Origin of the sequence: Paenibacillus sp. NRS-1782 (genome assembly GCF_050467685.1) — a bacterium.
In the GTDB taxonomy this organism is placed as follows: domain Bacteria; phylum Bacillota; class Bacilli; order Paenibacillales; family Paenibacillaceae; genus Paenibacillus; species Paenibacillus terrae_A.
Map to the genome: position 1 here is coordinate 57,672 of NZ_JBITPH010000040.1, position 57,671 is coordinate 115,342.

General features: G+C 46.1%; 52 protein-coding genes, 1 tRNA gene and 1 other annotated feature (2 of these 54 cut by a window edge). Of the genes, 35 read left to right on the forward strand and 18 right to left on the reverse strand.

Annotated elements, in window-relative coordinates; translation table 11 throughout:
* A protein-coding gene (locus ACIFQM_RS15000; protein WP_430040510.1) for a GTP pyrophosphokinase crosses the window boundary here: on the forward strand, nucleotides 1–189 show its 3' portion. Its footprint begins 624 nt before the window's first position; the window shows 189 of its 813 coding nt (coding positions 625–813); the start codon falls outside the window, past its left edge; the stop codon is at nucleotides 187–189.
* Nucleotides 190–765: a DUF309 domain-containing protein gene (locus ACIFQM_RS15005; protein ID WP_430040508.1), complete on the forward strand. Its 576-nt coding sequence runs from the start codon at nucleotides 190–192 to the stop codon at nucleotides 763–765.
* A 98-nt stretch (nucleotides 766–863) separates the two neighbouring features.
* On the opposite strand, the gene ACIFQM_RS15010 is transcribed toward ACIFQM_RS15005, so the two are convergent.
* Nucleotides 864–1,391: a thioredoxin family protein gene (locus tag ACIFQM_RS15010; protein ID WP_430040506.1), complete on the reverse strand. Its 528-nt coding sequence runs from the start codon at nucleotides 1,389–1,391 to the stop codon at nucleotides 864–866.
* Nucleotides 1,392–1,554: 163 nt separating this feature from the next.
* Here ACIFQM_RS15010 and ACIFQM_RS15015 point away from each other — a divergent pair, with 163 nt between their 5' ends.
* Entirely contained in the window at nucleotides 1,555–3,138 is a 1,584-nt protein-coding gene (locus tag ACIFQM_RS15015) for an RsmB/NOP family class I SAM-dependent RNA methyltransferase (RefSeq protein WP_430040625.1), read from the forward strand.
* Nucleotides 3,135–3,917: a pseudouridine synthase gene (locus ACIFQM_RS15020; protein WP_430040504.1), complete on the forward strand. Its 783-nt coding sequence runs from the start codon at nucleotides 3,135–3,137 to the stop codon at nucleotides 3,915–3,917. The genes ACIFQM_RS15015 and ACIFQM_RS15020 overlap by 4 nt, the downstream gene beginning before the upstream one ends.
* A 108-nt stretch (nucleotides 3,918–4,025) precedes the next feature.
* Here ACIFQM_RS15020 and ACIFQM_RS15025 read toward each other — a convergent pair whose 3' ends face one another.
* The gene (locus ACIFQM_RS15025) at nucleotides 4,026–5,204 is read right to left on the reverse strand and encodes a GGDEF domain-containing protein (RefSeq protein ID WP_430065735.1); all 1,179 of its coding nucleotides are present in this window, start codon (nucleotides 5,202–5,204) and stop codon (nucleotides 4,026–4,028) included.
* Nucleotides 5,205–5,413: 209 nt separating this feature from the next.
* Here ACIFQM_RS15025 and ACIFQM_RS15030 point away from each other — a divergent pair, with 209 nt between their 5' ends.
* Nucleotides 5,414–6,538 carry a glycosyltransferase family 4 protein gene (locus tag ACIFQM_RS15030; RefSeq protein WP_430040500.1) on the forward strand — a complete coding sequence of 375 codons (1,125 nt, stop codon included), beginning with the start codon at nucleotides 5,414–5,416 and terminating at the stop codon, nucleotides 6,536–6,538.
* Here ACIFQM_RS15030 and ACIFQM_RS15035 read toward each other — a convergent pair.
* Nucleotides 6,535–7,641 (reverse strand): YkvI family membrane protein, encoded by a 1,107-nt coding sequence (locus ACIFQM_RS15035; protein ID WP_430040498.1) that lies wholly within the window; start codon nucleotides 7,639–7,641, stop codon nucleotides 6,535–6,537. The genes ACIFQM_RS15030 and ACIFQM_RS15035 overlap by 4 nt on opposite strands.
* A 140-nt stretch (nucleotides 7,642–7,781) precedes the next feature.
* On the opposite strand from ACIFQM_RS15035, the gene ACIFQM_RS15040 reads away from it, so the two are divergent.
* The 5 genes from ACIFQM_RS15040 (at nucleotide 7,782) to ACIFQM_RS15060 (ending at nucleotide 10,324) form a co-directional block, all read left to right on the forward strand.
* Nucleotides 7,782–8,387 (forward strand): DedA family protein, encoded by a 606-nt coding sequence (locus tag ACIFQM_RS15040; protein WP_430040496.1) that lies wholly within the window; start codon nucleotides 7,782–7,784, stop codon nucleotides 8,385–8,387.
* Between the two features lie 86 nt (nucleotides 8,388–8,473).
* A complete protein-coding gene (locus ACIFQM_RS15045) occupies nucleotides 8,474–9,046 on the forward strand; it encodes a xanthine phosphoribosyltransferase (RefSeq protein WP_430040494.1) in 573 nt (190 codons plus the stop codon).
* Nucleotides 9,047–9,149: 103 nt separating this feature from the next.
* Nucleotides 9,150–9,494 (forward strand): hypothetical protein, encoded by a 345-nt coding sequence (locus tag ACIFQM_RS15050; RefSeq protein ID WP_007429850.1) that lies wholly within the window; start codon nucleotides 9,150–9,152, stop codon nucleotides 9,492–9,494.
* Between the two features lie 140 nt (nucleotides 9,495–9,634).
* Nucleotides 9,635–9,856, forward strand: coding sequence for a hypothetical protein (locus ACIFQM_RS15055; protein WP_430040492.1), 222 nt, complete (start codon nucleotides 9,635–9,637; stop codon nucleotides 9,854–9,856).
* Nucleotides 9,857–9,994: 138 nt separating this feature from the next.
* Complete coding sequence (locus ACIFQM_RS15060) at nucleotides 9,995–10,324, forward strand: carboxymuconolactone decarboxylase family protein (protein ID WP_430047984.1); 330 nt, start codon at nucleotides 9,995–9,997, stop codon at nucleotides 10,322–10,324.
* A gap of 134 nt (nucleotides 10,325–10,458) precedes the next feature.
* On the opposite strand, the gene ACIFQM_RS15065 is transcribed toward ACIFQM_RS15060, so the two are convergent.
* Nucleotides 10,459–10,998, reverse strand: coding sequence for a hypothetical protein (locus ACIFQM_RS15065; RefSeq protein WP_430040621.1), 540 nt, complete (start codon nucleotides 10,996–10,998; stop codon nucleotides 10,459–10,461).
* Nucleotides 10,999–11,218: 220 nt separating this feature from the next.
* On the opposite strand from ACIFQM_RS15065, the gene ACIFQM_RS15070 reads away from it, so the two are divergent.
* The 4 genes from ACIFQM_RS15070 (at nucleotide 11,219) to ACIFQM_RS15085 (ending at nucleotide 15,388) form a co-directional block, all read left to right on the forward strand.
* Nucleotides 11,219–11,302: transfer RNA gene (locus ACIFQM_RS15070), tRNA-Leu, on the forward strand.
* Between the two features lie 284 nt (nucleotides 11,303–11,586).
* Nucleotides 11,587–13,476, forward strand: coding sequence for a squalene--hopene cyclase (gene shc / locus ACIFQM_RS15075; RefSeq protein ID WP_430040491.1), 1,890 nt, complete (start codon nucleotides 11,587–11,589; stop codon nucleotides 13,474–13,476).
* Nucleotides 13,477–13,806: 330 nt separating this feature from the next.
* Nucleotides 13,807–14,319: a peptide-methionine (S)-S-oxide reductase MsrA gene (gene msrA, locus ACIFQM_RS15080; RefSeq protein ID WP_430040489.1), complete on the forward strand. Its 513-nt coding sequence runs from the start codon at nucleotides 13,807–13,809 to the stop codon at nucleotides 14,317–14,319.
* 121 nt (nucleotides 14,320–14,440) lie between these two features.
* Nucleotides 14,441–15,388, forward strand: a complete 948-nt coding sequence (locus ACIFQM_RS15085; protein WP_430040487.1) for a divergent polysaccharide deacetylase family protein — start codon at nucleotides 14,441–14,443, stop codon at nucleotides 15,386–15,388.
* On the opposite strand, the gene ACIFQM_RS15090 is transcribed toward ACIFQM_RS15085, so the two are convergent.
* Nucleotides 15,363–16,124: an N-acetylmuramoyl-L-alanine amidase gene (locus ACIFQM_RS15090; RefSeq protein ID WP_430040485.1), complete on the reverse strand. Its 762-nt coding sequence runs from the start codon at nucleotides 16,122–16,124 to the stop codon at nucleotides 15,363–15,365. The two genes, ACIFQM_RS15085 and ACIFQM_RS15090, sit on opposite strands and share 26 nt — an antisense overlap.
* A gap of 274 nt (nucleotides 16,125–16,398) precedes the next feature.
* Here ACIFQM_RS15090 and ACIFQM_RS15095 point away from each other — a divergent pair, with 274 nt between their 5' ends.
* On the forward strand, nucleotides 16,399–16,590 hold the full coding sequence (locus ACIFQM_RS15095; protein ID WP_025685457.1) for a YqzE family protein: 192 nt from the start codon (nucleotides 16,399–16,401) through the stop codon (nucleotides 16,588–16,590).
* A gap of 93 nt (nucleotides 16,591–16,683) precedes the next feature.
* On the opposite strand, the gene ACIFQM_RS15100 is transcribed toward ACIFQM_RS15095, so the two are convergent.
* From ACIFQM_RS15100 to ACIFQM_RS15115, 4 genes are all read right to left on the reverse strand, one after another.
* On the reverse strand, nucleotides 16,684–17,748 hold the full coding sequence (locus ACIFQM_RS15100) for a hypothetical protein (protein ID WP_430040483.1): 1,065 nt from the start codon (nucleotides 17,746–17,748) through the stop codon (nucleotides 16,684–16,686).
* A gap of 252 nt (nucleotides 17,749–18,000) precedes the next feature.
* Nucleotides 18,001–18,990 (reverse strand): YqhG family protein, encoded by a 990-nt coding sequence (locus tag ACIFQM_RS15105; protein ID WP_430040481.1) that lies wholly within the window; start codon nucleotides 18,988–18,990, stop codon nucleotides 18,001–18,003.
* Nucleotide 18,991: 1 nt separating this feature from the next.
* Entirely contained in the window at nucleotides 18,992–20,881 is a 1,890-nt protein-coding gene (locus ACIFQM_RS15110) for a DEAD/DEAH box helicase (protein ID WP_430040479.1), read from the reverse strand.
* Nucleotides 20,882–20,968: 87 nt separating this feature from the next.
* Nucleotides 20,969–21,808, reverse strand: a complete 840-nt coding sequence (locus ACIFQM_RS15115) for a helix-turn-helix transcriptional regulator (RefSeq protein ID WP_430040477.1) — start codon at nucleotides 21,806–21,808, stop codon at nucleotides 20,969–20,971.
* 162 nt (nucleotides 21,809–21,970) lie between these two features.
* Between ACIFQM_RS15115 and fabF the strand changes: the two genes are divergently transcribed.
* From fabF to ACIFQM_RS15160, 9 genes are all read left to right on the forward strand, one after another.
* The gene (gene fabF / locus ACIFQM_RS15120) at nucleotides 21,971–23,209 is read left to right on the forward strand and encodes a beta-ketoacyl-ACP synthase II (protein WP_430040475.1); all 1,239 of its coding nucleotides are present in this window, start codon (nucleotides 21,971–21,973) and stop codon (nucleotides 23,207–23,209) included.
* Between the two features lie 163 nt (nucleotides 23,210–23,372).
* On the forward strand, nucleotides 23,373–24,347 hold the full coding sequence (locus tag ACIFQM_RS15125) for a helix-turn-helix transcriptional regulator (protein WP_430040473.1): 975 nt from the start codon (nucleotides 23,373–23,375) through the stop codon (nucleotides 24,345–24,347).
* A gap of 79 nt (nucleotides 24,348–24,426) precedes the next feature.
* Nucleotides 24,427–25,170: a zinc ribbon domain-containing protein gene (locus ACIFQM_RS15130; RefSeq protein ID WP_430040471.1), complete on the forward strand. Its 744-nt coding sequence runs from the start codon at nucleotides 24,427–24,429 to the stop codon at nucleotides 25,168–25,170.
* Nucleotides 25,171–25,312: 142 nt separating this feature from the next.
* A complete protein-coding gene (locus ACIFQM_RS15135; RefSeq protein WP_430040469.1) occupies nucleotides 25,313–28,405 on the forward strand; it encodes a lantibiotic dehydratase in 3,093 nt (1,030 codons plus the stop codon).
* Nucleotides 28,396–30,240 carry an ABC transporter ATP-binding protein gene (locus ACIFQM_RS15140; protein WP_430065737.1) on the forward strand — a complete coding sequence of 615 codons (1,845 nt, stop codon included), beginning with the start codon at nucleotides 28,396–28,398 and terminating at the stop codon, nucleotides 30,238–30,240. Before ACIFQM_RS15135 ends, ACIFQM_RS15140 begins: the two co-directional genes overlap by 10 nt.
* Nucleotides 30,222–31,562, forward strand: coding sequence for a lanthionine synthetase C family protein (locus ACIFQM_RS15145; RefSeq protein ID WP_430047968.1), 1,341 nt, complete (start codon nucleotides 30,222–30,224; stop codon nucleotides 31,560–31,562). The genes ACIFQM_RS15140 and ACIFQM_RS15145 overlap by 19 nt, the downstream gene beginning before the upstream one ends.
* 29 nt (nucleotides 31,563–31,591) lie before the next feature.
* The gene (locus ACIFQM_RS15150) at nucleotides 31,592–31,741 is read left to right on the forward strand and encodes a gallidermin/nisin family lantibiotic (protein ID WP_430040463.1); all 150 of its coding nucleotides are present in this window, start codon (nucleotides 31,592–31,594) and stop codon (nucleotides 31,739–31,741) included.
* 641 nt (nucleotides 31,742–32,382) lie between these two features.
* Entirely contained in the window at nucleotides 32,383–33,045 is a 663-nt protein-coding gene (locus tag ACIFQM_RS15155; RefSeq protein ID WP_430040459.1) for a response regulator transcription factor, read from the forward strand.
* On the forward strand, nucleotides 33,036–34,136 hold the full coding sequence (locus tag ACIFQM_RS15160) for a sensor histidine kinase (protein ID WP_430047962.1): 1,101 nt from the start codon (nucleotides 33,036–33,038) through the stop codon (nucleotides 34,134–34,136). The genes ACIFQM_RS15155 and ACIFQM_RS15160 overlap by 10 nt, the downstream gene beginning before the upstream one ends.
* A gap of 29 nt (nucleotides 34,137–34,165) precedes the next feature.
* Here ACIFQM_RS15160 and ACIFQM_RS15165 read toward each other — a convergent pair whose 3' ends face one another.
* Nucleotides 34,166–35,440, reverse strand: a complete 1,275-nt coding sequence (locus tag ACIFQM_RS15165) for an MFS transporter (RefSeq protein WP_430040455.1) — start codon at nucleotides 35,438–35,440, stop codon at nucleotides 34,166–34,168.
* Nucleotides 35,441–35,893: 453 nt separating this feature from the next.
* Here ACIFQM_RS15165 and ACIFQM_RS15170 point away from each other — a divergent pair, with 453 nt between their 5' ends.
* On the forward strand, nucleotides 35,894–36,448 hold the full coding sequence (locus tag ACIFQM_RS15170; RefSeq protein ID WP_430040453.1) for a GrpB family protein: 555 nt from the start codon (nucleotides 35,894–35,896) through the stop codon (nucleotides 36,446–36,448).
* 3 nt (nucleotides 36,449–36,451) lie between these two features.
* Here ACIFQM_RS15170 and ACIFQM_RS15175 read toward each other — a convergent pair whose 3' ends face one another.
* Nucleotides 36,452–36,775: an iron-sulfur cluster biosynthesis family protein gene (locus ACIFQM_RS15175; protein WP_430040452.1), complete on the reverse strand. Its 324-nt coding sequence runs from the start codon at nucleotides 36,773–36,775 to the stop codon at nucleotides 36,452–36,454.
* Nucleotides 36,776–36,851: 76 nt separating this feature from the next.
* Nucleotides 36,852–38,036, reverse strand: a complete 1,185-nt coding sequence (locus tag ACIFQM_RS15180) for an aminotransferase class I/II-fold pyridoxal phosphate-dependent enzyme (protein ID WP_430047959.1) — start codon at nucleotides 38,034–38,036, stop codon at nucleotides 36,852–36,854.
* A gap of 43 nt (nucleotides 38,037–38,079) precedes the next feature.
* Nucleotides 38,080–38,318, reverse strand: a binding site (T-box leader).
* Nucleotides 38,319–38,509: 191 nt separating this feature from the next.
* Between ACIFQM_RS15180 and ACIFQM_RS15185 the strand changes: the two genes are divergently transcribed.
* Both ACIFQM_RS15185 and ACIFQM_RS15190 read left to right on the forward strand, forming a co-directional pair.
* Nucleotides 38,510–39,115: a DUF1349 domain-containing protein gene (locus ACIFQM_RS15185; protein ID WP_044646982.1), complete on the forward strand. Its 606-nt coding sequence runs from the start codon at nucleotides 38,510–38,512 to the stop codon at nucleotides 39,113–39,115.
* 63 nt (nucleotides 39,116–39,178) lie between these two features.
* Nucleotides 39,179–39,889 carry a DUF1361 domain-containing protein gene (locus ACIFQM_RS15190; protein ID WP_430040446.1) on the forward strand — a complete coding sequence of 237 codons (711 nt, stop codon included), beginning with the start codon at nucleotides 39,179–39,181 and terminating at the stop codon, nucleotides 39,887–39,889.
* Nucleotides 39,890–39,946: 57 nt separating this feature from the next.
* Here ACIFQM_RS15190 and ACIFQM_RS15195 read toward each other — a convergent pair whose 3' ends face one another.
* A complete protein-coding gene (locus tag ACIFQM_RS15195) occupies nucleotides 39,947–40,876 on the reverse strand; it encodes an ArsR/SmtB family transcription factor (RefSeq protein ID WP_430040444.1) in 930 nt (309 codons plus the stop codon).
* Between the two features lie 512 nt (nucleotides 40,877–41,388).
* On the opposite strand from ACIFQM_RS15195, the gene ACIFQM_RS15200 reads away from it, so the two are divergent.
* The 6 genes from ACIFQM_RS15200 to ACIFQM_RS15225 all read left to right on the forward strand — a co-directional run bounded on the left by ACIFQM_RS15200 (nucleotide 41,389) and on the right by ACIFQM_RS15225 (nucleotide 49,457).
* Nucleotides 41,389–42,729 (forward strand): ABC transporter substrate-binding protein, encoded by a 1,341-nt coding sequence (locus tag ACIFQM_RS15200; protein ID WP_430065739.1) that lies wholly within the window; start codon nucleotides 41,389–41,391, stop codon nucleotides 42,727–42,729.
* A 91-nt stretch (nucleotides 42,730–42,820) separates the two neighbouring features.
* Nucleotides 42,821–43,711, forward strand: coding sequence for a carbohydrate ABC transporter permease (locus ACIFQM_RS15205; RefSeq protein ID WP_430040440.1), 891 nt, complete (start codon nucleotides 42,821–42,823; stop codon nucleotides 43,709–43,711).
* 27 nt (nucleotides 43,712–43,738) lie between these two features.
* Nucleotides 43,739–44,581 (forward strand): carbohydrate ABC transporter permease, encoded by an 843-nt coding sequence (locus ACIFQM_RS15210; protein ID WP_430040438.1) that lies wholly within the window; start codon nucleotides 43,739–43,741, stop codon nucleotides 44,579–44,581.
* Nucleotides 44,582–44,663: 82 nt separating this feature from the next.
* A complete protein-coding gene (locus ACIFQM_RS15215) occupies nucleotides 44,664–46,049 on the forward strand; it encodes an arabinan endo-1,5-alpha-L-arabinosidase (protein ID WP_430065741.1) in 1,386 nt (461 codons plus the stop codon).
* 41 nt (nucleotides 46,050–46,090) lie between these two features.
* Nucleotides 46,091–47,062: a glycoside hydrolase family 43 protein gene (locus ACIFQM_RS15220; protein WP_430040434.1), complete on the forward strand. Its 972-nt coding sequence runs from the start codon at nucleotides 46,091–46,093 to the stop codon at nucleotides 47,060–47,062.
* A gap of 307 nt (nucleotides 47,063–47,369) precedes the next feature.
* A complete protein-coding gene (locus ACIFQM_RS15225) occupies nucleotides 47,370–49,457 on the forward strand; it encodes a class I SAM-dependent methyltransferase (RefSeq protein WP_430065743.1) in 2,088 nt (695 codons plus the stop codon).
* Nucleotides 49,458–49,577: 120 nt separating this feature from the next.
* Here the strand turns inward: ACIFQM_RS15225 and ACIFQM_RS15230 are convergent, their stop codons facing one another.
* Complete coding sequence (locus ACIFQM_RS15230) at nucleotides 49,578–50,183, reverse strand: copper amine oxidase N-terminal domain-containing protein (protein ID WP_430065745.1); 606 nt, start codon at nucleotides 50,181–50,183, stop codon at nucleotides 49,578–49,580.
* Between the two features lie 300 nt (nucleotides 50,184–50,483).
* On the opposite strand from ACIFQM_RS15230, the gene ACIFQM_RS15235 reads away from it, so the two are divergent.
* Nucleotides 50,484–50,909, forward strand: coding sequence for a VOC family protein (locus ACIFQM_RS15235; protein ID WP_430065747.1), 426 nt, complete (start codon nucleotides 50,484–50,486; stop codon nucleotides 50,907–50,909).
* 254 nt (nucleotides 50,910–51,163) lie between these two features.
* On the opposite strand, the gene nrdF is transcribed toward ACIFQM_RS15235, so the two are convergent.
* From nrdF to nrdI, 3 genes are all read right to left on the reverse strand, one after another.
* Nucleotides 51,164–52,129: a class 1b ribonucleoside-diphosphate reductase subunit beta gene (nrdF, locus tag ACIFQM_RS15240; RefSeq protein ID WP_044646970.1), complete on the reverse strand. Its 966-nt coding sequence runs from the start codon at nucleotides 52,127–52,129 to the stop codon at nucleotides 51,164–51,166.
* A 208-nt stretch (nucleotides 52,130–52,337) separates the two neighbouring features.
* A complete protein-coding gene (nrdE, locus tag ACIFQM_RS15245) occupies nucleotides 52,338–54,422 on the reverse strand; it encodes a class 1b ribonucleoside-diphosphate reductase subunit alpha (protein ID WP_430065749.1) in 2,085 nt (694 codons plus the stop codon).
* Complete coding sequence (gene nrdI, locus ACIFQM_RS15250; protein WP_137062615.1) at nucleotides 54,409–54,768, reverse strand: class Ib ribonucleoside-diphosphate reductase assembly flavoprotein NrdI; 360 nt, start codon at nucleotides 54,766–54,768, stop codon at nucleotides 54,409–54,411. The genes nrdE and nrdI overlap by 14 nt, the downstream gene beginning before the upstream one ends.
* Nucleotides 54,769–55,194: 426 nt before the next feature.
* On the opposite strand from nrdI, the gene ACIFQM_RS15255 reads away from it, so the two are divergent.
* Complete coding sequence (locus ACIFQM_RS15255; protein WP_430040422.1) at nucleotides 55,195–55,767, forward strand: GNAT family N-acetyltransferase; 573 nt, start codon at nucleotides 55,195–55,197, stop codon at nucleotides 55,765–55,767.
* A gap of 248 nt (nucleotides 55,768–56,015) precedes the next feature.
* Here ACIFQM_RS15255 and ACIFQM_RS15260 read toward each other — a convergent pair whose 3' ends face one another.
* Nucleotides 56,016–57,671 carry the 3' portion of an ABC transporter substrate-binding protein gene (locus ACIFQM_RS15260; protein ID WP_430040420.1) on the reverse strand. 36 nt of this gene lie beyond the right edge of the window, so the window shows 1,656 of its 1,692 coding nt (coding positions 37–1,692); its start codon lies off the right edge, out of view — the gene reads right to left on this strand; the stop codon is at nucleotides 56,016–56,018.

Genomic DNA, 57,671 nt, shown 5'->3' on the forward strand with positions numbered 1-57,671 from the left:
GTATCCAAGGTGCTGACGGGTATGCACCGTCTGTATTTCTATCATAAGATCAGTGAAACGATTGATGCGCAGCGCAGGTTCAATGAGCTGTGGGAACGGCACGACATGGAAGGGATCAAGCTGCTCCATGATGAAGTCAAGGAATTGCTGGCGGCTTCTACCAAGGAGGAAGACAGGGATGAGTATTAAATGGTGAATGTTTCCTATGAACCGTTGTATGTGGCTTATTTGGTATACTTCAATCGGGATCGGGATTATTTTGAATGTCACGAGGTACTGGAAGAGCTGTGGATAAAGCTGGACCGTGACCCTGTATATAAAGGTTTGCTGCAAATTGCTGTTGGGCTGTATCATTTTCGCAACGGAAATTTTCGAGGCGGACATATGATGCTGGACAGCGCGGTACACAAGCTGGAGCATGCGTCTCCGCAGGCGCTGGGCATTAATATGGCGAAGCTGGTGGACGAGGCGCGCGCTTGCGCCCGCCAGCTTGCCGCGGCTGTTGTAGGTGGCTCGGCAGATCCCCAGCGCCAGCCGCCGGTTTATCGGGATTTGACGATTGAAATCGTCAATCCCGGGCTGCGTCAGGATGTGGAGGACGCATCGTCGTCCATACCAGCCAACATCCCGCAGCAGAGAGGCCCGCGGCGTGGGGAAAAGCATGAGCAGCGTCAGCAGGCGCTTGAGGCTTCGGTGAGGCGCAGACAGGCGGCTCACCGCTCCTGCTCTGCCTCGGCTAGTACGGAAGGGCACGACGTAATCTGAGGCGTGTCTATAAAGCAAGCAGCCCGATCCGTTTCAGGGGATCGGGCTGTTTTATCGTTCAGTAGTCTAAACCGTGTGAACGTCGTTTAGGAGATTGTTTAGGAAGTTACATTCTTTTTATATTTTTCAAAAAAGGCTTTGAACTCATCGAGTGTGTAGCCGTTGTCGGAAGGATTTTCCTTCAAACCACCTACCATACGCTCTTTTTCTACGCCTTTTTCGTAATAGATGAGCGTAGGGGTGTACTCGATTTTGTACTTGTCCCAGCCGTCCTCATACTCACGCAGGTTAAATTCGTGCATGGTGATGTTCTCCTGCTTGCTCAAAGGCATTAGCTTGGGAGTGGTGGCGCGGCAATGTACACAGTCGGATGCAAAATGATAGACGAAAAAGTTTTCCTTTTTGTCAATTTTGCTTTGAAGATCCTCCGGTTTAATAATCTGCTGATAGTTGGGATCATTCAGCAACTCTTGGGTGGCAGGCTTTAATGAGGCTGTGGAAACGCCATACAGCTTGTTTTTAGTGCCTGAATTTAAAGCGAGCAGCACCCCAAGCAAAATGACGAGCACAACAAAAAAGCCAATGACAGGTATAAGCTTTTTTTTGTTGGATTTTTGGGTGTTCAATGCCATCTCTCCTATCAAAATACAAAATATGTAGCTATGAATCATATTATTATACAACATTACAGCTTGTAGTGAAAGTTTGTAAATCACACGGATATTGCAGCTTAACAGGCTGAGTATGGTACAATAAATTTTATTTTAACTGGACAGGATGATTACAATTATGGGTGTACAGCTCCCTACTGCATTTGTGAAGCGCATGGAGCAACTGCTCGGCGACGAGTTTGAGGCTTTTATGGCTGCTTATGATCATACGCCTCATGCTGGGATACGCGTCAATACGTTAAAAATTTCGGTGGAGGCGTTTAAGGCGATTTCGCCGTTTGAACTGCGACCAAATCCTTGGTGTGATACAGGTTTTTATGTTCCCTACGGCACCAAGCCGGGGTTGCATCCTTATTATCATGCAGGACTGTACTATGTGCAGGAACCAAGTGCAATGTCTCCTGTAGAATTGCTGAATGTTGCTGAGGGTGAGGCTGTATTGGACTTGTGTGCTGCACCGGGTGGGAAATCGACCCAAATCGCGGCCAAGCTGCAAGGAAGCGGTCTGCTCGTAACGAATGATATTAGCGCTGATCGAACCAAGGCGTTGGCTAAAAATGTGGAATTATACGGTGTGCGAAATGCTGTGGTGTTGAATGAAAGCCCGGATCGAATCGCAGATGCCTTCCCTCATTTTTTTGACAAAATATTAATTGACGCACCTTGTTCGGGGGAAGGGATGTTTCGCAAGGATGAGGATATGGCGAAGCAATGGGAAAACCATTCGGTGGACAAATGTGTAGTTATGCAGCGGGATATTTTGCGAGTGGCAGCAACTATGTTAAGTGACGGAGGAAGAATTGTTTATTCGACCTGTACCTTTGCACCGGAAGAAAATGAAGGGATGATTGCTGAGTTTCTGGAGGCACATCCTGATTTTGACGTTGTTCCTGCTCCTTCAGGAACGGGCTTTGCTTCAGGTCACCCGGAATGGGTGAGTGAAGCAGTCGCGGCAGCCCATCCAGAACTGCGTGGAATGGCACGCCTTTGGCCCCATCTTATAGAGGGTGAGGGTCATTTTATCGCTGTGTTGCAGCATCAAGGCAGTCGTACAGCTAAAGCGGATAATCGTTTACTGTCCATCAAGGAAGCGCCAATGGCAAACGGACAGGACAGCTCTGTAACTGGAGATTACAAACGGAATGGAAAAGGGATGGACGGGAAATCGGGTAAAGGAACGAATGCACGCGGTTTTGGTTTCGGGAACAAGTCTCGTGCTGGTAAAGATACGGCAAAATGGGATGGACGCGGACAACATGATGTACTGGAGTCCTATCGCTATTTTGTACAGGAGCAGCTTGAGGCGTCATTTGCAGGCCATACGGTAGTCTATGGAGATCGGATTTATCAGTCGCCGCTGGAATCCTATCGTCTGGACGGGCTTAAGGTGGTCCGTCCGGGCTGGTTTATGGGAACAGACAAGAATGGTCGGTTTGTGCCTTCGCATCCGCTGGCGGTAGCTTTGCGCCCTTCTGAGGCGGTCAGGAGTATAAACCTTTCGAGTTCAGACACGGATGCCATCCGTTATTTGAAAGGTGAAACGTTATCCATCCCTGCTCAGCAAATGACGCTGCAGAACGAAGCACAGCCCAAAGGTTACACTCTCATATGCATTGACGGATATTCTGCCGGATGGGGCAAATGGCAGGACGGTATGCTCAAAAATGAATACCCTACAGGCTGGAGGTGGACATCAGTATGAGTGGGAAGGGAAGACAGACGCAGCGTTTGGACAAGGTTCTAACCCATATGGGTTATGGTTCGCGCAGTGATATCAAGAGACAGGTAAAGCAAGGGACGGTCACCGTGAACGGTCGAACCATCAAGGATAGCGGCTTGCAGGTTCATCCTTATAACGATCAGATTGAAGTGAACGGGGAACGGGTTATTTTTCGGGAATACATTTATATCATGCTGCATAAACCGCCAGGCGTTATATCCGCAACCGAGGATACAAGAGAGCGAACAGTGCTGGATTTGCTGAGTGCGGAGGAACGGCATTTTGAGCCCTTCCCGGTTGGACGGCTCGATAAGGATACGGAAGGACTACTATTGCTAACGAATGACGGTAAGCTGGCGCATGAACTCTTGTCTCCACGGCGACATGTTCCCAAAACGTATGAGGCTACGGTGTCGGGACATGTCACGGAGGAGGATATACGTCAATTTGCAGCAGGGGTAGAGCTGGATGACGGCTATGTTACCCTTCCGGCTCAATTGACCATTCTTCGTCATGAAAAAGCACAAGAGGCAGATGAAGAAGTCATTTCAACCATTTCACTTGTGATCCATGAAGGAAAGTTTCATCAGGTGAAGCGCATGTTTGAGGCGGTTGGCAAAAAGGTTACGTATTTGAAAAGAACGGCGATGGGTCCGTTAACGCTAGATGATCAGCTACCCTTGGGCAGCTATCGTGAGCTGACAAACGAGGAGCTGGCATGGATCGGCCGGGATTTGGCATCTGCAACGTCAGAGGCTTGATGGGAGTAGGGGAAGCAACAATGACGCACAGGCTCTTATGGGAGTTCCCTGTGCGTCATTTTACTATATGGACTATGATTTACAGCTAACATATGGCAGACTGCATGTTTATTGTGCGCGCGCTGCACGGCTTTTCTTCACTTCTGTTTCCTTATAAGCCGTGACCTTGTTTTTGCCTGTTGTTTTGGATATGTACATAGCCTGATCGGCCTGTTTAACCAGTTCATCCGGGTTCATTTCCTTTTTTAACGTGCTATGCCCGACGCTGATGGTCACGATACTTTCGTCTGCAACCCGTTCACGGATTCGTTCTGCGACCTGTCCGACCTTGGCCCGCCGATCAACCACCATCGCGACCAGTTCCTCGCCGCCGTATCTTCCGGTCAGTCCGATTTCATCCAGTTCTTCTTCCATAATCTGTGCAACCTGTTTAAGCACATCATCCGCGCGGGCATGGCCCTGTGTATCATTCAGTTTTTTGAAATTATCAATATCGCAAAAAATGACCGACACGCGGATTCCCTGCTCCATATATCGCCGCAATCGCCCAGCGAAGTATTTACGGTTATACAGGCCAGTCAAACCATCAGTAATGGAGGAACGGTAAATCCGTTGAAGCAGCTCCACAATCCGTTCGAACAGGATTAGAAACAACGTAGTGTAATACAGCAATGGCAAAAATGACATCCATAGGACTGTACTGGTTGCACCTTTTCCTGCCGGAATGTCGCCTCGCAACCACAGACATCCAAGCCAAAGTAAATAGAACAGCAAGCCCAGTGCAAACTTTTTGGGCTGACCGATTCGTGGGATGATGAACACAAGGCTCACAGTAAGCACAATGAGTCGATAAAGCAGGGTGAACCCGACGAGATTTGCTGCACTGATCCAATTGGGCAGTAATCCGGCAGCCCATGCGCCAACCGGCAATATCAGTAGCGCTCCCAGCAACAGCAAAGTCCATGCTCCCGCACGTTTTAGCTTCCGGTAGAGCTGAAATACGGCGGCATTGGTAAGCACAAAGGCAGCAGCTTCCAGCGTATTTTGCCACACGATGCCTTGTAGCGGCATGTTGCCGCCACCTGCCGAATAGAGATTCATGGCTTCATATGTCATAATAAAAATAGCGGCAACCGAAAAAAGGATATAGGCTTTTTTTCGCTGTCTGCTATATATGATCACGCACATCAGCGCCATCATGAGTATAATATACAAACCGCAGGCGGCACTTACAGCCCCGGCCAGAGATGGGAAACCGAAGGTTCCCGATAAGGACAACAACGTCAACGTCACCGACTCCATCTGTATAGATAGTGAGTCTATTGAACGGGGAATCTGGTTCCCATACAATAGACAGGAATTATTCCATTTAAAATGTTATAATTTTCTTTTGTACTTAGCAATTATTCTCAATATATCATTTTTCAGAAAATCCGGAAACCTATACATACAATCTGTGTTCCGGGCAGTACAATGCTTGAAAGGGGAAGCACGTCATGAAATTGCTACAGGCTCTCTTTTTCCCACCCGAGCAACCGGGCGGCGTTTCATCTATGATTCCATATCTACAAGAGCGATTTATGTCCTCGCGTTGGGAAATGGAGCTATTTTCAATCCCTAAACGAATTCGCAACAAGGGCAGGGAAGAAGTATTGTTTGATACCTTTGACTGGACGCAATATGAACAATATCCGATTGTCCAAAAATATATACAGACGTACCGTGACTATTTGTGGTGGACCCGGCTTCGCATTCAGAAGCCCTTTGATCTCATTCATGCTCATCATCCCATTGCCGGGATTGCTATGAAAACTGTTTTTCCCGATATCCCGCTCGTTCAGACGATTCACTCTTCTTATGAGAAGGAGTTAATTCTAAACGGTAAAATAGAGGAGAATGGGCCTGAGCATCAATTTCTGGTGTCCTTATATCGGGAGTTGGAGCATAAGGCGGATCGCCTGATTGCAGTATCCCGCTCTTTCCAGCATTACTTGACGCCTTATGTACAAAATTCGCAAGATATTGTGGTCATTCCGAATGGATATGATGAGAAGCGCTTCAAGCCCATACCACATGAAAATGAAGTGACACAGCTTATAACTGTCTGTCGCCTTGTCCCTGCCAAAGGGCTGGATACTTTGTTACAGGCCTGTGCCGAGCTGAAAAAGAGAAATCAGAATTATGTTCTGCATATTATCGGAGATGGTCCCATTCGACCCGAGCTGGAAGAGATGGCGCGGCAGTTGGATATTTACCATGAAACGATTTTTTATGGATACACCCTTCATCCAGAAGAATTTATGCCTTTCTTTGATGTGTTTGTTTTGCCTTCACGAGCGGAAGCCTTTGGTTCCGTATTTGCGGAGGCGGCTTTGAGCTGTTTGGCTTTGGTGGGTACAGAGGTGGGAGGAATACCGGAGCAAATTGAGGATGGGGTAAATGGTCTGCTTGTGCCACCCGACAGTCCGAGGGCACTGGCAGACGCATTGGAAAAGGTCATCGCAGACCCTGCTTATCGTTATGAGCTGGCGCGATCTGCTTGCGACAAGGCTAAATCGAGCTATTCCCTGAGCAGGGCTGTTAATGAGCTAAAGAAAATGTATTTGAAATTCCAGCACTAGCCATGGCGTGTATCACCTGTTTTTGAATCAGAATGCCGGAAGCTGGAGCGAGGACGCGAGGAACGGAAGGGTCTCCCCCGTCCTGCCATGATCAGCTTGCCCACCCACATCAGGCTAAGTATCCCGAAAATAGGATATAGAACAGACAGCAGTGAGCTGAAACCAAACTGACTGATTAGAAAACATGTGAGCATAATGAATAGTGTGATGAGCTTAGGTGAAATTTGGATATGCTGGCGGATTTGCAGACTGACACCGTAAATGTCGGCCACGAAGGTACTGAAAATTTCCATGAAAATGAGTAAAACGTAAATGATCTCGACCAGGGCCCCTAGGCGGTAAGCAATGCTTCCCATCGGGATCTCAAATTGCCGAATTCCTGGCATATGTGCCGACATGGCAAAGTGAGCAGACATGAGCATAAACCCGACGCCAATCCCGCCCAAAATCCCGCCCCAGCGGATCGTTTTGCGGGAGAAGGTTTGGCTGCCGAGTGGTACAAGCACTGCTTGGGCCATTGCCAGATTGAAGGAAGTATACAGCAGTGGAGAAAGCCAAGCTCGCAGCATGCTATAATCGGACGTATTTGTAATAAAGCTCTGGGGATTTGGCATAGAGAGTGTGCTGTGAACAAGCAGGATAGACATGATCATCATCATAGGGACAACAATGGTGTTCATATGCAGGATAGCCTTGATGCCTTTACTCAGGAGCAGATACGTTCCAATGAGTGTAATGAGCAGTCCGGTCTGGTAATGCAGGTGAAGGCGTTCCACGAAAACGGAGCCGGCACCTGCCAGCATGACGCTGTTGACGCAGACCAATATCATGAGCGTGAACCAGCTGATCCATTTTCCGACTTTGGTGCCAAAAAGGTGTCTGTTCAGATCCTCATAGGACCGGGCTGAAATATCATGAGCGATCAGCATCATTTTCGTACCCAGCCATACAAATATGAGTGTGGACAGCATGATGGTGAGTGTAGCCCAACGTCCGTACTGTGTAAAAAACTGTAATATTTCTTGTCCGGTAGCAAATCCGGCACCGACGACTGTTCCGATGTATGTAAAAGCAATCTGCAAAACATGAATATTACGTTTCATCCCCAGTCCCTCCTTGCCTGCTTGAATAACGCTGTAGCGAGCATATAATACAAACTATGTTCAAATGAAATAGGACATGACTGGATGAGACTGAAATAATTATAGTGCATTCAATGAATAGCTTGACGGGAGCGTAATTTATGGGTCAAATCCTTGCATGGATACTGGAATACGGATATTTGGCAATGTTCGGCTTGCTTGCCCTTGGAGTAGCTGGTATGCCGATCCCCGACGAAGTGCTGATGATCGCCTTCGGCGGGCTCGTGTCTCAAGGACACTACAACTTTATTGCCGCGCTGGCAGTCACATTTTCCGGAAGTATGACGGGCATGATGCTTAGTTATACGCTCGGTCGTTTGCTAGGCAAGCCGTTGCTGCACCGATACGGTAAATGGGTGAGGCTTACGCCATCGAGAATTGCTTCTTCCGAGAACTGGTTCGGACGCTATGGAACTTGGGGCATTCTGTTCGGTTACTTTGTCCCGGGCTTGAGACATGTGTCCTCATATCTGGCAGGTACGACCCGTTTGAATATCTTTCGCTATATGATGTATGCATCGGCGGGCGCATTGCTGTGGTGCGGCACGTTTCTGGGAATTGGACATGCGGTGGGCATGCACTGGGAACAGGTGGCGAAGCTGATGGAAAAGGTGACACATCGGATAGGGCTGGCGGTCTTTCTTCTGATTATTTTGGGAGGAATCGTCGCGTGGTTTTGGAATAAGCGTAAAAAAAATGTCACATGAAGGTATGGGAAAGCAAGCTATAGCTTGAAAGCGTCAGGTGATGTATGGTACTTTTACCGCATAGGAATGCCGTGGGAGGTCATGGAATGGAAGTATTGAAGGAACGGATTTTACAAGAAGGCGTCGTTGCGTCGGATCAGGTGTTGAAGCTGGATGGATTACTTAATCACCAGGTGGATCCGGAGTTGACAATGGAAATGGGACGAGAGTTCGCAGCCCGTTTTCGGGAAGAGAATATTACGAGAGTGGTAACCGTGGAATCCTCGGGTATTGCCATAGGTTTCGCAACAGCATTGGAACTGGGTGTACCGCTGGTGTTTGCCCGCCGCAAAAAGACTTTATTGGCCGACCCGGACGCATTATGCGAACGTGTGCCTTCCTTTACGAAAGGCATTGTCACGGACATTATGCTGTCCCGTCAATTTATTCATGAGCATGACCGTGTTCTGTTCATTGATGATATTATCGCCAATGGTGATGCCGCAAGAGGTATGGTCAAAATCATTCAACGCTCCGGTGCGGAGCTGGTGGGATTCGGCGTGGCTGTGGAAAAATGCTTTCAAGCCGGGGCGAGAACGATCCGTGAGCAGGGTATATGGGTAGAGTCGCTTGTCAGAATTTCATCGTTAACTGACGGCAAGATTGAGTTTGCCGAATAGTAACAATTCAAAAGCTGCTGATCCTTATTTCTAATAATAACCTTTGCATGAGTTTCGATTTCGCTTATAATATAGTTAAGGTTTTGGGAGAGGAGGCAGCAACATGGGGAAAGAGCAATTGACCGAACAGTTTTTTCTGGAAAAACTGGCAGCGGCTAAAGTACATTTTGAACGTGCCTTGGATTGTAAGCATACGGAATTTGACGATTTATATCCCTATATGATTGAACATCCTCAGTTTTTTTGGTACAAACGCTATGTGGCTTGGTCTGAGTTGTTGACGTTGGTTAACTTATGCGAAGAATTGTCCTTCTCTTGGAAAGAAGAATTTACTGCCCACCAAGTGGAATACGTAGATCAGAGAGTGCTGTCTGCACAAGTGCTGGACTTCTGGTATGAGAAGAACGATACAAAAGAACATGATCACAGTGTAAATCAGTCGGGATAATTTGTCGCTCTGTTGGCAATCCATATAAGTAGTAAATGGGAAGAGACCTAAATGATTTCGTTTAGGTCTCTTTTTAAACTTTTTAATGTGCATAAATGACAGCTGCCGTGTTAGAAAAGATTGTATAAGGGGGGACAGAGATGATTCATGATGAAGAATTAGACGCCTATCGGCTTTCCGGTGAGAAGGTGCGCGTCGTGCGGGATGGGCTGGAGTCCAACGATGTGGTAGGCATAGTGCTGGCGTGGGACGAGGAACAGGTGCTTATCCGCCGCCAGAATCGGCGTGTGGTCAAGCTGGATCGCAGCTATACATATCAGCCGTTCAGCGAGCCGCGTCACAATCCGGTAGAACTGGATTAGAGGAATGGGCTTCGGCTGGCTGGATAGAAGGATTTGAAGTGACTGGATAAAATAGGTGTATGTGTCGATGGCATATGCAGCCTGTAAACCGGACACAGTACATAAGAATATACTCTATATGAGAGGGTGTGCTGTGTCTTGACGGTTATGAATGAGAAAATACATGCTTATAAGGATCAAATCAGTCATTTGGAAGATAAGTTGCCGGAGGTAGTTCATGCCTATCATCGTTTCACTGGAGAGTGCTTTCAAGCCGGGAGCTTAGACGAGAAAACCAAGCAACTGATTGCCCTCGGCATTGGCTTATTTGCCAACAACGAGGTATGTACGTTTTATCACGTGGACGAGGCTCGGTCCAAAGGAGCAAGTGATCAGGAGATTATGGAGACCATTGCTGTAGCCGCAGCGGTAGGCGGAGGACATGCTCTTAGCCAAGGGGTTACTCGTGTACAGAAGGTACTGCAATAAAGCGAATGCTTTATGGGAATTCTTCATACTCCGTTCATAGCGGGTATTGATGGATATATGATGGGTATGTAAAGAAGCTTCCGAGCACGGTTGGTGTCTGCGGAAGCTTTTTTTGTATGCGCGCTGTGCGTGGATTATGCACTTCCGCTTGCGGCAGAAGCAGCAGGGCGAAGCGATTTACGCTTGTAGGCCAAGGAGGATGTAACCAGACTTCTTTCAACAAACCGTAGGGGCTTGGAAGCAGAGCGGCTGTTTGGAAACTCGGGGCGTTGCTTTTCGGGTAAAGGGAGGGCAGCTGTATGAGGCATAGAGGTAGAAAGCCCCAGATAAGCGCGCATTCGTTCATACATTTCTTTGCGGAATGCAGGCATAGCCATACTGAACTGCTCTTTATTTCCTTTACTTATATAGGTGGCGTGAACGCCTGAGTGGTTTTGTTGTATGTCCAAAACACGAATATGACATTTATTAAATTCATGTTTTATTTCAGATAGTAAGATTCCGGTACGATCTACTCCTGCGTTAACCATTTCGACATAAAGATCAGGCGTTTTCAGCATACCGCTTTCTTCAAGAATAAGACTGTCCCGCTCAAATACCTTTTGAATAAAGGTAAGGAGCAGATAATTTTTCACAAGAGACAATTCATTCTGAGTAGTAACTGAAGAGATCATAACCATTCACCGCCTTAGGGAAATGTGATAATAATCCATATCTGACTGAATAAAAAGAACTAGCGTTCTCAGGAACTTATGTTCTTATTTTAGTGTATTATTCCTAATTTATCAAGAGGGAATGAAAATATAAAGTGTTTGACTTCTTTTTATGAGCATGGTATGATCTATTTTGTCGCCAAGAAAGATTGACCTTTTGAGGACAAACGACAATATATATGCGGTCGTGGCGGAATTGGCAGACGCGCACGGTTCAGGTCCGTGTGGGCTAACCCCCGTGGAGGTTCGAGTCCTCTCGACCGCATCATCTTAAAAATGAACGCTCTTGAATTTCCCTTGTGGAGATTCAAGAGCTTTTTGCATATTCTGGATATGTAAAGTGGTACTCATGACACCCAGATGTAACCCCTAATGATTGTTTCTGAAAAATCCAACTTTATATTGCACCAACAAAAGAGTCTGTAGTCCTGAAATGGTATGGGGTCCTTTTTGGCGTTTAATGCTTAACCACGACAGCAAGCGGCACATCATTTCCTCGTACTGGCGTTCATATAATGTACATCATGACGTTATTGGAGGTATAAGAGAATGGGAGATGTACGTAGCGCAGTCGATGAGGGGACAAGGAAGCTAAGGAACTTTTTTATGCGCCAGCAGCATCAAGACGGATCATGGCATTTTTGCTTTGAGAACGGGGTGGCGATGGATGCTTATGTCATGATCCTCTTTCGGATATTGGATATACAGAATGAAGAGCTGATCCGGCGTTTGCATGATCGCATCCTTGCGGAGCAGCAGCCGGAAGGCTGTTGGCGTTGGTACAGGGACGAGCAAGAGGGTAATTTATCCGTTTCCATTGATGCCTATTATGCCCTGCTCTATTCCGGGTACAGTGAACCGACAGACGAGTCGATGGAGCGAGCCAGGCGTTACATTCAATCGCAAGGTGGACCGGGGAAATCGACCAGCATTCTGACAAAGGCGATTCTCGCTGCAACCGGGCAGCGCAAATGGCCAGCATCAATCTCGCTCATACCACTGGAGATCATCCTTTTTCCTGCCTATATGCCAATTAATCTGTATGAATTCTCAGGTTATTCCCGTATCCATCTGATCCCTATGATGATCATGGCGGACCGGAATTTCTCTATATCAACGAATAAGGCTCCCACTGTATCCGATCTGTTCGATTCACGCTATGATGACGATGAGCCGCAGCCCCAGGAGCACCGGGAAATCGCGGAAAGCATACGTGTCGGACTCAGCAGACTTCTCGGAACTCCCCGGTATATCCATGAAGCAGCTCTAAACAAGGCGGAGCAGTTCATGCTGAATCGAATCGAATCGGATGGCACCCTATACAGTTATGCGAGCAGCACCATTCTCATGGTTTTTGCCCTGCTTGCACTGGGCTATGATAAACGGGATCCGCTTATTGTAAAGGCCGTTCAAGGGTTGACAGAGATGCAGTACCGCTTTGACGGTAAAGCTACCATTCAGAATTCACCCTCAACGATCTGGGATACGGCCTTGATCTCCTATGTGCTGCAGGAGTCCGGCGTCGCCGGGGATCATGAGGCCGTGAAGCGGTCGGCAGCCTATCTCTTATCCAGACAACAGGACAAAGCGTCGGATTGGAGTGTTCATAATCCGGTTACGGTTCCTGGCGGCTGGGGATTCTCTGAGACCAATACCTTAAATCCCGATGTAGACGACACAACAGCCGCTTTAAGAGCGATTCACTGCCTGTCCCGTACAGATCCTAAATATCGTGACTCATCCACTCGGGGGCTCAACTGGGTTATGTCTATGCAAAATAAAGACGGCGGGTGGCCTGCGTTCGAAAAAAACACCAATAAGAAAATGCTCACATGGCTGGCTATAGATGGTGCCAAGTCCGCCGCTATCGACCCTTCGGGAGCCGACCTTACAGGACGCACATTGGAATACCTCGGAAATTGTTGCGGATTCGACACGAGGCACGATTTCATCCAACGGGGGGTTAATTGGCTGATCTCCCATCAGGAGAAAGACGGATCATGGTATGGAAGATGGGGGATTTGTTATATTTACGGCACTTGGGCGGCACTGACTGGTTTAGAGGCTGCCGGGCTCCCGGCGGACCATACTTCGATTCAAAAAGGAGCGGAATGGCTCTTGCAGATTCAGAATTCGGATGGGGGCTGGGGTGAATCCTGCATCAGCGACCGGGTGATGAAATACATGCCCTTAGGGGAAAGCACGCCATCCCAAACTGCGTGGGCACTCGATGCACTCATCGCGGTTCAGCCGCAGCCGTCTGCTGCCGTAAATAGAGGAATATACAAGTTGATGGAATTGCTGCAAAACGACGATTGGCCGACCGCATATCCCACGGGCGCTGGGCTTCCGGGTAACTTCTATTCTCATTATCATAGCTATCGTTACATCTGGCCGCTTCTGACCCTAAGCCATTATAAGAAGAAATACGGGGAATAAGGAGCCATACTGCGTCTATGTGGCAGGAATGGTTATATGGTGTGAGGGCTTAGCTCGTACAGGATGACTTTATTGCTCGGAATGAGGTCAATATTCCCCATAGAATGAGGGTATTGGTCAGGGAGGAGAGAGGCCTTCCCCAAGCTGTCGCTTCGTTAATACGCGGTGGAGTTGCTCAGCTATTTCGCAGAAAAAAATCCGGACGACTATGTAATACGGATATCGGTTGAGGTTTGTAAAGGGAGAAAATTTCTTTTATAAGGTTACCCTTTAAGATAGGATAGAAAATAACACACTCGATGATGAAGCTATTGAAAGGTTGGATGAGAGATGGAGAAAGCAACTTTTGCAGGAGGATGCTTCTGGTGTATGGTGACTCCGTTCGAGGAGCAGCTGGGCATTCATGGCATTGTCTCAGGTTATACTGGAGGGACGATTCCCGATCCGACCTACGAACAGGTTAAAACAGGAACTACAGGTCACTATGAGGTGGTGCAGATTATTTTTGAGCCTGAGCTGTTTCCTTATGAAAAGCTGCTCGAATTGTATTGGCCCCAAACGGACCCCACAGACGGAGAAGGCCAATTTCAGGATCGGGGTACACAGTACAAACCCGCTATTTTTTACCACACGGAGCAGCAACGGGAACTCGCACTGCAATCCAAGGAACAATTGGCACAAAGCGGGCGCTTTGACAAGCCTATCGTGACGGAAATTCTTCCGGCCTCCATATTTTATCCGGCAGAGGATTACCATCAGGATTATCACAAAAAGAATGTGAAGCATTACAAGGAAGACCGCGCCCAATCGGGTCGTGATGAGTTTATACATCAGAACTGGTAAGCAGGTTTAGCATACATTTTGCGTACGATAGGCAGATCAGGGATAACCCCTTGGGTCTGCCCATACATATTTAGGCCTCGTTACTCACACAATGAAGGGACAGAGAAGGAGGCTGACCTGAATGAGTAAACGAACGAAACAGCACCTGAGAAACGTCATAAAGAAGGCTATACAAGCTACTCGCAGCCGTAAAGAGCCAAGCTGTGCACAGGTGGTTTGCCAAAATCCGAAAATGAAAAAAAACTTAGTTGCTTGTATTGTGGTAGGTCTTGTTTTTACGGTATGGGGGAATGTTTGGAGCATGGATGTTGCAAGTGCTACGGGTAAGCGGGATCAGCACCAAAAGATGGTGGCCGTCATTATTGACGACTTGGGCAACAACATGAAAGGAACAGAGCAAATTTTAAATTTGCCGGTTAAAATTACGGTTGCGGTGATGCCGTTTCTGCCTTCCACCAAGCAGGATGCCATGGAAGCTCACAAGCGTGGTCATGACGTTATTGTGCATCTTCCAATGGAGCCAAAGCAGGGAAAACCCGAATGGCTTGGACCTGGAGCGATTAAGGCGAATATGTCGGATGAAGAAGTACGCGCCAAGGTGACAGCAGCCATTAAGGAAGTCCCTTTTGCGATAGGTATGAATAATCACATGGGCTCCAAGGTCACCTCAGACAAACGCATTATGTCCATTGTTCTGGATGTTTGCAAGGAGCATGGACTATTTTTTGTCGACAGCCGTACGAACTATTGGTCAGTAGTGCCGGAGTTAGCCGTAGAAAAGGGAATGCCACCGGTGCGAAATGACATTTTTCTGGATGATACCCATTCACTCGCACATGTGAATCGGCAACTGACCAAGGTGGGAGAATGGGTGGACGAGCACGATACCTGTGTAACGATTGGTCATGTTGGTGTATCCGGCATGCACACGTCCGCGGCACTCCATTCATCGGTTCCCGCGCTAAAAGATCACGCCAAGTTTGTGGGCATCAGTGATTTGGTACGTTCCGTATGGGGATGGAAGGGAGCTCCTGCCACCCATACTACCATACCGTCAAATGAGCAATAATGCCTTTGGCTATCGCTTCTGCGACGTTTTTTTGACCGCGATCTCCGGAAAGAATGGCCCTGTCCTGTTCATTGCTGATAAATCCGGTTTCCACGATTACAGCGGGAGGCTGGATTTTGTTCAGAAGATAGAAGGGTTTTCCGTAAACCGTTTCTCTGTTCATGCAGAATAAGCGGTTCAATGAATGTTGAATCCGTTCTGCCAACAGATAGCTGCTGCCTTCGTCCTGGTACAAAACAATCGGCCCCCGTTTTTCGGCACGTTTGGTCCAATTCACATGCAGACTGACGACTAAAGCGGTGGGCAACTGTTCTGTCAGGCTCTTACGCTGGGCCAAGTCTTTCAGATGCCGGGATTTGGATTGAAGCCAACGATTATCGTCGCTTAGAGCATAGTCCTTATCCCTGTTTAAGACCGCGGGATAGCCCTGTGAGCGTAAAATCAGGTACAGTTTTTGACCTATTGCGAGATTGATGTCTTTTTCCAGAAGCCCTTTATGGCTCGTTCCACCGTCCACGCCTCCATGACCGACGTCAATAAGCACAACGGGTTTTGCAAAAGCGTGATAGGACGAATGTACGTTGGATTGACTTTCTGTGTCCTTGTTCGGATTGGTGCTTTTTTCGCCGGTCTGGGCGCTTGCATAGCCAAAGGAGGCAAATACAGCACTGCAAAGGATACTTAAACTCAATCCCATTCCTATTAGCCATATGATGTTTAACTTTTCTTTTCGCATGTTCTATTCCTCCAATAGACGGATTGATTATTTTCTGAAAACAAACCATATAAAGCAGCATAGCTTCCTTAAACAAAATTATTAGCCTTCGGGTAACAATTTTATTTAAGATAGTATGTACCATTTAAGGGAAACCATGCATAGTTAGTCCCGCAGGGTTAGACTTTTTGGAAAATGAGCAAGCTAAACTTATCTGCATCCAACGCGTGAATTTAATGTTTTCCTGCAATGTGAACCTCATGTCAGGGATGCAGATTGAAGGAGGTCGCGGAGGATGGCCAAGAGTGACGAGCTGGTGACATACATTACGCAACGAATTGTTCGGTATATGGAAACGCCACGCGATGTACGCCGTAGCCGTAAACAATCAAGAGAGCCATGGGTATACAAATGGTTCGGAATGCTGCCGCTCGCTCTGAATATGTGGATTAAATCCGCACGCAAAGGGCGAAAGGAACGGCATTGAACTCGCCAAAGAGACCACAAGAGGCATACGGAATGCCGTTTGAGGTCTCTTTTTGTGTTAAGAAATGATTAACGTGATTACATAAATGAATAATTAAGAGTGCATACGATAAAATCCACCGCCAGATAACAGCTGATCCAGCGGGACAAAGCGTGAAAGCCCGGTGCGGCAGGTTAACGCATACATAACAGGATGAGAGAGATCATGAGAAGGGTTCCAGGACTGATATCCGTTAATAGCTAAGGGGCCTCCAAAAGCGAAATTGATGTCTGTAGCTGAAAATACGATACGTGATGATTCACTCAGTGTGTTAGTAAACTGCTGTACGTTATGGATGGAAAGCTTTTGTTTGGGTAGAAGCCAACTAAGATCGTCATAGGGGTCAAAAGGCTCAGCAGAAAGGGTAATCGCCTGCGGCCCTGCTTTCAGAGAGAGAGCAGATGAAGGAATTGTACTGCTGTGGAGCTTATTTTTCCAGTTCCCATTGGCTACCTCCGCAGGCAATGGATCCCCCGTAAAAGCATCGATGCACACTTCGCTGCCAGAGGAGGAACGCACCAGCCAGTAGGCTAATAGCGGTTCCTCATACATGGGGGTAATTTGCAGCTTGTCGATGGATGAAAGCTTGGTTTCTGTGAGGGATTTAAGGGATTGGCGGAGTAAATTCATACTGTACGGCCCGCCCGGTCCGTTACCGTATTCATTAAGCTGATAAGCGCCGTTATGATCTGCCCCGATAATCAGGTAGCCAATGTATTCACCTGCACGATTCACCTGCACGAGCCAGCTATGTGTTCCGGGACCGAGCGGGTGGTAGCTAAGCTCGGCATCTTTCCATTGGTCAAAAGACGGCTGTGTGGATAGCGACTGCACCGTATCGGTGGAAACCCGCTTTACGTCCGCTGGTATCCCTTGTTCCTGAGCAGGAGGGCTTACAGTAGTTGCCTCGATTTGCCCCTGCTTCCCATCTTGGTTCTGGTTCGTTGGTTCCGATGAGGAAACCAATGAAGTTGCTTCGTAAGAGGGTGACGGGTTGGCGTTGTGGTCTTGGGTTGCTGAGGGGGCCGCTTGAATGGAAGCAAACGGACAGACTGCGGACAGACCGATCAGAACAGCCGCAATCATACCAACGCTATAGTGTCCGAAATTTTTTTTCAATGGAATCCACCTTTCTGACGGCCAATGCACCGATGGAAGCTTTTTTATCCAGCATAAAGCTTGTCCGATAAAAAGACTGCTACACCTTGTCGGCACATCCGTCCTGAACGGGTTCGTTTTTTGCTGTCGATAACTAGCGGCAGGTCTGGCAAAGCTTGTCGGTATCGCAATAAACCCGATATAGTCTGAAGCAAGATGTTAAAAGCTGACGATACTTCTGCAACCTGCCTGCGAAGGAGCGTGAGATATCGGTTACCGCAGATGAAATATCCCGCAGTTAATGGCGGATACAAGCACCTTGGGTTCATATTGCCATACCATTTCTTTGCGGCGGGCTTGATGCTGCTCTTGTATGGCTTCTTTTTTTTCCTCTTCTTCTTTTTGCTCCTTGACCAAATCATCGTAATAGTGATCAATAACCTCCAATTCCTCGCGCAGCCGTTCTCTGGCCTGCTCAGCCCACTCGTAATCCTGCTGGCTCAGCTGAGCATTAAGGTAGTTTTCCAGCGAAATGGAGGCCTCCGGAACAGATAATTTTGCAGGCTGCACATGCATATTGCCTGCCAGCAGCGGGCTGAGCTGCCGGGATTCAAGCATGCTACCAAAGTCAGGTACGATGGTGCCGCTTTTGAGTGAAATCCCAAGCCAGTGGAGTTCTTCCCGCTTCAAATCACAGGCAAATTCGATCTTGTAGCAGACGCCTAACCAAGCTTCATATACTGCGGGAGAACGGGCGGATAATTGACGAGCATTAGGTTGCTCGAACAAATTGACATATTTTCCTCCATCCCGCGCAGCTTCAAAAATTTGGTGCAGCCGACGACTCCCATAGTGAAGTTCTTCCTGCAAAATACGTCCGGGTCCCAACTGTGGTAACGCTGGAACATGGCCGAAGTAACGGCCCAGGACCTGATCCTGTGCCGAACTGCCGGACGCTGGAGCCGGTTGAGATCCTTGTCCCGGTTGTGCTTGTGATGGGGGGAGGGGCAGATTGTCCATCGAACTCTCCTGTGCCATTCGGTAGGCTTCCCCATCGAAAATAAAGGTGAATGACATCGTTTGCGCCGGAACGCCAGTACGCTCTACATAGCCCCAATAGTAAGGGCGGTTCGTTAGAGCTTTATCCGCTTCGGGAGAAAGCTTGACAGTCACATGGTTTGGCGACCTCTCGATCACACTGCATCCGGTGGCTTCCAGATACGTAAGGACATAACGCTGTACCTGCTGTGAATTCATGGTCATATCAGCGGTCTCCTTTCGCGCCGCGTCTGGCTTTGGCTGGAGGAACAGCGCTACCTGATAAGCCTAGCAAATCAGCGGTGCTTTGGCTTGTTCCCGTCAGGCGCCCGTTGATCTGGTCTGTCTCGGATGACATATCGCTTGCCGTATCCGAAGTGGATGGACTGTCCGTACGCTGCTGCTTCATTTCCTGCTTGATGGAATCCAGCGAATGGCCGAGTTTTTGCATTTTTTGGCGTATTTCATCGTCATTGCCGGATTCAAGCATAATTTTATACAAACTTTTTTCAATGGATTCTTTCTTCTCAAACTTCTCCAGAATAACGTCCAATCCGCCAATGACCATTTCGAACATGTTGATTTTTTCATGCAGCAGATGTAGGATATGCTCCTCAATCGTTCCGGTTGTGGACAGGTTGAAAATATTAACATCATGCGTCTGTCCCAGTCGATGCACACGTCCAATCCGTTGTTCCACGCGCATGGGGTTCCATGGCAAATCAAAGTTAATCATATGGTGGCAAAATTGCAGGTTAATGCCCTCGCCGCCCGCTTCGGTGGCAATCATCACCTGAATACGTCCACGGAACAAATCCATCATCCAATCCTTGCGTCCTCGGTTCATGCCGCCTCGGTAAGGAACAGCGGATAGCCCCCGGTCGCGAAAATAGTTCAGCAAATATTCCTGTGTAGCCCGGTATTCGGTAAAAATAATCACTTTTTCGTTCATTTGACGAATGAGTTCAAGCGCTTTTTCGGCCTTGGAATTGGCTTTAATCGCCTTGATGTGCGCGACCAATTCCCAGACGCGATCGCGTAGAGGGGAGTCGGGCGCCATCTTTTTAGATAAATTGACAAGCGTTACGAATACCGCATCACGGCTGCTGCACACTTCCCGCTGAAGGGTAACGAGAGACAGCATGCTGCTCAAATTTCCGCCATTCGCCTGATATTGATCCTTGACAAAGGAAGTGACTCCATCGTATAGCGCTTGTTCTTCCGGCGAAAGCTCCAAGTGAATGTTGGAAACATTTCGTTTGGTGAATTGGACCGGGCCTTCGCCGCGACGGTTGCGGATCATGACTTTGGACAGCTCATCCTTGAGCTGGTCCTCATTTTTGGGTAGTCGTTTATCCACCACGAAGTTGGCAGAAAAATCCCCATGTCGTCCTAACTGACCGGGCTTGAGCAATGTAATGAGATTGAAGAGCTCGGACAAATCGTTCTGTACAGGGGTGGCGGTCAGGAGCAAACAATATTTTTTACGCAGCTTCATAATGAACTGATAGTTGGATGTTTTTTTATTTTTCAGCTTGTGTGCTTCGTCGATAATGAGCAGATCGTAATCGGTATCCAGCAGGATGTTACTATGTGGCTCTCTCTTGGCCGTATCCATAGAGGCCACGACAACCTCGGACGACCAGGAATACGCTTTTTTCTGAGCGACAGCCGGAATGCCAAATTTGCTGTTCAGCTCACGAACCCACTGTAGAACCAGAGAAGCGGGTACAAGAATAAGCACTTTGGCGGCAAGCCCGCGAACCAGATATTCCTTGAGAATCATGCCAGCTTCAATCGTCTTGCCCAAGCCAACTTCATCGGCGAGGATGGCGCGGCCGGACATTTCAAATAATACCTTACGGGCCGTATCCAGCTGATGGGGCAGCGGAGTGAGATCTTGCAAATGCTTCAGACATTGAAGCTCATCAAAGCTGGGTACCAGCTTGGCCTTCTCCGCCTCAATTGCCAACTGATATAGATCCCAATCTCCCCAAGGTCCTCCTTTGCGGAGACGTTGGTCCAACTCATCCTGCCAACTCCGGTCAAATTGCACCGGAACAGGTGGTGGTGCCTGATTTTGTGATTGTGAGGAACTTGTCGATTTGGCTTTCATGATGAATTCCCTCCCTCCTTTTTGCACAGATCGTAGATGTAGTATGGACGGAAAAAGATATCTTCATAACAGGAGGGGTGAAATCCTTTAGCTGCCTTCCATCAGCTTTTGGAGTTTACTTTCTGTAGAGGTTTGTGCGTTCGGGGTGTAGATGCTGCAACGCAGATCGACGCTGCCTTGCACCTGAAGGGAGGTCAGGTCAAACAACATTTTGCCTGCCTTGGCATGACGAAATTCAATCAGCACCTCCGGCGCAGAGCTGACCTCACTCTGATTCCAAAGTTCATTAAACTCCGGATAAGCCCGGCTCATGTTCTGTATGAACTGTGCATACCAAGGGTCCGTCACATATTGTCCGTAATAAGCGCGGAAAATAGCAAGGAATCCTTTGACGAAATGCTCCCAATTTACAGCGAGACTTTTAAACTCTTTTTTGGTAAACAGCAGCTCAATCATGTTGCGTTGTTCATGGGGCAGCTCGGCAAAATCCATAAACACATGAGCCGCGGCTGCATTCCAGCCGACAATATGGCAGCGCCGATCTGAAATAATAGCAGGGCAGTATCGCAGCTCCTGTACTATTTTTTGCAGGGATGGAGAAATAACCGTTTGTTCTGCAAGAGCAGGAGGTGTCTGAAATCCGGTTTCAAGCGCTAAATCATACAAATACTTACGTTCATCCGTGTTTAGCTGCAAGGCGGCGGCAATGGCATCCAGTACAGAGGCGGACACCTTGATATCGCGTCCCTGCTCCAGCCAGGTGTACCATGTCGTGCTGACGCCTGCTAGCTGAGCGACTTCTTCTCTACGCAAGCCAGGTGTTCTGCGGCGTGATCCGTTCGGCAGACCGACCATATGCGGGTGTAAACGGGCTCTTTTTGTTTTAAGAAAAACAGATAGTGCTTCCAGACGTGCTTCCGGTTTCATAGGCGAGTTCTCTCCATTCGATGGGGGATAAGTAATGAGCAGTTAAGGCTCTAACTATAGTAGTGTTCATTATACCAGGATAAACAAACACTTGTAATAGGATAAGCCGAGGGTAAAATGAGGATTATAAGTAAGTAAACGAGCAGGAGGAATGAAGAGCGTATGCAAAGAGTTGTAATTACAGGTATGGGTGTGGTTTCGCCACTGGGCAATGACGTGGACACGCTGTGGAAGAATCTGCTGGAGGGTCGTTCAGGTATACGAAAAATAGACACGTTCGATGTGTCCGATTTGAAAGCACAGATCGCCGGGCTGGTACAGGATTTTGATGCAGAAAAGCAATGGGGACGTAAAGACGCCAGACGAATGGATCGCTTCACGCAGTTTGCGTTGTTTGCGGCAGAGCAAGCGCTGAAGGATTCCGGTCTGGAGCTGGATAACACGAATCTGGAGCGAGTTGGTGTCTATGTAGGATCAGGAGTCGGCGGTCTGGATACGTTGGTGGACAATGTGAATGTATTGGAGAATCGTGGGCCGGGCAGAGTCAGTCCGACCCTGGTGCCTATGATGATTTCAAATATGGCTGCAGCGCAAATCAGTATTGCGTTCGGAGCGATGGGTGCCACGCTTTCGCCGGTTACGGCCTGTTCCATTGGAAATACGGCGATTGGAGAAGCGTTTCGTACGATTCGCACAGGAGATGCGGATGTGATTTTTGCAGGTGGAGCGGAGGCAGCGGTGACCAGACTGGCGCTTGCGAGCTTCTCCAATGCAACGGCCTTGTCGACTCGTAACAAGGAGCCTTCGATTGCGAGCCGACCGTTTGATCAAGACCGCGACGGCTTTGTTATGAGCGAAGGGGCGGGCATTCTGGTACTGGAGTCGCTGGAGCATGCTGTTCAGCGTGGCGCAGAAATAGTTGGGGAGGTCATTGGCTATGGCGCAAGCTCGGATGCCTACCATATGGTTGCACCGCACCCGGAAGGGACCGGAGCTTATCTGGCGATGAAAGCAGCCCTTCAATCCGCCCATATCACGCCTGAAGAGGTGGATGTGATCAGTGCGCATGCAACGAGTACGTCCGTTGGCGATCTGGCCGAGACTCTCGCGATACACAAGCTGTTCGGTGACCATGCCTACCAAATTCCGGTTACCGCGAATAAATCCATGCTCGGTCATATGCTGGGAGCCGCAGGCGGTGTCGAAGCCATTGCACTTGTACAGAGTCTAAGGGAAGGCATCATTCCGCCAACGGTTCATCTGGACAACCCGGACCCGGCCTGTGACCTGGATTATGTGCCACACGAGGCACGCAAGGCCTCATTAAATATCGGGCTATCCAACTCCTTCGGCTTTGGCGGCCACAATGCGGTCATCGTAATGAAGCGTTACGAGCTATAAGTGAAATAAATGATTTAACCTCAGGAGTTCTATCCAACGGGATGGAATGCCTGAGGTTTTTGCTATTGGCAACGGGTTCTTTTTAGATAAGAGATAGAGTAAGATGGAGGAAAACATATGGGGACTTCTATGTTTATTAACAGTTAGGAAAGGTTTTGGAGAGATGAAAATTGAACGGTTGCTTTCTATCGTCATTTTGCTGTTGAAAAGAAATAGAATTCAGGCGAAGGAACTGGCAGATTTGTATGAGGTTTCGATACGGACGATCTACAGAGATATCGAAGCGATTAGCCTGGCTGGTATTCCGGTGGTAACTTATCAGGGGGTGAATGGGGGAATCGGCCTGATGGATGGCTACCGCCTGGATCGCAGTGTGCTGACGGATGGCGATGTGAAGGACATTGTGATGGGCTTGCAGAGCTTGTCCTCGTCGTTAGGTGGACCGAATGTAACCCGATTGCTCGATAAATTTGAAAGCATTATACCGGATTCGGGAAAAGCGAAATTCAGTGTCAATACCACACAGTTTATCGTCGATCATTCGGGTTGGGGAAATCAGTCTGCGCAGGAGAGTAAGCTGGTGAAGGTGAAGGAGGCGCTGAGCCAATCGCGTACGATTGCTTTTACTTACAGGAATGCGCAGGGAGCCGTGACCGCACGGAAGGTTGAACCGCACACGCTTGTTCTGAAAGGACAGCAATGGTTTGTATATGCTTATTGTCTTGACAAGGAGCAATTTCGTCTGTTCAAACTATCCCGCATGAGTGATCCTGTCGTGACGGAGTTGGCTTTTACTCGTCGGGACCTTTCCTATGAAAAGCTGCCATGGAATGAGGAACGGCTGGCGGCAGTTAAGACGGTACAGCCTTTTACGCTGCAATTTAATCATAAATCCCGGCATCTGGCGGAAGACTGGTTTGGAGTGGAAGCATTGACTGAGCAGGAAGAAGGGATGTATACAGTTTCGGTTCCTTTTCCCGAGGATGCGTGGATGTACGGATTTATTTTAAGTCTGGGGCCGGATGTGATCGTCAGGGAACCCGCTCATTTACGGGAGAAGATTCGGGATATGGCATTACGTATTGCATCCAATTATGGAGAGCCTCCTATAGAGAACTCTGAAAAACATAGAATATAAAAAAACAAACCTGACGGATAGCTGTCAGGTTTGTTTCGTTATACTGATGTCATATCAACCAGGAAAGGGGATTTACAAAATGGATAAAGCTTGTCAAAGTTGCGGGATGCCGCTGGAGCATGAGGAACAATACGGAACAGACGCACAACAGGTGAAAACAGATGTATATTGTAAGTATTGCTATAAGGAAGGTGCGTTTGTTCAGCCTGATTTGACGATGGAGGAGATGATTCAGCAGTGCGTACCTATTCTCGCAGAGCAAGGGATGCAGAAGGAAGAGGCTGTTGCAATGATGCGTAGTTATCTGCCAAATTTAAAACGCTGGCGTTCACAGGAGGATATGGGACGTGAAGAAAATGTTGAGCCGATCCGAGAGGAAAGTCGGGGAGAGATTCGCCTGATCGGGCTGGCAGCATCTACAAGCAACCGGAACGAACAAACATCCCAAGCGATCATTCCGGGCATGTGGGAACGTTTCTGGAGTGAGGATGTGCCTGGACGGATAAGCGGGCATGAAGAACTCGGTTCTGTCTATGGTTGCTATACCAACTATGAAAATGGAGTTTTTGGCGAGTATACTTTTTTTATCGGGAAGGAAGCGGCAGCAGATTTCCAGACTCCTGAGGGTCTTGAACAACTCGTGATTCCGGCTGCGCGTTACGCTGTTTTTCAAGCTACATCCGAACCTTCCTCAGTTTTTCGGGTATGGCAAGCGATTTGGAACTGGGCTGCCACGGGACAAGCAGAGCGGACGTACACAGGTGATTTTGAAGTGTACGGCAATCCTGATGAGCCAGTGCTGATTTACATTGCGATCAAGTGATGATCTGCTTCATACTAGAAAAGAAGAACCTTTGTGTGCTACTTGGCATATAGAGGTTTTTTGCTCCTCCATCTTGAGAATTTCTTGATATTTCTGTTTTATAGTATAAAATGTCACAATTCAAAATAGTAGGTGAATAGTTATGAGAGCATTGTATGACCATACGAATCAGTTTATGGTTCGTTTGCCATTACAAAATAATAGTTTGGACTTTTTGAATAACGAAGATCAAGACAGGCTTTTGACACAGCTGTGTGAAGATCCTGCCTTTAGAGAACAAGTATTAGTATCCAGCAAAACATTGTATGAAACGATGAAACATTTCTTAAATAGGCCAGAGAAGCTGACAGGTAAGAAGAAGAGAAACTTTGTTGAATCCATGATTAAATATGCGATACGAAAAGCAATAAGAACGACACCTTTTGGACTTTTTACATCTGTCGGAGCGGGTCAGTTTGCATCAGGAGAGCAGTTTACATTTGATCAGCATCAATTTTACAAAAAAGCCAGAGTGGATCTGGAATGGCTCTTTAACATGATTAAAAAACTGGAAAAAGAATCTGCCGATCGGCTTGAATTCAGAATGAATGATGCATGTTACGTTAAGGGAGATCGTGCTTTTTTATTATACAGTACAGATGGAAAAGCAGATGAAATCAGTATTCGGGCTACTCCTGTATTTAGGATTGTATATGAGAGTTGCGGAGAATTTGTATCCTTTCAGGATATCACACGAAGGCTAAGTCAGAAGTATCCTCATACGGAAGGAGGAAGAATCAAGGATTATGTCATGGAATTAATAGATAAGGAGTTTCTTCTATCCAATCTGAGGCCGCCCCTTACAGTGTTGGACCAGTATCAATACTTTATTGAACAGGCGGGGAAGGTAAGCGTTGCTGAAGATAGACTGGCAGAGCTAAAGGCGATTGCAGTACAAATGGAGCATTATAGTCAATTGCCTTTGGGACAAGGGGAACACGAATACATAGCTTTGTTCGAAAAGATGAATCAATTGGAAAAATCATCATCACCTTTACAGCTTGATTCAGGCTTAGGAAAATCAAGCTTCACACTGAGCGAACAAACAGCAGCTGAGATTTGTAAGCTTGCAAGCATCCTGACGATGCTTGCACGACCTTTTGCCAAGCAGTCTGGTTATCTTGAGCATTACAAGAATCAGTTCATGGAGAAGTATGGGATGGATCGTGAAGTCGCTATTATGGAAATGCTGGATAGCAGTTCGGGCATCGGGGCGCCATTATCGTATGCGAATCCGTATAACGATTTCCATGAGGTTCTTCCTATGGATGAAGAGGATTCATCGGGTCTGAAAAATTATTTCCTAAATAAATATGTTGATGCGTTGAGGGAACATGGGGCTATCGAATTGAATGATGCGGAATTAACACCATATTGCGATTCAGCCATAGATCCTAACGAAATTCCAGTGTCATTAGAGCTGAATTTTCTTATCAAGAGCTATGATCAACAGCTGATGCTGTATATGGGACCGAATACAGGCTCTACTGCTGCGGGGAAAACCTTTGGAAGATTCTCATACTTGTCAAAAGAAATGGCCTCGATCGTGCAGGCGCTCAATGATAAAGAAAAGGAAATCAGAAACGAAAATTTCAGCTTATGTGAGCTGAGTTATATTCCGAATCAAGTTAGAGCCGGCAATGTAACCAGGAATTTGAGCTACAGGGCCAAGGAAATGTCTCTTTTTACGAACAGCTCGCGTTCTGAACAAGACCGGGTCAAGATCGAGGATATTTTAATTGGGATAGATGAAAATATGTTTTATGCAAGGCATAGGGCAACAAAGGAGCTTTTGGTGTTTGAGTCCAATAACATGCTGAATCCATTAAGCGCAAGTAATGCCATTCGATTCTTACAGGAAATTGCATTAGATGGAAAGCGAAATTGGAGCTTGCTTCCATGGTTAGAGGTATACAAAGGATTTAAGTATATTCCAGAGATCAGATATAAAAGCATCGTCTTATCAAGTGCGCAATGGAGCATTAGCTTGGACGATCTGCACGGAACGCCCAAAATGGATTTTAAAGAATTTAAAAGCCGTTTTATCCAGTATCATACTCACAATGGCTTGCCGGAGAAGTTTTATATTGTACGTGGAGATAACAGGCTGCTTATTGCAGTGAATCATGATGAATTACTGAAAATTTTATATGCAGAAATGAAGAAAAGCACACACACTCCCTTAAATCTGGTAGCTATTGAGCAGGGAGAAGATGTAGCCATCGATGAGCAGCAACATCTGCATGCAGCAGAGGTGGTTGTTCCTCTGTTCAAGAGACAATTCGAAGATCAGCAACATAAGCTTCGCGTCCGAATGTCTGGTTGTACCCAAGAGGATAGCAGGGTGAAAATGCCATTCGATGATTGGTTGTTCCTGAAGTTGTATGCCCAATCCTCTAGAGAGGAAGAGTTGATTGCTTTTGAAATTGCGGATTTTTGCGGGTCATTATCTGAAAAATACCCCATTCAGTATTTTTTTATGAGATATAAAGACCCAAAATCCCATGTGAGGCTAAGATTTCATGGCGATTCTTCGATGTTATTGGAAATATATCCTGCTATTCTAAATTGGCTCAAAGGGCTAAAGCAACGAGGGCTTGTTGCAGACACGGTTCTGAGTTCCTATGACAGGGAGTTGGAGCGGTATGGGGGTTCCGAGCTAATGGAAGCAGCAGAACAGGTCTTTTTTGTGGATAGTAAAATCGTTGAGCAAATATTAAGAATGACCAGAATGAAGCAGCTGACGATGAGTAAAGAGATCATCGGTGTGATTTCCATTATGAACTACATGAATCAGTTGAGTTTGGATTTTGAAGCACAGCTTGATTTTATGGAAAATAACAGCTCTCCAGCTCAATATCGCACAGAATTTAGAGAGGACAAAGACAACTTGCTGGCTCTGTGTAATGGTGACCCACATTGGATGGAGGTCAGGAAAACGGAAGCTGGAAATGTGCTTATCCATCTGCTGGAACAAAGAAATGAAACAGTGGCTAATTATGCGCAGCTTTTAAAAGAACAGGCGGATCGTTTAACTACTCCTGAAGAGCATATTTGGGGAAGTATCATTCATTTGCATTGCAACCGATTGTTGGGAACCGACAGAGAGCTGGAGAACAAAGTGATGACATTAACCCGACATATCTTGTACTCACGTCGATACCAGCAGACGAAAGAGCCGTTGTTATGGAAGTAAAGGAGCGAATCAGCTTTACGGAAATCTGGGCAACACTGCAACAATTGCCCAAGACCGTTCGATTGGTATTTAAACTCGAAAAAAAGCTATTTATCTATATCGTGATGCTCCGTTTATTGATCGGTTTTAGCCCAATTGTTTCTTTGTATATTTCACAATTATTAATTAATTCTCTCGTTAATATACAAACCGAATTCAACCGCGTTATCTATATATTTGCCATTTTTATGGCAGTATCCTTGCTAACTGAGATCATATCTCAAGTATCTGGCTATAACGAGGGAAGATTCCAGTTTCTTATGAACTACAAGCTTAATTATAGGGTGATGGAAAAAAGCGGTGATCTTTCACTTGCAGATTTTGAGAATTCGGAGATTTATAACAGATTGGAACGGGTTACGGGAGAGGTTGCATTTAGACCCTATCTGATTTTTCAGGCGGTTATATCACTGATGACCTCATTGATCACACTAGTTTCCGCCATTGCTTTTTTAATGGCATGGAATCCGCAAGTGTCTGTTCTATTACTGGTGATTCCGGTCATTTCATTATTTTATTTTTTAAGAATAGGTCAGCAAGAATTTTTTATACAGTGGAAGAGAACCAGTTCGGAACGAAAAGCATGGTATCTCAATTATATCCTTACCCATGATTTTTCGTTTAAAGAAATTAAGCTGTATAAACTAAAAGATTATTTGCTTCAAAGCTATTGGGCAATCAGAGAGGCGTTTATTAAGCAGGACACCTATATTTTACGAAAAAAAACAATATTTAATTTAGTGTTTGAAGTTATAGTCCAATTGGTCGGGGCGGTTGTTATTCTGACTGCCATTATGTCGGCCTATGCAGGTGGAATCATGGTGGGTCATGTGATCAGCTATATTCGATCCGTCTCTCTGGTACAGAGCAATTCCCAGTCGATGATGGGAAATATCTATTCTATTTACAATAGTGGTCTTTATATGAACCAATTGTTTGAGTTCCTCGAATATGAAAGTGAAAGAGAAGCTTCAGAGAACATACCGTTGCAGGAAGGAATCGGGCAAATTAAAACGATACAACTGGAAAATGTCTCATTCAAATACCCGAATCAGGCAATGGATGCATTGAAACACGTGAACCTTTCCTTTAAGTCAGGAGAGCGAGTTGCCATTGTTGGACCTAACGGTTCAGGTAAAAGCACTTTGATAAAGCTGCTTACGGCTTTGTATTCTGTGCAAACGGGAGACATTTTAGTGAATGGCAAGCCTATTCAACAGTGGGGGAATGAAGGCTATCAACAGCAAATTGCGGTGTTGTTTCAGGATTATGTGAAATATGAGATGAAGCTTCAGGAGAATGTAGGCTTTGGTCAGGTGAGTGAAATGGAGCGCAGAGACAAAATCACTTCGGCTTTGCACACGGCTGGCGTCAACTTCATGAAGAAGGATGCCGCCTCCTACGATCTGGATGCCCAGTTGGGTCTATGGTTTGACGAAGGGAGGCAGTTGTCGGGTGGACAATGGCAAAAAGTTGCTCTCGCCCGAGTCTACTTTCGGGATGCCTCAGTGTATATTTTGGATGAGCCGAGCGCCGCGCTTGATCCGATTGCAGAAAAGCAGACATTCGATACCTTTTTCAACCTGTCTAGTGAAAAGATAGGCATATTCATCTCACACCGCTTGGTGGCGGCTCAACTGGCTGATCGTATCATTGTAATGGATCAAGGGGAAGTCGTTGGAGAAGGCCCGCATGATGAATTACTGGAAAATTGCTCTGTCTATAAGCAGATGCATGATTCGGAAAACTATCAAGATTCGGATAGGAGTGGCGTGGTGTGGGAGCAGGTGTTTTAAAAGAAACGGATCAGGACGTAATAAATATCATAAAAAAAATAGCTCTAAATATTCAGGATTATGAGGGACTACTGGAAATTGTGAATGCACAGAAAAATATCTATACGGTGAGCGGGTTAAGCTTCCATCCTTGGAACGCTGTCTCCCTGAGTCATGGATTGCCTGGCATCTGTATGCTGTATGCGGAGCTGCATGAACATTTTCCCGATGAAGGATGGGACCAATTAGGGCATCAGTTTCTGGGGACTTTGGTCCAGGAAATCTCGGAACAAGGGCTGCAATCATCCTCTATGTTTTCAGGTGCGGCAGGGGTCGGGCTGGCAGCTGTATGCTTGTCTCAGAACTTTAAACTGTATCGTAAATTTACAGATCGTATACATGATTATCTGTTGCAGCAAGTCCCAGTCATGATTAGCGAATGTACAAAAAGAGATGTGACTATGAGTGACTATGATGCGATAGAAGGCCTGAGCGGAATTGCTAATTATCTACTCATTTTTTCTGAAGATAAAAAAATGCGTCCTTTACTTTTGGAAGTCATACAGTATTTGGTGAATTTAACTCACGATCAAGAATATGATGGCGTTCAGATTCCGGGTTGGTATATCTCGGCGAAAAATCAGTTTACGCCTATGGAGCAGCAGCTATATCCGAATGGTAACTTTAATTTGGGATTGTCTCATGGGATTTGCGGACCTATCATCATTTTGTCCAAGGCCTTGCTGCAAGGAGTAAACGTACCCGGTCAAGCTCTGGCGATTAAAAAAATGGTGGATTTTCTGCTGCAGTTTGCCAATCGGGATGGGGATGAGCTTTCCTGGAAGGGATTTATCAGTTTTGAAGAATTTAAGAGGGGTCATGCTTCCGAACAAGATAATGTAAGAAGAGATGCCTGGTGCTATGGCAGCCCCGGTGCCTGTATGTCCCTGCTGTATGCGGGAAAGGCGTTGCAAGAGCGGCTCTATAGCGACTTAGCCATTCAGGCGCTACAGCAAACCGTGCAGCACGCGCAGCATTTGGTATCACCTACATTTTGTCACGGTTACGCAGGCATTGTTCAAATCCTGATGGCAGCGCGTGAATTGAGAGGACAAGCTGTTTTTACAGATGAGATTATTTTCTTGAAGGGCAAAATCCTGAGCTTCTATGATGATACGTATCGGTTCGGATTCCATAATTTAGAATATAGTGAGGATGATGGCGGAAGGGTGAAGCAACTGGACTATGTTGGTTTACTTGGCGGTGTAACGGGGGTGTTGCTGCCCCTTATAAACATCGAGCTGGGGCAGAAAACCAGATGGGACCAAGCATTTATGCTGTGAAGCAAATGCTATGAAAGGAGGTGAATAAAATGGCTAAATTTGACGATTTTGATTTGGATATTGTAGCTGTTTCCAAGCCGGCACAAACTTTCCCAGCTACATTTGGATGCTTGACAGGCCAGTGGTTATGTCCAGGCACCAGACCAAGCACAATTACTTGCCCGTGTATTTTTAAGTAACTTGATATGATGAAGATATCTAAAAGGGGATAGGAAAAATGGGTAAATTTGATGATTTTGATTTAGATATTGTATCTGTGTCCAAGCAGAGCGCCTTCATTCAACCGCAGGCTGCTACGGATCGATGTACATTCGGATGCTTAACAGGTGCTCTATTATGTCCAAGCATCAAACCATCCACACTTTCCTGTCCATGTCCGGTGACTCTTTCTTGCCGGTAAGATTCTTAATCATTTCTCTACAGGTTTAATCAGAATAATGATTTCAAATTTGAATTTTTTCGTTTTTTTATCAGCTATATGAAAGCCATATCGGATATTCCAGAAGCTAGTGCAGTTTCTGGAATATCCCCAAACGAGTGAACAGGGCCTGTGAATCTATCTTCCGATTTCGGCGCCCACTCACTCGTTTTTTTATATCAGCATTTTGCATCATTCGATTCCCAACGCTTAAAAGTACAATATATAGACAAACTAGACCGTTTTGATCTATGGATTGCTGCAAAATACTCATATGTAGCATTAATAGTTTGAGAAATGAAATTAATTAAGGAAAAAATATACTTATTTATGATACAATTATTATATTAACCTACAAGTAGGAGATAATTACAGGATAGCTGTCATAATAGGGGGATCTAGGTGGCCAGCATACTAGCAGTAGATGATGATTTAGACATTCTGATGCTGATTAAAAATGTATTACAAAAAGACCAGCATCTCGTTTGTATGCATCAAGTGGTAAAGGATTTACCGAAGGAGGCTTTTTTGGGCTACGATCTGATTCTTCTGGACGTGATGATGCCTGATTTGGACGGTTTGGAGCTTTGTAAAAAAATTCGGAATGTGGTTGAATGTCCGATTGTTTTCTTGACAGCCAAAGTGGGCGAAGAAGCCATTGTCGAAGGGCTAAAGGTGGGGGCAGATGATTATATTGCCAAGCCGTTCGGTGTTCTTGAACTTAGTGCGCGAGTAAGTGCACATTTGAGAAGAGAGCATCGTGAAAAACACCCTGACCGAACGATAGTTTCAGGTGTGACCTTTGATTTTGGTACGAAAAAGGTCTCGGTTGAAGATATTCATATTCCCCTTACGAAAAACGAATATAAAATATGCGAGTTCTTGGCGAAAAATAAAGGGAGAATTTTCACAAGAGAAGAAATATATGATGACGTTTACGGTTTGGACGGTCATGCACAATTTGCAACAATTACAGAATTTATCCGATCTATACGTAAAAAATTCAGCTACCATCATTTGACTCCCATCAAGACGATGTGGGGTGTAGGATACAAGTGGGATTAAGAAAAACGACGATCCGCAGAGAACTGCTAAAGTATATATTTTGTCTATGTTTGAGCTGTGTGGGTATGATTATGCTATTTCTAATATTGTACGGTAATATAAAAGAGGGTGATCCGCGTCCTCAATTTCAACTGACAAGTATAGTTTTTTTGATGGTATGCATTATGGGGGCGCTGTTTGGAATCATAACTATTTTTGCGAAGAAAATGAAGAGAAATCTGGCTAAGATAAGTTGGATGACCCGTCATATCCAGAATAATAATTTGGATTTTGAAGTGGAGTGTTCTCAAATTCAAGAAATAAATGACGTCATTTTTTCCTTGGAAGAAATGAGAGATACACTGAAAGGTTCTTTGCAGACACAGTGGGAATTGGAAAAAAATAAGCAGGAGCACATGGGGGCACTGGCTCATGATATTAAGATCCCGATTACGATTATTAAAGGAAATGCAGAATTATTAAGATTATCCGACCATAGCCCGGAGCAAGCGATTTATATTGAGTATATTCTAAATGCGGGTAATAAGATCGAACAATATATAAGCTTACTTATTCAATTGTCGCGAAGCGATTCTGATGTATTGGCGGAAGCATTGTCCTGTATATCTATTCAAAAGTTTGTAAAAGATTTGGTCGGAGATACAATTGCCTATTGCGGAAAAAAAACAGTTCAGTTCGTGCTGAAGGATAATAGACTGCTGGACATCAAGGTATATATGTATCAGGATTTGTTACAACGGGCCTTGATGAATGTACTTTGCAACGCTGTGGATCATACACCTGCCGGGGGAACGGTAGTATGGGAGATAAGTTATTTAGGAAACTCAATAGAGTTTGCAATTAGAGATAGCGGCGAGGGATTCTCTCCAGAAGGCTTGAAGAGAGCTACACAGCTTTTTTACATGGAGGATAAAAGCAGAAGTTCAAAAGGGCATTATGGTATAGGGCTAACGTTTGCAGCTAAAGTGATCAACCACCATCAGGGTACAATGATGTTAGAAAATCACAACGAGGTAGCTCCTTATGGTGGTGGGGTAGTACGTATCATAATACCCGTAAAAATGAACATGGTTTTAAAAATGGAAATGTAGTCAGTCCGCTATAAAGCGGACATTTTTTATCATGGAGTTGTTTTAGTTTTAGTGTGTGACAGCTGATCTATAGATGTGTTACGGGTTACGGCCCAAAAAATAAGTGCCAAGGTGCTGACGCCAGCACCCAACAGACATACCCCATTCCAGCCGGCATATGTGTACATATGAGTCGAGGAGATGGCTCCAGTGGCGCTGCCGATGGAATAAAATATCATATAGCCTGCGGTAAGTCGGCTACGTGCTTCAGGACGCACAGTGAAAATCATACTCTGATTCGTCACATGCACAGCCTGTACCGCCAGATCCAGAAGGATAACGCCAAGGACCAAAGCGAACAGCGAGTGCTCGGCATAGCCGATAGGCAACCAGGATAGCAGCAGCAGAGCCAGCGCAATACCTGTCGTCCGCTGTCCTGAGCCTTGATCGGCAAGATGTCCTGCCCGCGTAGCCGCTAATGCTCCAGCGACTCCGGCCAGACCAAAGGCCCCGATGGCAGTATGTGAAAGAGATAGCGGCGGGGCACTGAGAGGCAATACTAGCGAAGTCCACAATATGCTGAACGCAGTAAAAATGAGCAAAGCCAGCACAGCCCGAACACGCAGAATCCGTTCTTGCACGAACAGTGTGAAAACCGAACGAAGCAGTTGAGGATAGGATAGCGTTGCTCCTTTGGATTCATTCTGTGGCAGTACTCGAAACAGCGCTACAGCCATGAATAGCGTCAATGCGGCGGAAATAAGGTATACCGAACGCCAACCTGTCAAATCGGTCAATACACCGGCAACGGTTCGTGCCAGCAGAATGCCGATAACGACTCCGCTGGTCACCAGACCTACGATACGTCCGCGTTCAGCCGGGGCGGCCAAGGTTGAGGCGAACGCGACAAGTGTCTGTGTGACGACAGCCAGCATTCCAACCGCTGCCATGCCCATAAGCAGGATTGTACGCGTCGGGGCTAAGCTAACCGCGATTAACGCCAGCACGGATAACAGCATTTGTCCGGTAATCAGCCGTCGTCGATTCAAAAGATCGCCAAGCGGGACTAGCAGCAGCAGTCCCAATGCATAACAAATCTGTGTCACTGTAATGATGATGCCAACTGATGAATGCGTGATGCCAAACTCGTCCGCCAGTGCGTCCAGCAATGGTTGCGCATAATAAATGTTGGCGACAGCCAGTCCACAAGCTATGGAAAATAAGAGTGCTACAGACCGGGAAATGGAAGGAACGGGGGAGATTTTTGCAGCGTTAGTTACGGTTTGAGGCGATAGGAGTACCGCTTTTTCTTCTGACGTCTTCATTTTCACATACCACATCGCTTTCTATAATTACATACCGATAAGTATATAATACCGATTGGTATGTAATAAATTTAGGTCAATATACCTCGATTCCATATGAGATGTCAAGCATTTATCATGTACATACTTGACAGATTATTCTGACGATCATACAATTTTAATATACTGAACGATACGAAAAGAAGGGATTATTTATGGTTCGTCCACGGAAATTTGATGAGGAAACGGCATTGGATGCAGCAATGTAACTTTTTTTTGGGAAAAGGATTCGAGGCTACGTCTTTCTGCTGTATTTCAAGAATATACGATCAGGAGAGCTTGAGGCTGACACCGATGCCAAAGCTTTGGCCCAGACTCTGGTTACAGCCGCAAGCTTCAAGATGAAGTAATGGATATTAAAAAAGATACGGTTGAATGAGAGAATGCACGAGTGGGTATAAGGGGGATAAGTGAATGCATGAGGAGCAAAATCAGGAACATTGGCCAGTGTGGGCTACGGAGCCTGTAAAAATAGTGAATCCTGATCCTGACTGGTCAGAGCAGGGCTTGCAGATCATTCACCAGTTGCGGGAGCTGCTACTGCCGTTTAAGGTGACGGAGATGGAGCATATAGGAAGCACGGCAATTCCCAATCTTTCCGCTAAGCCCATCATAGACATTATGGCAAAATTGGAAGCTTGGGATAGGCTGGAACAGATTGTGTCCGTCTTACAACCAGCAGGCTGGAGCTATGTTCCGCCTGAGCTGGACGGTCGGGAATGGAGAAGATTTTTGGTTAAAGTGGAACAGGATCAAAGAAAGGGACATCTGCATCTCATGCTGGAACATGAGGAGCATTGGGATCAACAACTGTTATTTCGGAACCGTCTTCGTGAACGGCCTGAGCTGGTTCAGCAATATGACGCCTTAAAAAGGCAGCTGGCGATGGAAAATCAGCATGATCGTGAAGCGTACACGGAGGCTAAAACCGATTTTGTGCAAAACGTTCTGGATGCCGGACCATCCTAAAGATTAGGACAGCCGGACATCCCTGATTTTTACATTATTACTATAGAAGGTAGAATCGCTGGATAGTTTATAGGAAGGGAATTTCTCGTCTGCATCAAGGCGCATGGATTCCTCAAAATAAATCGCCTGCTGACCGCTAACGAGAAAAGGCAAGCTGCCCGCCTGTACTTCTATATCGCCGTTGTCGGGTGCGCTGACGATCTTGAGCACTGTAATACCATCACAGCCGCAGCCCTCTGTGTCGTAAAAAAGCTTGATATAGCCCGGTTGATCACCGAGAATTTGTGTAAGTCGCTGCTCGGCTAGTGGACTGATTTGAATGTTCATGATGTCATTTCGCTCCTTTGTGTATGGGGTGCAACAGTTTTCATCCAGTGTTCATGTTCACGATATGAAGGGCTGATTACAGACGTCTCAAGAACACGCTGATACGCTCCAAAGCGATTTCCAGTTGCTCGTGCGATGATGCGTAGGAGCAGCGGATAAAGCCCTCGCCACCCGGACCGAATGCGGAGCCGGGTACAGTAATGACACCCTCTTCTTCCAGTAACCGCTTGGCAAACTGCTCTGAGCTTAATCCCGTATGAGTAATGGAAGGAAAAGCGTAGAAGGCACCGCTCGGTTCATGGCAGGGCAGTCCTGCCTGACACAAGCTTTCAACAAACCATTTTCTGCGCAGATTGTACGATTCTATCATGCGGTCTTTTTCTTCCAGCCCGTGGCGCAGGGACTCAATAGCGGCAATTTGCCCGATTATAGGAGCGCACATCACGGTATATTGATGGATTTTCAGCATGGCTGAAATCAGCTCCTGCGGGCCGCAACCATAGCCGACTCTCCAGCCTGTCATTGCAAAGGCTTTGGAAAAACCGCTGATGAGCAGGGTTCGTTCTTTCATGCCCGGCAGAGCGGCGAAGCTTACATGCTTCTGTCCATAGGTCAGCTCACCATAAATTTCGTCCGAGATCACGACTAGATTATGCTCCTCCACCAAGCGGGCAATCGGTAGCCAGTCCTCATAAGTCATCACTCCACCTGTCGGATTGTTCGGATAACAGAGAATAAGCACTTTGGATCGTGGAGTCAGCTTGGCTTTGAGCGCTTCAGCCGTCAGCTTGAACTGCTGATCAGCAGAGGTTTCAACCGTTACGGTATGCCCTCCATTCAGAAACGTGATCGGTGAGTACGAAATATAGCAGGGAGCAGGAATGAGAATTTCATCGTGTTCCGTAATCAGGGCGCGGAGCGCCAAATCCAGCGCTTCACTGCTGCCGATCGTTACCATGATTTCATTTGCCGGATTGTAGGACGTGTTAAAACTTCTCTCCAGATACCCGGCAATCTCCTCACGCAGCTCGGGAAGACCAGCATTCGGTGTGTACGAGGTCTTGCCATTTTCCAGTGCTAGAATACAAGCTTTTCTGACATGTTGAGGGGTCACAAAGTCCGGTTCGCCAACACCAAGCGAAACGATATCTTTTCTGCCCGTACTATATTCAAAAAACTTACGGATGCCTGAAGGCGGCATTTCCCGTACAGCTGGAGTTAAAAAATCGCTTATAGATACTGTGGTCGATACGTTCGTCATATTGATTTCCTCCTTTTTGAAAAACAAAAAAAACCCGCCCCTGTAAAGGGACGAGCTTATACCCGTGTTACCACCCTAGTTTCATTCCATAAGAAATGACACTCTGTTCACGTATCCATCAATACGTGTTCCGGTTAACGCTGGAAAGGCGGCAGAGCTTACTTCAGGTTCAGCCCGCTTCTCGGAGATGGCGTTCGGCTACCCTCGGAATGTTGGCTTTCACCTGCCCCAACTCTCTGCAAATCCGCTGTATAGCTTACTCGTTCTCGTCATTGAAATTTGTTGCCGTATCAAGTTAGGTGTAATTATAAGCACAACATTTCAGGATGGCAAGTCTTTTTTTATAAATTTTAAAGACAGGAGCATCATCATTGACGATTGGAAAATAACGTATATAGTGGTATCAAGGGGGATTGGGCCCCCGATTTCACCATGATATTTGACAATATTGGCTAGAGAAGGATGGTGTCCATATGAACGTATTTGAACGCTTTAACGGCAAGGTTTTGCCTACAGGATGGGGCTGGACCAACGAACCGACTGTATGGAGATTCGATGATTCCAAGGCTTTAAAAGTATCTGCACCTTCACAGGCGGATTTCTTTAGAGATCCGTCCGGCGCGGCGATAAAATCGTCCGCACCCTTTTTGCATACAACGCTTCAAGGTGATTTTACAATATGGACGAGGGTTCGTGTCGATATGAAGCAGCCTTATGATTCAGGATGCTTGATGATTATGGCGGATGATACCCATTGGGCCAAGCTGTGCTTTGAATACTTTGAAAGCACCCCCTCTATCCTTAGTGTGGTCACACGGGATACGTCCGATGATTGTATATCTGGGACGATGGACGTTTCCAATCCGTATTTGCGAGTGGCAAGAGCCGGAAATTGCTTTGCCTTTCATTATTCATCAGACGGGCAGCAATGGAAGTTGGCGAGATATTTTGGCATGGATGTTCCAAACGAGCTAAAGGTCGGGGTCGTTGCACAATCTCCGGTCGGAGAAGGTTGTGATGTTACTTTTGATGCCTTGAATGTGGAAAATCATGTATCCGGGGACATACGAACTGTGTAATAAATGGATATAATTATTAAAGGACGTATATACGTATATTCATGCAGGGGGTTGGACGAGAGTTTGCTGTTTAAAGGGAAGAGATATAAGCTGCCCGGCTTATTGAGTGTACTGCTTTTAGCTTCGTTGGGATGTTATGGACTTATTATGTATGTGCAGTCCACAAGTGGGACGAAAATGTATCAATTTTTGTACTGGGATATATTTCTGGCATGGGTTCCGGTCTTGATTTCTCTAGGAATGATCGCCTTATCCAGACTGGGAAACATAAGAGTGAGAAGGCTTCTTTTATTAATTGCCGGAGTCGTATGGCTGTTTTTTCTGCCGAATGCACTCTATTTGCTGACTGAATTACTGCATGCATTCCGTTTTTATGAAGTGAATCCTGACTCGCGTTTTTGGCTGGATATTCAATTTTGGTTGATCTTATTTACGCCTTTTTCGGCAGCAGGGATTGGTCTTTTTCTTACTTCCATTTGTATATTTACGATCCACCGTATGCTGCAAGAGGTTTGTTCCAGCTGGCTTGCGTGGGTTATCGTTTTTATATTCCTGTGGCTGTCCAGTGTAGGTGTATATATCGGCAGATTTGCTCGCTGGAATAGCTGGGATGTGGCGTTGCAACCCATGGTGATCGTGATGAATGTTTGGAAATGGGTGGTGCATGCCGGAGCAAGGCTTCATTTGTTGTCTTTTAGCTGGCTGGTGTTTGGAATCGCGGTCATTTTTTATCTGTTGATCTATATCTCTTTAAGTGAGGAGAAGCACGCTTAGGCCGAGGAGACGTATTCCACGAATACGGGCTTCGGCCTTTTTACATATGGGAAGTCATCAGCTAACGTTGGCCTCCCCGTGTTCTTCATAAAGCACACGCACCAGCAGATCCTGACTGAAATTGCCGAATCTTTTGCCGAAAATGGTGAGACCCCCTTTGTTCTCCGACTGATCGGATACGGATAAGCGCAGTGTAATATCGCTTTTATAGTTAAGCCCAATATCGTCTATTGTGACTTCTGATATACGGCACCCGTCAATGAAGCTTCCATGTTGATTGATGCGAATTAATTTGAGCATGCCATATTGATTCAAATGCGGTGGCCACCAATCGGGATTCAGAACCCCCGGTACTTCTCCAAAATCTCCGGCGCTAGTCCAGTGACCAATCGGGATGCCGTTGACATGAAAACAAATGTCGGAAGGATATACCTCACAATAACCCGGTGCTTCTGAGCCCAGCTCTGCGGAAAATTGAATTTCGGTAAAGGATTGATTCTCTTTCAGGTAGTTAGGAATCCGATATTCCAGAAAACCATCTGCCATCCAGATCATTTCCGAGTCCAGCCTTCCGGGATCTGCAAAATAGCGGGGATCATCAAAATCACCAATAATGCTGTCTCTGGTCACCAAGCCACAGGTAGGTACTGCCTGGTAGTTACTGTAATGACCGATACGAATTTCAACCTCGTACACATTTTTCTGCTCTCTGCTACGCAAGTCCACCATCAGTTTTTCCTTGTTCAGATAGCACATTTTTCGGGTACCATGCTTGCCGCTTACTGTATTGATCTCGACAAGGCCACATTCCTCCAGCTTACGAATATGCATCGTAATCGTACCGTTGCTCAAATCAAGCCTGTTAGCGATGTCATTCATACTTTGTCCTTGATGGACGGCGAGCAATTCCAAAATTTGAATGCGGATTTCCGAGCCGAGCGCTTTGAAAATATCTAGCCCTGACATTAAGTCCTTAATATAAATCATAGCAATGGACCTTCCTTATCTATAAAAAATGTAATGTAAGCGCTTATATATTTGTTTTGATTTATGTTAAAATAAAAACAGAAAGAAGTAAACCGCTTTGGAATAAATTATTTTACAAAAATAAAAAGGGAAGTGAAACAAAACTCAGAATAGATTTTTTACCTAAATAAAATCGTGTTTAAGTTCATTTACTCTAAATTTTTCAATAAAATAACTTAAATACGATTTTATTTTGTTTTTCATGCTATTCAATTCTATACTTTATATTTATTTAAAAAGATTTATAAATGCATTGACGAACCGTAGAATGCCGTGATATATTTTGTTTGTAAACGAATTCATTATTGATAAAGAAAAATATTAATTATAGGTGCATGAGAGGAATGATGATCACAGGCTCGAGTGAACAACAGGATGATGTACCGCACAGGTGAATAAAGGCCAAATGGTATGAGTTTATTTTAACACTATATGTATGCGGTTTCATTTCAATTTTAGGAGGGGTCGCGTTAATGAAGAAAATAGGTTTTGCAATGACAATGGTTGTACTGTTGTTGATGGTTGCTGCACTGGCTGGCTGTAGTGGAGGAAGCTCCAATAGTGATGGAAGCAAGGAACTGACATTCATGTTCCGTGGTGGTACGGATGAGCAGAAGGCTTATAAGGAAGTTATCAAGAAATTTGAAGAGGAACATCCTGGCGTGAAGGTTAAAATGGTCGTGACGGCCGCGGATCAATATGCTACAAAGCTCAGAGCAGCGATCACAGGAAATAATCTTCCAGATGTCTTTTATTTTAACCCTGGAGATGTGAAAGCTTATGTAAATAGTGGGATACTGAAGGACCTCACTCCTTACATTGAGAAGAACAAGGATATAAAGCTGGATAACATTTGGAAATACGGTGTGGATTTGTACCGCTATGACGGTAAAATGGCCGGCCAAGGAAATATTTACGGTATGCCAAAGGACTTGGGTCCATTCGCCTTGGGTTATAACAAAACCATGTTTGAAAAAGCAGGCGTTCCGTTACCTGATAAAGACAAACCGTATACATGGGATGAGTTTATCAAGGTCAGCCAAGAGCTGACAAAAGATACGAATGGTGATGGCAAACCGGATCAGTATGGTACAGGTTTTAACGTTCAGTGGGCATTGCAAGCCTTCGTATGGAGCAATGGTGCGGATTGGCTGGATGAAAGCAAAACGAAAGTAACGATTGATGATCCTAAATTTGCGGAAGCGCTTCAATACTTTGCTGATATGCAAAACAAATATAAGATTACGCCTGGTATTGAACAATCACAAACACTGGACACCTATCAACGCTGGATGAAGGGCGAAATGGCATTCTTCCCGGTAGGTCCTTGGGATATGAGTACATTTGAAAAACTGCCATTTGAATATGATCTGTTGCCATTCCCGGCAGGATCGACTGGCAAATCGGCAACATGGATTGGTTCTCTGGGTATTGGTGTTTCCTCTAAAACAAAGTACCCGGATGAAGCTGTAGAACTGGTCAACTATCTGACGACTTCCAAAGAAGGAATGAAGCAGCTCGTAGATGCCAAGGTACAAATTCCGAATCTGCTGGATATGGCGGATGAGTGGTCCAAAGATACGAAAACCAAGCCTGCTAACAAACAAGAATTTATTGATATTGTGAATGACTATGGTCGCTCATTACCAGGCAACTATACGTATAACGCCGAATGGTACGATATTTTCTTCACCGATATTCAGCCTGTGCTGGACGGAAAAATTACGGCAGCGGATTATGTAAAGCAGGAGCAACCGAAGATGCAGAAACTGCTGGATAAAGCGGTGGAGCAAGAGAAAAAATCACAGAAATAGTACGTAAATAACGGATAAGGGATGATGTTAGTGGCTGATATTATGCTGCTGACATCATCTTCATTCCAAATTAGAAACAGAGGTGAGCCCTGTGATAACCAAATCTAATCTCTACCGCAAAGAGAAAATATATGGATACTTATTTATTCTTCCACCTATTCTCGGTCTGCTAATCTTTACGTTGTTCCCGTTTGTCTATTCGTTATACGGCTCTTTTACAGATTGGGACGGATTGGGACAAATGAACTTTATTGGTCTCGACAATTTCAAAGATTTATTTACCGATGAACTCTTTTACAAATCGATGTACAATACTCTTTTCTTAATGCTGGGTATTCCAATCGGTCTTTTGTTGGCTTTGCTGCTGGCACTGGGGTTGAATCGCAAGATTCCGGGCACGACAACGTTTCGTGTGATCTACTATATTCCGGTTATTTCTTCTTTGGCTGCTGTTTCTATTATGTGGAACTGGGCATACAACGGAGACTACGGTCTGGTGAACCAATTCCTCGAATTGTTTGGTATTAAAGGTCCCAATTGGCTGATGGATAAGGATACGGTTAAGCCTGCCTTGATCCTTATGACGGTCTGGAAGGGTCTTGGCTACACGATGTTACTGTATTTGGCAGCCCTGCAAAGTGTATCTCGCTCTTACTATGAAGCAGCAGAGCTGGATGGAGCCAGCGGATTCCAAATGTTCCGCAACATTACATGGCCAATGGTAAAACCAGTGACCTTTTTCCTGGTCGTAACCAATATCATTGGTGGTTCACAAATCTTTACTGAAATGAACATTATGACTCCTACAGGGGGTCCGGAATACTCATCCGCCTCAATCGTCTTCTATATTTGGGATAAGGCATTTAAAAACCTTCAAATGGGATATGCCTCCGCGATGGCTATGATTCTTGGCATCTTCATTTTTATCGTAACTTTGATTCAATTCAAAATGAATGAAAAATCGTCCTATGATGGGGATTGATTTTCGCGGAAAGGAGTGAGTCTGATTATGTCCCATAGTCAAAGAACGAAAGTTACCAATATCATTATTTTTATTGCACTGGCGATTGGAGCGATTGTGATGATCGCGCCGCTGCTGTGGATGCTGTCCACTTCTGTGAAAGAAAAGCAGGATGTCTTTGCTCTTCCACCGGTATGGATACCAGAAGTATTCCATTTTAGCAAGTATAAGGAAATTTGGGAAGCGGGACCTTTGTTAAGCGGGATCAAGAACAGCGTGATTGTGGCTGTCAGTGTTACCGTTGTGGGTACCTTTACATCCAGTGTGGCTTCTTTTGCATTTGCAAAACTGAGATTCCCTCATAAAAATAAACTGTTTCTTTTACTCATCGCATCGATGATGATTCCATACCCAACGGTTATGATTCCACAGTTTATGATGTTTTCCAAGCTCGGTTGGGTAGACACGCTCTTGCCCCTGATCGTTCCAGGTTTGTTCGGGAATGTGGTTATGATCTTTTTCCTGCGGCAGTATTTGCTCAGTGTACCGGACGCCATTATCGAAGCAGCTAAAATTGACGGAAGCTCTTATTTCCGACTGTATTCGTCCATTACATTCCCGCTTATTAAGCCGGCAGTAGCGGCACAGCTTATTTTATGGTTCATGGGAATTTGGAACGATTATTTGGCACCGATTATTTACTTGAATTCACCGGAAACGCAGACGTTGCAGTTGGTCATAGCGAACTTTAATGCGACCTATGCCATTCAGACGGATTATCCGCTCATTATGGCAGCTTCCATAGTCGCTTTGTTACCTGTGCTGATTATATTCCTGATCTTCCAGAAACAGATTATTGAGTCGGTTGCTATTTCCGGTGTCAAAGGTTAAGTGTAGCCACTGGAGGGCACGGATGAATGATGCAAGGCAATCACAATATGTAATGGGTAAAGGAAGGAGGAGAATAACAGTTATGGTAATGCTGCTTATGCTGGGCCTATCCGGCTGTGGAGATAATACCCCGGACCCTGTATATCCGCAGGCTCCGCCTCCCGATCACTTGTATAACCAAAGTACGATAAATGATGAGCAGCGCTGGACGATTAACAATGCGCATGATCCTGCGATTATCAAAACAGATCAGGGCTATTATGTATATTCCACGGATGTAAAGGCAGGCGGAGAACTGAGGCCGGGGGTCATGGTACGTAAATCGACTGACCTGATTCACTGGAACTGGGTGCAGTATGCGCTGCCTGGCATTCCAAAAGAAGCAGAGGCATGGTCGTCAGCAACCAATCTGTGGGCACCGGACGTTATTAAAATGGGCGATATCTATCGGATGTATTATTCAGCTTCTACTTTTGGCAGCACACGGTCAGCCATCGGATTGCAGACATCAAGCTCGCCGGAAGGCCCGTGGAAGGATGAAGGGCTGGTCGTTAAAACGAAGGAGCATGACAAGCTGAATGCAATTGATGCCAATCCGGTGCTGGATGCGGAGGGGAATCCGTGGATGGTATACGGCTCGTTTTTTGGAGGCATTTATATTACGCCACTTGATCCCCAGACTGGAAAGCTGAAGGAGTCTAGCTACGGGAAAAATATTGCCGCCAGAGATCGAGCAACAGAGGATGGTGCTGTGGAAGGGCCATACATTGTGTACAATCCCGCATTCCGCAAATATTACTTGTTTGTCTCATATGATTCTTTGTTCGAGGACTATAATGTACGCGTTGCCCGCTCGGATTCGATTACAGGTCCGTATGTGGATATCAATGGACATGATATGGCAGATACCAGCTATTTGCCCCAATATGAGATCGGAAACAAGGTATTGGGTGGCTATCGGTTCAGCGAAGGAGAAGGCTGGGTTGCGCCAGGTCACAATTCCGTTCTGAAGGACGGAGAGGATTATTATATCGTGCATCATGCACGGGGAGAGACGGATAAGCGATGGCCGTATCTGCATGTACGTAAAATATTATGGACCGCTGAGGGCTGGCCTGTCGTATCGCCGGAACGGTATGCGGGCGAGCAGGAGCAGGATATACCTCAAAGATTATTATCCGGCAGTTGGGAACGCATCGTGATGAAGCAGGAAGTGGACGGTCAAGTGGAAGCTGAACCGCTTCGTCTGGAAGATGGAGGTCGGGCAACCAGCGGAACGCTTGAAGGCCAGTGGAGCTTTGACGGCAAGCGTACTTTAACACTGGATTGGAGCGATACATCCGAAAGGACCAAGGAACAACTGCTATTGCTTCCTTCATGGGACTGGGAGCTGGGTCGCCAAACTTTAATTTTTACGGGTATGGACGACAAGGGAGTTTCCATTTGGGGTAAGCGTATCGGCGATTAATTGTATGAACTTACATACTACACATAGAGGAGAGAAAAACCATGAATCAACCTGTATCTTTTACTAATCCGGTCATTGAGCAACGTGCAGACCCTTGGGTTTACAAGCATAGTGACGGATACTATTATTTTACCGGATCTGTACCCGAGTATGACCGCATTGAGGTTCGACGGGCGCTTACCATTCAGGGCTTAAATACGGCAGAGCCTGTCGCCGTGTGGCATAAATATGAAACAGGCCCGTTAAGCGCCAATATTTGGGCACCGGAAATTCATTTTATTGATGGCAAATGGTACATTTATTTTGCAGCAGCTCGCACCACTGAAACGAAGGAAGGTCTGTTTGACCACCGGATGTTCGTGCTGGAAAATGCTTCGGCTAACCCACTGGAAGGAGAATGGGTGGAAAAGGGGCAGATTAAAACCCGTTGGGAAACGTTCGCGCTGGATGCCACAACCTTCCAGCATCATGGAGTGCTGTATTATGTGTGGGCCCAGAAGGACCCGGACATTGTCGGTAATTCCAATCTGTACATTTCTGAAATGAGCAATCCGTGGACGCTGCGCGGTGAGCAGGTGATGATCTCAACCCCTGAATATGATTGGGAAGTCATCGGTTTTAAGGTGAATGAAGGAGCGGCAGTTCTGAAACGAAACGGACGAATCTTTATCAGCTATTCAGCCAGCGCCACAGATTATAATTATTGCATGGGGCTACTGACAGCGGACGAGAATGGAGACTTGCTCCACCCTAAATCATGGGCGAAATCGCCTGAGCCCGTATTCTGCACGAATGAGGAAACGGGCCAATTTGGACCCGGTCATAACAGCTTTACGGTTGGGGCTGACGGTAATGACGTCATCGTGTATCATGCACGGAATTACAAGGAGATTACGGGTGATCCGTTGTATGACCCGAATCGCCATACACGTGTTCAGTCGTTGAACTGGCATGAGGACGGGACGCCTGATTTTGGCATTCCTGTACCGGATGGAGTTCCTGCTGGTAAATAAGCGATACGAATGTTACAGAAGTGGCGTGTTGTATAACAGCGGCGAAGTTTTCTGAACAATGCAGGAAATGATAAATTAACTACGTATAACAAGGATGATTAGATATCTTCTAAGCCGTAAGGCTGGGAGATATCTTTTTGTTTTCGCGGCAGTGGGAGTCCCCTTTTCAAAACCTCGGTTTATGATTGTTAAAAAAGTTTAATATTTTCCACGGGATGTAAACAATAAATGTATGGTAAAGTGTATTTTATACAAGGCTCTTATCTACACGTATTTACCGAATCCGAATCAATCGAGGTGAGGAAAAATGCTGCAATCGTTAAAAGCCATTGCCAACTATCGAAAAGAAAGTGATCTGGCCTGGGATACGCCGACTTGGCTGAAACTGCTCGTTTCGGCTGAGGAGCGCATTGTGAATCTGGAACGCATCCACTCCATAGGGGAGTTAAAGGATGCTAATCCCGTACTGGATTATGTGGAGCGTACGTTGCTTATTTTGGACGGGCTTCCATTGTCTTTCTGGATTAAGGAGCTGCTGGAAGACGTGCTGGTATGGTCTGAGACGGCCAAAGGAGGCACAGTTCGCGAACGGCTGCGCTGGCAGCAGGAGGGCATCAATTTATTTGTGCATAATATTGGTTCCGCCCAGCTGTACGTCAGACAGGCTCAAGCGGAGAAACCGGCGTTCCCCCGCAACACTATGACTCGGATTCTGATTGAGACCCATGGATTAATCGGGCAGTATATACGGGGTGAAATTCCTTTTGCGGAAAATCGGGCGCTGCTGGAAATTACCCGTAAGGGCTGGTTAAGCCACGAAGAACTGGAGCTTGCCTTACTTGCGCTAAATGAGTGCATTATCGCCGGGGTAGACCCTGAGTTATGGGAGCAGGTACGGAGTGAAGTGGAGCAACTGATTGGCTGGATCGCATGGGATAACGCGCCTGTGGCCTGGAGTGTGAAGGAACGACTGGAGAGATTACGGTCGGTTTCTATTCATGAAGGGGAACCCTTCGAGCAGGCTTACGCCGAGCTGGAGCACGAGCTGAATGTAGATAAGGCGCTGGCTCCGTTGGAGAATCGAACGCTTTGGTATGTGGAGTCGGCTTTACAGGATTTTTCGTTGCAGGAGCTGGTGAAGGTATTTTTACTTGCGTTACGGGATGGTACGGGACAGGAATTGCCTGCAACGGTGCGACATATCAGCTTTGAATCTCTCATGAACACGATGCATTATGACTATCGCGGCATCAAGAAAATTAACGTTTATAAAAAACGGATGATTGAGAAATATTTACACGCGCTATCCTGGCAGGATATCTTGCAAGGAAAACGGAAGCATAATCCTCATTTGAATGTGGTCGTGGAGCATAAAGAGGAGCTGCAGAGTACCGTGTTTTTTAATTTTCATTTTTCATCTGCGGCTGAGAAGCTGATTGACTTTTGCATCGAGGCGGAAAAAACGCCTTTGTATGACAAAGCCATATTACTACTGTTTGACCTGTTCGGCTTGCGCCGTGATGCTTATGATCGTTTTCACAATGAGGAAACATACCTTGCGGATATGAATCAAACCGTAGATTACAAAAAGGTCATTCTGGATTACGTGACGGGAACTCGTGTATTGGATATCGGACCGGGCGGGGGTGTGCTGCTGGACCTGATTGAACAGGAGATACCGGACGTGAAGCCGCTGGGACTCGATATTTCTGTGAATGTTATTGAAGCGCTCAAACGTAAAAAGCAATTGGAGGGCCACCGCTGGGATGTGATTAAAGGAGATGCTCTCCAACTGGAGGAATTTATAGAGCCGGGGAGCATGGACACGATCATTTTTTCGTCCATTCTCCACGAGCTGTATTCTTACATGGAACGGGATGGAGCCCGGTTCAATCTGCATACGGTGGAGGCTGCTTTGCAAAGCGCCTATCATGTGCTGGCACCGGGCGGACGTATCATTATCCGTGACGGCATTATGACTGAACCGGCAGAACAGCGCAGACGAATCCGGTTCCTGGAGCCGGACGGAATGGAATGGTTGCTGCGATATGCCAAAGATTTTACAGGTCGCCACATTGAAGTGGAGCGTGTGAGTGAGCATGAGGCTATTTTGCCTGTGAACGATGCGATGGAATTTCTGTATACCTACACCTGGGGGACGGAAGCCTATATGCATGAAGTGCAGGAGCAGTTTGGGTATTTTACCCCTTCACAGTATGAAGAGTGTATTCGCCGCACGCTTGGATCGCAGGCTATAATCCGGGAGAGCCGTCACTATTTGCAGGAGGGCTATACGGAAGCGCTTGCCGGGCGTATTGGATTTACCGATGAGCAGGGTCAGCCTGTTCCCCTGCCGGATAGCACCTGTCTGTTTGTGATTGAGAAGCCGCAATAGAGTAGGTTAAGCTGATCCAGTTGAACCAAAAAGCCTTTTGATTGCGCCAAGTGCGATCAAAAGGCTTTTTGGCATATTGGATTGGCTTATAGAGAGATTTTTAGCGTATTTGTGTTTTCATCATAGACTAACTGCGCCCCCCAATCCTTTGGCGAATACCTGTACAGGTACATAAGTGGTGTCATTGATCGTCTTGGGGGCTACAGCGATTTGTTCCGCTTGTCCGTTGTAAAATACGGTTTGGCTTCCCAGGGTTAACGTGACTTTGTGGTTGGCCTTGGTAATTCCTATGGTTCCAGTACCGTGATCCCATACGACCTCTGCCTTCAAGCTTTCTGCTATATCGCGCAAGGGAACAAGATTTGTATTTTGGTAGACAATGGGCTTGGCTGTAAAAGAAATAGGCGTTCCATTCACGAGTACTTTCAGATTGGATGTAGTATAAGCGGGTTTTTGGCTCTGTTGTGTACTTTGCTTCTGTTTTGATTTTTGCTTTGATTTCGTGGTTTTCTTGGATGCAGAGCTACTGGAAGAGGAAGAACTGCTGGAGGAAGAACCCCCGCTATGATAGTGATATTCCCCGTAGGAAAGGCCCCATTTCGAGCAGTTGGTCCAGCAGGTATGGCCGCCACTGGAGTCTGTTCTGCCCGGATGAGCAGATACGGATAAAGAACCGGTTAGGGCGAGCAGTAAGACGGAAGCGGTTATGCCGATTTTCTTTTTCATGAATTGTGATCTCCTTGTTATTCGAAGTTTTTATATGACCCTCAAAGTAGAAGAGAACGTTTGCAGTGTTGGGTTCTATAGAATATATCGGTAGCAGTATTCCAAAAATGTACCATAATTAACTCCTTTTTTCGATACCAAGAAGGCAGGTGTGTTCGTGTATGTCCTCGCATGTGGAGCAGCAGCTTGGCATATCGGTAGAAGAAAGATAACAAACAACTCTGTTTATCTTAACATTTTTTGCATATAATACAGGAGAAATGACAGGATAGCTTTAAAAATGAAGGAGTTGTGTTGAAAATGTCAAAGCGTTTGATCCCCTATATTACGATGAATGGAAATGTGAAGGACGCGATTCAATTTTATGAAAAGGTATTGGATGCCCAACTGCTTTTTATCCAAACCTTCGGTGAAATGCCTGAAAATCCGGAATTTCCGATTCCCGCAGAGATCAAGGAACGTGTGGGACATGCCACCCTCAAAGTCGGTGAGACAGAGCTTATGTTTTCCGACACCTTTCCTGGCTCGCCGTTCAGCAGCGGGAATCAGGTGAGCATCTGTATTACAACCGACAGTGTCGAGCAATCCAGAAGAATGTTTGACGCTCTACAGCAAGGAGGACAGGTGGGGATGGCTTTGCAAGAAACCCATTTTAGTCCGGCTTATGGGAATGTAACGGACAAGTTTGGTATTACCTTTCAAATTTTCACGGAGGCTCGGTCTTAAACAATGGAAAACGGCCCGATTTCGCTACCTTGGCGATCTGGCCGTTTTTTTTGTATGAATCCTCGTTCAAGATGTGGGTTGGACTTCCTTATGATCAAAATGGAGAAGCGAAGCGTACGCCTTTGCCCGGGGATTCTAACCTTAATACTAATCCAAAAGAATCCCTTGACAACAGCGATCGGAAGAACTATCCACTTGCGGAGTGGTCTCCCTCAGCATTACCTAAACAAACTATTTTCACATATATCTATTACCTACACTCCAAAATTAAAATCATCATCAGTCAGCGGCTCCACATTCATTGCACGCACGTAGCCGTTTCCTTTTTTAGAAAAGAAATCATGCTGCTTGGTGTGGGTGCTGATGCCGTTGAACACAATCGGATTGACTTCTTCTTCTTCAAATAATGGATCAAAGCCCAGGTTCATCATGGCCTTATTGGCGTTGTAGCGTAAAAAGACTTTGACATCGTCCACAAGCCCGATAGGAGCATAAATTTGCTCGGTGTATTGTTCCTCGTTATTGTGCAAGTAGCGCAGCAACCCTACCAGCGTCTGGTACAGATCGCGTTGCTCTTCCTCGTCCAGCTCTGCATAAATCTCCTGTGCCAGCACACCTACATAAACACCGTGAATACTTTCGTCCCGCAAAATCAGGTCGATAATTTCTCCGCTGCATGTCATCTTGCCCTGACCCGCCAGATAGAGAGGGTAGAAGAAGCCGCTATAAAATAAATAGCTTTCTAACAGCACTGACGCTGCCATAGCGAGATACAAGTCTTTTGGCGTATGAATATTCATATAATACTGACGAATGGTTTCCGCCTTGGTCTGGAGATGCGGATTTTCCTCTACCCAACGGAATATATTATCAATCTCTTCCGTAGAAGCCAGGGTTGTAAAAATGCTGCTGTACGACTTCGCATGAATTTGTTCCATCATCGCCATAAAGCTCAGCACAGCTTTACGTTGCAGCCCGTCCACATGCTCCATAATTTGCGGCATACCTACGCCGCCTTGAATCGTATCCAGCAACGTCAAGCCGCCTAATACTTTCATGTAGGCTTCTTTTTCAATATCACTGAGGGTTACCCAGCTCATTTTATCGTCGGACAGCGGAATTTCATCATCCGTCCAAAATTGCATAATGTTCTGATTCCAGAACATCAATGTGAAATCATCGTCCGAGCGGTTCCAGTTTACAGCTTGTATACCTGTCATTTTTTGGCATTCTCCCTTCAGCTTCCGAGATTTCCTAGAGTCACAATGAAATGATATAGGCGAATCATCGTATGCTTGACATACGGAAGCTGCATCCGCGAGGCCGTGTCCCAACCCATAAAGGGCGGAACATCACGCTGGGATACAGCTTCTAATGAAAAGCATCCATTTATATGAGGACTTCTAATGTTAATTTATGAGTACGGTCTTAGATCGAGCAGGTAAGGCACTCTTCTACAGACAGCTTTTTGGTACGTGTGTAGTACAACGATTTGAGTCCCTTGTGAGCAGCATAGAGATAGCAACGCGCCAATTGGCGTGTAGTCACGTCACTGTTCACATGAAGCACGGTCGAAATTCCTTGATCCACGTGAGGCTGAATTTCGGCAATCAGGTCCAGCACCTTGAACTGATCCATTTGATACGCGGATTTATAAAAGAACACATTATCTCGTTGCAAGTAAGGCATTGGATAATAGGTCGTCGAGTTCGCATAGGTACGTGTTTCAATTTGTTCCACGATAGGCATTACGCTGGACGTCGCATTTTGAATATATGAAATGCTGGCCGTCGGCGCAATCGCCATACGGTACGCGTGATACAGGCCATGCTTCTGCACGTCTGCTTTCAGCTTGTCCCAATCCTCTGGAGAAGGAATATAGATGCCGCCAAACAGTTCTTGTACGCGTGCCGTTGTCGGACGGTAATCGGTGTTCAGATAACGGTCAAAATACACACCAGTCGCATAATCCGATTCCTCAAAGCCATAAAAGCTTTGTCCGGCCGCTTGCGCGATTTCCATGCTTTTCTCCAAAGAGTGATAGTTCATCGTCATAAAAAAGGTGCGGACAAAATCCTTCGCTTCGTTGCTTTCATAAGCAATTTTGTTCTTGGCAAGGTAGCCATGCAGGTTCATGACACCCAGACCGACAGAATGCATCTCACGGTTTGCCTTGGCAACACCCGGCGCGTTCGCGACTTGGGTCATATCGCTGACCGAGGTCAGGGCAATCATACCCTCGTGAACGGATTCGCGGATTTTGCCATGCTCCATCACATTTACAATGTTGAGAGAAGCCAGATTACAGCTAATATCCCGACGGATTGTATCCTGTTGGCCGTAATCTGTAATTTCAGACGTTTCCTGTAATTGGAATATTTCCGTGCACAGATTCGACATTTTAACCTGGCCCACGTTTTTAAGAGCATGTGCCTGATTCGCGTTACTTTTGTTCATCATGTATGGATAGCCGGATTCCAGCTGGATCATGGCAATTTTGGTCAGCATGTCACGCGCGCTCATCGCTACTTTTTTCTTCACCCGGTCGTCAGCGAGCAGTGTATCGTACATTTCATCCAGATCCATATCGTCCAGATGCGTACCGTAGGCCTTGAACACACTATAAGGAGCGAATACATGCAGCGGCTCATTATCCTGAGCCAGCTTATAAAAGCGGTTCGGAACAATCAGTCCGATGGAGAGTGTCTTCAGGCGTACTCTTTCGTCGGCATTGATTTTTTTACTATCCAGGAACTCCAGTACATCCCAACCGAAAATGTTGTAGTATGCAGCGCCGGAGCCTTTACGTTGACCCATCTGATCCGCATAGGAGAAGCCGTCCTCCATCAGCTTCAGCACAGGCATAATGCCTTTAGCCGCGCCTTCTACACCTTTAATCACTTCGCCACGTGACCGCAGCTTCGACAGGTTGACCGCGACACCGCCGCCGATTTTGGACAACTGCATGCAAGTGTTTAGCACGTAGTTAATCGAGTTGAGGGAGTCGTCCATTTCGAGCAGGAAGCAGGATACCAATTCCCCACGACGGCTTTTGCCTGCATTCAAGAAGGTTGGCGTAGCCGGCTGGAGACGCTGCTCCATCATCGAGCGGGACAACAGACGTGCCGTATCGGCGTTACCACGGCCCAAATGCAGGGCGACGACCGCCACCCGGTCAGGATAGTGCTCCAGATAAACCTTACGGTCATTGCTTTTCACTGCATAATCCGTATAAAACTTGGATGCTGCCATATAGGAAGGGAATTTAAAATGATAACTATGAGTGATATGGAAAATATCCTTAATTTCGTCAGCTGTATAGCTACTATAGAAATTTTCGTAATAATCATTCTCAATCATGTAGAGCACTTGAGCCGCTGGATCTGCAAACTTCAAGCTCCGTTCTTCGACTTCCTTCATAAATTCGTCTACAGCCTCTTGGTCCTTTTCCAATTGGAAAAAGCCATCTGTATCGCGTTTCATCAACATGTTGTTCAATTCAATATGCCGCAACTCGGCTCACCCCCTGTTTGAAACGCTCTACATCGCCGAACGTTCCGGATAATTCAAATTTACTGATGACAGGTACGTTATAATGGTCGGAGATCAAATCCGCGCTTTTGGCAAAGCTCTCGCCCCAGTTACGGTTGCCGCTGGCAGCCACACCCACGAGGTTTTGAGCATTTTTTTGCAAAAAGGAAGATACCCTCTCAGGTATCTGTCCAAACCCCGTTGTATATGTAATGAGTACGTATGGTTCCTCTATAGTCATTTGCTCCTGGATTTGGACCGCCGGAAGCTTGAGCTTCCCGATAAATCTTTTTACATTGCCGGTCTTGGAATCATAGGCAATCAGCATTGTATTCAACCTCCTTGACATTTGGCAAAACAGCATCTGTCCAAGGCTCGAAATCCTGTAAAGATTCGCAACCCCTTGCTGGCCGTGCTTCGCCAAAATTTTAACGCCTATTTATATTGGTATTTCCATATCTGTATTTTCAAGATATATGTGTAAAATACGCGTTGTACACTATATTTAGAGTACGATTTCTATTTTATATCTATATATAGGTGAGGTCAATCACTTTTAAAAGGTTGGGCACAAGGATTGAGGGCAAGTCCAAGCGGGGTGCGGGATAAGCAGAATAACTTTTTTTTTCGTGCCAATTTTACAAATGTACTGGAGTTTTGGAGTATGAAGATGTACGATTTGTCAATAGGAGATACAGCAGTAAATCTACCTTTTACTGTAGGAAAATAAGTATGATGGGAGAGAAGATGTAATATGCCACATATTATTGGGGAACGCATCGTGCTGAGAGAGTATCGTCAGGAGGATATACCGGAAATACGAAAATGGGTCAATGACCCGGATATTACATGCGGTTTGAGCGATGCTTTTACTTATCCTCATTCTCAGACGAACAGCGAAGCCTATGTACAGATGATGATTGACGGCAGTTCGGAGACGAAGGGCTTTGTCATTGCGCATAAAGACACGCTGGATTATATCGGACAACTGGATTTATTTAGAATCAACTGGATGAATCGGCATGCCACACTTGGCATAGTGATCGGACGCGACGATAACCTGGGCAAAGGCTACGGACGTGAAGCGATCCGGCTATTACAGAAATTTGTATTTCATACGCTGAATCTGAATCGGTTGGAATTGGAAGTCTTTTCATATAATGAACGTGCATATCGCTGCTATCTGTCCTGTGGCTTCAAGGAGGAAGGTCTTCTGCGGCAAAAGCTGTTCAGGGAGGGCCAATACTATGACGTTATTCAAATGGGCATTTTGCGAAGTGAGTATGAGGCTGCGGAGCAAACGACGGAATCTTCGCAGAACGTGTAGGGAAACAGACAGTCATCATCGTGTCATGTATATATGGAACGAAACAGAACGTTCAATGTAAAAGGGCTGAACAGCATTAGGCTGTCAGCCCTGTAATCTTTCATTCATATAAGCCAAACTCGAACTATAAGCTGACTTGAAAAAATAAGCATCAAAACGGAGTAGGCGGAATGGTGCTGTACAAGCGAAGCACCATCCGACTGCGTAGTGGCACAGTAAGTAACTTTTAAGTTCAGCTTATTTGATCGTTATTTTTCCGCGTTCCACAGCTTCAGCCGATTTTGGATCAGTCCGGTGTAGGTTTCTTCAGCCTTCGGCACACCTGCCTGATCCAGCTCTTGGAGCATACGGTCATAGACAGCATCAAATTGGTCGGGCTTGGCGAGTACAGCTTCGGGAATCCGTTTGCGCACAATGTCCTGCGACTTCTGATAAATGACATTGTAGTTCGTATTGGTCGGAACGGGCATGTTGTAGGCGGCGCCCCATTCTTTCACTGGAAAATCCTTTTCGTTCGGGAACAGGTCCTTCCACGTTCGAGCATTGTAGGCTTGCAGGGATTTTTTTTCGGCCCGGCTGTAATTTTCGGTAATCATCTCTGGATAGTTCGTCGTATAGTAGTTGCCGGAAGGGTCCTTGATGCCGTCACCGTAATGCGGCCCCCATATCCAGTATAAACCGATGCCCGACTCTCTCATAAAAGCGGAATTATCGGTGTTTTTACGTTGCTGCACATCGGCCGGAATAACCCGTTTGCCATTCTCTACATTGTAATGCTGGCCTTCGATTCCCCAGTTGCGCAAAATTTGTCCTTCGTCGGAGGCCAGAAAATCCAGAAATTTGATGGCACGCACGGGATTTTTGCACGAGGTCGTAATTCCGATCCCGTATGCAGCATCAAAGCCAAGCGGCTGGAGGGAATGATCCTCGTATTTCTCGCTTAACGTAACCGGGAAATGAGCGTAGGTAAATTCATCCTTGCCCGACGCTTTGAGCGCGTTTTCGGCATCCTGATAGTTCCACTCCTGATCAATGAGTCCAATCACACGACCTGCGGCGATTTTGGACTTGTATTGATCGCTTTTTTGCACAAAAGTATCCTTATCCAGCAGTCCTTCGTTGTACATGTGATTCAGCCAGCGAAAATATTCCCGTTCCTCCGGGCGTTTGTAGTGGAGAATGGCTTTATGCGTCTTGGGGTCGATATAATATTCTCCATCATCCGGGCCGCCTGTAGCGGTAACTGCCGGATTTGTTACGGTAATTTGAATTTTCCAATCTTCGGCATCCAGGGAGAGGGGAATGGTGGGCTGGCCGTTAGTGGTGGGATATTTGGCGACATAGTCCTTGAGTGCTTTTTCAAAATCCTGAACCGTACGAATTTTCGGATAGCCGAGCTTCTCCAGCGCCTGATGCTGGATTTCGAACCCGGCTTGTGCGTCAAATGCGATGTGATCTACACCTAAATTTGTCGGAATGGTATAGATGGCAGGGTCGTCATTGCTATATTTAATACGGTTAAAATAGTCTCCGTACACTTTCTTGATATTGGGGCCGTATTTATCAATCAGGTCGGTTAAGTCAATGAGTGCCCCGGCATCGACCAGCTTACCGACATCGCTTTTGGGATAGACTAGGTCAGGATACTCTCCGCTGGCAGCCATCAAAGCAAACTTTTCCTCACTCCGGCCATTGACGGCATGTTCTCCGTTCAGTGTCACGCCCGTTTTTTTGATAATTTCCTGTCCAATTGCATCCTTCATGTTATTCCAGTTCGAGCTGGCGTCACCACCAAAGAAAGTAAGTGTAACAGGACTGGTATCATCGGGATTTTCATTTTCTGCTGTACCGCCTGTTCCGTTTGCGCAGCCCGTCGTGACGAGCAGCAACAAAGCCAGGAGCAG

Coding starts and splice junctions, on each gene's coding strand:
- ACIFQM_RS15005 (WP_430040508.1), top strand. CDS start 190: ATGGTGAATGTTTCCTATGAACCGTTGTATGTGGCTTATTTGGTATAC.
- ACIFQM_RS15015 (WP_430040625.1), top strand. CDS start 1,555: ATGGGTGTACAGCTCCCTACTGCATTTGTGAAGCGCATGGAGCAACTG.
- ACIFQM_RS15020 (WP_430040504.1), top strand. CDS start 3,135: ATGAGTGGGAAGGGAAGACAGACGCAGCGTTTGGACAAGGTTCTAACC.
- ACIFQM_RS15030 (WP_430040500.1), top strand. CDS start 5,414: ATGAAATTGCTACAGGCTCTCTTTTTCCCACCCGAGCAACCGGGCGGC.
- ACIFQM_RS15035 (WP_430040498.1), bottom strand. CDS start 7,641: ATGAAACGTAATATTCATGTTTTGCAGATTGCTTTTACATACATCGGA.
- ACIFQM_RS15040 (WP_430040496.1), top strand. CDS start 7,782: ATGGGTCAAATCCTTGCATGGATACTGGAATACGGATATTTGGCAATG.
- ACIFQM_RS15045 (WP_430040494.1), top strand. CDS start 8,474: ATGGAAGTATTGAAGGAACGGATTTTACAAGAAGGCGTCGTTGCGTCG.
- ACIFQM_RS15050 (WP_007429850.1), top strand. CDS start 9,150: ATGGGGAAAGAGCAATTGACCGAACAGTTTTTTCTGGAAAAACTGGCA.
- ACIFQM_RS15055 (WP_430040492.1), top strand. CDS start 9,635: ATGATTCATGATGAAGAATTAGACGCCTATCGGCTTTCCGGTGAGAAG.
- ACIFQM_RS15065 (WP_430040621.1), bottom strand. CDS start 10,998: ATGATCTCTTCAGTTACTACTCAGAATGAATTGTCTCTTGTGAAAAAT.
- shc (WP_430040491.1), top strand. CDS start 11,587: ATGGGAGATGTACGTAGCGCAGTCGATGAGGGGACAAGGAAGCTAAGG.
- msrA (WP_430040489.1), top strand. CDS start 13,807: ATGGAGAAAGCAACTTTTGCAGGAGGATGCTTCTGGTGTATGGTGACT.
- ACIFQM_RS15085 (WP_430040487.1), top strand. CDS start 14,441: ATGAGTAAACGAACGAAACAGCACCTGAGAAACGTCATAAAGAAGGCT.
- ACIFQM_RS15090 (WP_430040485.1), bottom strand. CDS start 16,124: ATGCGAAAAGAAAAGTTAAACATCATATGGCTAATAGGAATGGGATTG.
- ACIFQM_RS15095 (WP_025685457.1), top strand. CDS start 16,399: ATGGCCAAGAGTGACGAGCTGGTGACATACATTACGCAACGAATTGTT.
- ACIFQM_RS15105 (WP_430040481.1), bottom strand. CDS start 18,990: ATGACCATGAATTCACAGCAGGTACAGCGTTATGTCCTTACGTATCTG.
- ACIFQM_RS15110 (WP_430040479.1), bottom strand. CDS start 20,881: ATGAAAGCCAAATCGACAAGTTCCTCACAATCACAAAATCAGGCACCA.
- ACIFQM_RS15115 (WP_430040477.1), bottom strand. CDS start 21,808: ATGAAACCGGAAGCACGTCTGGAAGCACTATCTGTTTTTCTTAAAACA.
- fabF (WP_430040475.1), top strand. CDS start 21,971: ATGCAAAGAGTTGTAATTACAGGTATGGGTGTGGTTTCGCCACTGGGC.
- ACIFQM_RS15125 (WP_430040473.1), top strand. CDS start 23,373: ATGAAAATTGAACGGTTGCTTTCTATCGTCATTTTGCTGTTGAAAAGA.
- ACIFQM_RS15130 (WP_430040471.1), top strand. CDS start 24,427: ATGGATAAAGCTTGTCAAAGTTGCGGGATGCCGCTGGAGCATGAGGAA.
- ACIFQM_RS15135 (WP_430040469.1), top strand. CDS start 25,313: ATGAGAGCATTGTATGACCATACGAATCAGTTTATGGTTCGTTTGCCA.
- ACIFQM_RS15140 (WP_430065737.1), top strand. CDS start 28,396: ATGGAAGTAAAGGAGCGAATCAGCTTTACGGAAATCTGGGCAACACTG.
- ACIFQM_RS15150 (WP_430040463.1), top strand. CDS start 31,592: ATGGCTAAATTTGACGATTTTGATTTGGATATTGTAGCTGTTTCCAAG.
- ACIFQM_RS15165 (WP_430040455.1), bottom strand. CDS start 35,440: ATGAAGACGTCAGAAGAAAAAGCGGTACTCCTATCGCCTCAAACCGTA.
- ACIFQM_RS15170 (WP_430040453.1), top strand. CDS start 35,894: ATGCATGAGGAGCAAAATCAGGAACATTGGCCAGTGTGGGCTACGGAG.
- ACIFQM_RS15175 (WP_430040452.1), bottom strand. CDS start 36,775: ATGAACATTCAAATCAGTCCACTAGCCGAGCAGCGACTTACACAAATT.
- ACIFQM_RS15180 (WP_430047959.1), bottom strand. CDS start 38,036: ATGACGAACGTATCGACCACAGTATCTATAAGCGATTTTTTAACTCCA.
- ACIFQM_RS15185 (WP_044646982.1), top strand. CDS start 38,510: ATGAACGTATTTGAACGCTTTAACGGCAAGGTTTTGCCTACAGGATGG.
- ACIFQM_RS15195 (WP_430040444.1), bottom strand. CDS start 40,876: ATGATTTATATTAAGGACTTAATGTCAGGGCTAGATATTTTCAAAGCG.
- ACIFQM_RS15200 (WP_430065739.1), top strand. CDS start 41,389: ATGAAGAAAATAGGTTTTGCAATGACAATGGTTGTACTGTTGTTGATG.
- ACIFQM_RS15210 (WP_430040438.1), top strand. CDS start 43,739: ATGTCCCATAGTCAAAGAACGAAAGTTACCAATATCATTATTTTTATT.
- ACIFQM_RS15215 (WP_430065741.1), top strand. CDS start 44,664: ATGGTAATGCTGCTTATGCTGGGCCTATCCGGCTGTGGAGATAATACC.
- ACIFQM_RS15220 (WP_430040434.1), top strand. CDS start 46,091: ATGAATCAACCTGTATCTTTTACTAATCCGGTCATTGAGCAACGTGCA.
- ACIFQM_RS15225 (WP_430065743.1), top strand. CDS start 47,370: ATGCTGCAATCGTTAAAAGCCATTGCCAACTATCGAAAAGAAAGTGAT.
- ACIFQM_RS15230 (WP_430065745.1), bottom strand. CDS start 50,183: ATGAAAAAGAAAATCGGCATAACCGCTTCCGTCTTACTGCTCGCCCTA.
- ACIFQM_RS15235 (WP_430065747.1), top strand. CDS start 50,484: ATGTCAAAGCGTTTGATCCCCTATATTACGATGAATGGAAATGTGAAG.
- nrdF (WP_044646970.1), bottom strand. CDS start 52,129: ATGACAGGTATACAAGCTGTAAACTGGAACCGCTCGGACGATGATTTC.
- nrdI (WP_137062615.1), bottom strand. CDS start 54,768: ATGCTGATTGCCTATGATTCCAAGACCGGCAATGTAAAAAGATTTATC.
- ACIFQM_RS15255 (WP_430040422.1), top strand. CDS start 55,195: ATGCCACATATTATTGGGGAACGCATCGTGCTGAGAGAGTATCGTCAG.